This is a genomic window from Rhizobium sp. 01T437, from assembly GCF_056398505.1.
Map to the genome: position 1 here is coordinate 1 of NZ_JBFTPM010000017.1, position 57,005 is coordinate 57,005.

A 57,005-nucleotide genomic window follows, 5' to 3' on the forward strand; every position below is an offset into this window, starting at 1 on the left:
CCCCGGCAACGACATCTATGTGGTCGGAACTTCGAATATCGTCATCTCGGAAGCCGCCGGTGCCGGCGACGATGAGATCCGTACCACCGCCACCGCCTATTCCATGGCAAACTATACAAATGTCGAGCGCCTGACCTTCACCGGCACGGGCAATGTAACCCTCACCGGCAACGCCGGCGACAATATCATCACCGGCGGCACAGGGAATGACACGCTGATTGGCGGCGCAGGGGCCGACCGGCTGGTCGGCGGAGCAGGGACCGACATCGCAAGCTACACCAATGCAACCGCAGCAGTCACGATCAACGTGAAGACGGGTGTCCACACCGGCGAGGCGGCCGGTGACACGTTCGACAGCATCGAACAAATTGCGGGGAGCAGTTTCAACGATACCTTCTTTGCGAGCTCCTCCGCCGACAATTTCGACGGATATGAAGGCACGCTCGACACGATCGACTATTCGCTGTCCTCTGCTGCGGTCAACGTTGACTTGACGACAAGAATGGTCAGTGGCGGCGATGCACAAGGCGACGTGCTCATCAACTTCGAGCGGGTCGTGGGCTCATCCTTCGCGGATACCCTCGCATCGTCCACGTCGGGACATACTCTGGTCGGGGGCGTAGGCGACGACGTTTATGTGGTCGGCAATCAGGCCGTCACCATCACCGAAGCAACGGGCGAGGGGAACGACGAGATTCGCACCACCCTCGCGACCTATTCCATGGCCGCCTACGCAAACGTAGAGCGCTTGACCTTCACAGGAACCGGCAATGCCACTCTGACCGGCAATTCCGGCGACAACGTCATAACCGGCGGTGCTGGCAACGACACGCTCACCGGTGGCGCAGGCGCCGACCAGCTGATTGGCGGAGCCGGCACGGATACGGCGAGCTATGTTTCCTCGGCCGCAGCGATTACGTTCAACCTGAAGACCGGCGTCCATAGCGGCGACGCCGCAGGCGACACATTCGATAGCATCGAAACCATTCTGGGCACGAATTTCAACGACACGTTCTATGCATCCGCATCAGCTGACAATCTCAACGGCGGTGCAGGCACACTCGACACGATCGACTACTCCCTGTCGTCTGCGGCAGTGAACGTCAACCTGACCACCGGCGCAGGCAGCGGAGGTGACGCAGCCGGTGACGTGCTGACGAGCTTCGAACGTGTCGCTGGCACCAGTTTCGCAGATACGCTTGGTTCGTCGACCTCCGGCCACGCGCTCGCAGGTGGAGCGGGAGACGATATCTACATCGTCGGCAGCCAGGGTGTCACCATAACGGAGGTCGCCGGGGAAGGTCGTGACGAGATCCGCACGTCACTTTCGGCCTATTCCATGGCGAACTATGCCAATGTCGAGGATCTTACCTTCACCGGAACCGGCAACGCGGTCCTGACGGGCAATGCTGGCGATAACGTCATCACCGGGGGCACTGGAAATGATCAACTCAACGGCGGCGATGGCAGCGATCAACTCAATGGCGGCAGTGGCGACGATACACTCTCGGGTGGCGCGGGCTCGGACCATCTCTTTGGCGGCGCTGGATTCGATACCGCAAGCTACAGCGACAGCGGCATGGCAATGACCTTCAATCTCGCCACCGGAGTTTTCTCAGGCGTCGGAGCGGGCGACACTTTCGACAGCATCGAGAACATACTCGGCACCAACTTTGGGGATACATTCATCGCAAGTGCGCTGGTCGATCGGTTGAATGGCGGCGCGGGCGTAGACCTGATCAGCTATTCGGCTGCGACTTCGGCCATCGGAATAAATCTTACGACTGGCGCACATACTGGTTTTGCCGCCGGAGACATTTTCGACAATGTAGAGATTATCCAAGGATCAAATTTCGCCGATACGATTGTAGGCAATTCCTCGAATAACACCTTCCTCGGCAGTGCAGGAGCAGATAGTTTTGACGGCGCAGGCGGTTACGATGGCATCTGGTACCTTTCGAGCACAAGCGGGGTCACAATTGATCTCTCGACCGGCACGGCGTCCGGAGGCGATGCTGCTGGAGACGCGTTTACCAATATCGAGACGGTGATCGGATCGAACTACGCCGATACACTAACAGCGGCTTCCACGGGATCTATCCTAGAAGGTGCTGGTGGGTCGGATACCATCAATGGCGGCATTGGTGCCGACATTCTCTACGGTGGTCTGGTCACCGACACTGGCGCTGCTGGTCAGATGACGGTCGGCTACCAGGCCGATACTATCCGCGGTGGTGGAGGAAATGACCGCATCTACAGCGCCGGCAATAGTGATGCCCAGTTCAATCATGGGGACGGAATAGATGCCGGATCCTACGTTTACGGAGACGCCGGTGCCGACACGATTGTCGTCAGCAGCGCGATCGCCTATGGCGGAAGTGAGAACGACACCATCACGGTGTGGGGTACGGGCTTTGCCTATGGTGAAGCGGGAAATGATACACTGAATGGCGAGGATATGTACTTCTCTCTCTATGGAGGAGACGGATCCGATCGTTTGAACATGAAGCTCGGGAAGGGCTTTGCCGATGGCGGAAACGATGGTGATATCTATCACACGGATACGATCCTCCAGTCGACGATCCATGACACGGGAACCGGCGGTACCGACTATGTATACCTCGATCGGGTTGCCAATCTGGCTGACCTTGTAGCTGGAAGAGTCGGAAATGATCTTGTTCTGGGCTCACAAGAAGATAAGGATGGAGGCATAACCTATCAGAATAGCCTCGTGATTTTAGAAAATTGGTATAGTGGCGGCGACACGATCGAGATTTTCGTCCTCGCAGATGGAACGGCAATCTCTGGTGGAGCCATCGGATAGAAAGCCCCGCACAAGGTGTCTCCTTTATCCAAGGAGACACCTTCTATCCACCCGTTTCGAAGAGGATTTGATATGTCTAATCCGATTGGCCCAGCGGATCTTACGAAGTTTCAATCCGGCCTCAAATTTTCCGACTTGCATAACTGGAGGCATGTACCTGCCTCTGCTGTTGTCCAGCTGACACCTCAAATGAAAGCCGAGTTGGCGGCAAGTGAAGCGCGAGAGAAGCAACAGAAGATCGACTTTGACGCTGAAACGGCCTCAAATCCTGATTTCTATAGCCCCAAATCTGAAAGCAATCAGATGATCCGAACGAACGTTGCGGAACTTGACGCAGCCGGTGTGCAAATCGAAATCGACGTCGTCACTAAGCTTATTCAAAGCGGCGAGTCCGAAACGCGTGATTTCCATGGCGGTAATGGGGATGAAGGCACGACGTCGATCCACAAGTACCTTTACTGGCTTCAGCAGAGAGCACAGCAACTTGATGGTGATGGCACCTACACACCCAGCATGTTTGGTTGATAGCAAATACAGACGGCAAGTATCAATGTACCGGGCCGACGTCGACCTTGCAGCCGCCACTCCTATCGTGGCGTGCATCTAGAATTTTGGAGAAGCTCACCCAAGTGCAACATGCCGGCGTTTAGGGTAGGGGATCATGCCTCTTCCTGCAAATGCGCGATGAACACTTCAGCCGGAGTCTTGTATCCGAGGCATTTTGGCGGCTGATCGTTGAGATGGCGGGCAAGGTGGGTCAGGTCGCGCTGAGAGACAGCTGCAAGATCAGTATCACCTGGCATGAAGCGGCGAATGCGCTTGTTGGCATTTTCCACCGCACCTTTCTGCCAGGGCGCGCTGGGATCGCAGAACCAGCTGCGCGCGCCGATGCCATCTTCCAAAGCCCTGAAGCCGGCGAACTCCGTGCCGCGGTCAAATGTAAAGCTCTGGCGTGCGAAGGCAGGCAACGGAGAGAATGTTTCGATGATCTTGTCCATGATCGGGCGGGAGTGCCGGCTTTGGTTCTTGATCATCACCGTGTAGCGGCTCTTGCGTTCCACCAGTGAGGTGACATTGGCATGACCGAGTTCACGCTCGAAGATCAAGAGGTCGCCTTCCCAATGACCGAACTTGGAGCGATTACCAATAAAATCAGGCCGTTGCGATATCCGCTGGCTGCTTGGAAACACGCTGTTTCGTGGCTTTCTCGATCCACGCGGACGGCGTTTGCGGCGCGCCTCGGGCAGATAGCGATAGAGACCGTAATCTTCCTTGCCGTAAATGAAGCGGTAGATCGTCTCCTTGCAGATGCGAACCAGGCTGACGCTGTCGGCCAGAAGACGGCCGGCGATCTGTTCCGGTGACCAGTAAGCCTCCAGCTTCTCAACGACGATGCGACGCAGATGCGGATGGCGCAAAACCTCGATCCGCTGCAGATCGCGCACTCATCGCAATCAATCCTATCCGCAATCTCCCAGGTCATCAAAACCCGGGCAAATGTTACTGACTCGTTCGTCAGTCTACGGTGAGTTCTGAGCGCGGCGTTTGACTTTGTCTTCGCGGACATAAAGTCTCAGCCTTTCGACAAGGAGGAACTGCTTGTGAAGCCGGACGCCGGAACGGCCCGGTCGGGATGGAAGCACTGATCTTGTTGCGATGGCCCACGTTGAAAGCAAACACAGCGATTGCTCGCTTCGACGCTCATCGGGAAGGCCTACGCACCTAACGCGTAGTCCTTCGCATCCTGTGAATTCGCCATTTCGCGTCTGGCCGCGCGGGCCAGAAAACCGGAACGCGTCAGACCCTGAGATTCAGCATAAGCGTCGATCGCATTCAAAACGTCTTCCGAAAGTGTGACATTGATGCGAACGGATTTTCTACTTTCGCCTTTGAGTGAAACAAGGATTGCGACACCATTCCTGTTGTTCGGGTCCGCCATTACCGCATCCAGGGAGGAGGGCTCGGGAACAGCCTCGCCGTCCTCGACCAGTCCTTCGACATGAAAGGCCAACGCCTCCTCGGCAAGCCGACGGGTATCATCAAGATCCGTACCCGCGGTGACCACGCCGGGAAAATCAGGAAATGAAACGCCGAAGTCGCTGTCAGCGTCCTTATGGATCAGTCCGATATAGTTACGCATCATGCCACCTATTTCAGTTTCAGACCGGATTGTCTTTCAATGCTCTTGAGCGTTCCAACTGGAATGTCGCGCTTCGGATGCGGAACCGTGACACGACCCGGTTTGGTTGGATGCTTGAATTGGACGTGGCTACCTTTGGTAGCCACTTCATACCAGCCATCACTTTTCAATGCCGCTATGATGTCGCCGCTCTTCATAGCCAAAGAAATACACATCGAGTGTGTATAAATCAAGAGAGAAAAGCGAGGCGCGCGTTTTCACCGTAACCCGATCTGGCACCCGTTTATAGGTGACGACCGTGCGCCATCAGCTTGAATGAGGCGTATAAGCGCCTCTCGGCACGTCAGCATGAAGACATAAGTATATGAATATTTTCATTATTTTTCTAAATCTGGAGATAAAATCGCGTAACCTGAATTTTGGCGTCTCGACCGGTCGGCAGGTAGCCCCAACGGCAAGTTCTGACGGTCGAGGATATGGGCGCCTTTGCCCCTTACTCACAGCGGGTCAAGGGCATAGCGGGTGGCATTCAATTTCGGGGAACCTTACCCCTCGGGAGGAACAAAAGCGTCGGGCGAAGAAGGGAGCTCAAGACGGGCTTTAGGGTTTCAAATCATATGCTTGGTGAGATGCACGAAGCTCTGCCAAAGTCTTGCCGACGCAGCTGCCGCCACCTGCGCCTCCGGTTGCCTTCGCTTGACCGTCCAGGGTGATCGTACCTCCCATGCGTTCGGATGCCACATAGGTTGCAATACCGTCCTCAGTGATACGTGATATGTAGAAAGCGTGATAGGTCTCCTTGTACTTGCACTGGATAAGCACTGGAAATTGGTCAAACTGAGGGGTCTGCGCCTCAGCAGTCGCGAGTGGAAGGCCCGTTAGCGCGATCAGGCTTGCGAGGACCGCTTTGGCCGTTGCGTTCAATCTTCGATCGGATGCATGCGTCATCGTTCAATCCCCTTTTTCAAGATCGATCCTCGAAATCCGCTGCAGCTAGATCGTCAGTGCGACAAGCGCATCACGATCGAGAAGTCGGACAACGCGTTGCAATTTGCCATTGAGACAAAGAATTCGTTTTTCGCGTAGCTTCGTGAAGCAACGGGCAACGGTTTCGACCGTCAGCCCGAGATAGTCGGCGATGTCGCTGCGAGACATCATCATATCGAATTCGCAATCTCCGGGATAACGATCAGCCATTTCATAAACAAAGGCGGCGAGGCGCTTCAGTGCGCTTTGTTCGGTGATCACGAGTTGTTTGTGCTGTGCCTTTGCGAGGTTCGTCAGGGCAATGTGGAGAAGGTCTATGGGGACGACTACATCCTGATTGGCGCGAAAGGGCTTTATACAGGTTTCGCAGACGGCTTCTGCAAAATCGGTTCGTACATTGCCCGTCTCGAGCCCGAACCATTCGCCCTTGCCGCAAAAGGACAGAATATATCGCTGCCCGCTTGCCGTGAGGCGGTAAATCCGCACCGCGCCCGCTTCGACCTGGTAGATCGCAAGCGCGTTTTCACCTTCGCTATAGATCGTCTCGTCGGCCTTGAGCCGGATCGATTGATCCTTTGCCGTTCCGGCAACGTAGCCATAGCGATGGCCAGGAACTGTCGTGTGCTTTGCGATCGATTGGTTTTGAAGCATATGCGTCGCTCCCATCCGCATCGCAGCATAGGCAATCGCTGCCCGCCCCGGTATTCGAGATACCCCTTACGTATTGATACGGAAGCCCCGAACCACCAATAGGTGTATAAAGCCAATCCCCCTTGATGAGAGCGATACGAACGTATCGCGGGAGGTCTGGATGGTATCGGAAGAGGGAGGGGACAACCGCGGACTTCAAGGCTCTGCAAGCGTGCGTGCGCAGCTTGACCTCATACTCGCCAGTCCGGAATTCCTTGCCCCCGAACGCGGGCGCCGCTTCCTGCAATACATCGTCGAAGAGACCCTTGAAGGGCGCAGCGAACAGCTCAAGGCCTATTCGATCGCGCAAGCGGTTTTTGGGCGGGATGCCTCTTTCGATGCGCAGAATGATCCGGTTGTCCGCATCGAGGCGGGGCGGATCCGTCGCGCGCTCGAACGATACTACCTCGTCTGCGGAAGCAGTGACCCAATCCGGATTACCGTCCCCAAAGGAGGTTACGCGCCACAGTTTTCGAGCGCGGAATCCAGTTCGTATGCAGGAGAAATTTCCGCCCCTCAGAACCGCGAGGCCAAGCCGCGGCCCCCCGGGCAGGAGCGGCCCGTGCGCTATCGTGATCTCCTGTTGCCGATCGGCGTCCCCGCGCTGTTCGGGGCAATGGCCATACTCGCTCTTGTTCGCCCGCTTGAAGCCTATCTCTCCCCACCAAAGACGTCGCCGGCGCCTGCCGCATCAATGTTGGACAGCAAGGTCAGGATTGCGGTCGAACCCTTCATGGCTCTCGGCGGCAGTGTGCAGGGAGCTGAATTCGTGAAGGGATTGGCCGATCAGTTGATTGCAAAGCTCATGAAGGTGGAGGGCCTTACCGTGTTTGCTCCAGGCCGATCCGGGACGGAAATGACTGGTTCGTTTTTCAGCCTGCAGGGAAGCGCGCTCATCGAGGGTATGATCCTTCATCTGCATGTCCGCCTGATAAATGCCGCCGATGGCGCGGTCATCTGGGCAAATCAATACGATCGAGACCTGCGCGGCCAGGCCATTCTCGACGTCGAAGACGAGATCGCCGCGCAAATTGCTATGGCGATTTTGAGCAGCCACAGGCTGAGCGGGGTAGGTGTCGATCCGTAGCTGCTTTATCTTGCTGACAGGGGGCTTATAACCAATCCCGCGGCGCGCAACCCGTTCAGGAAACGCTCCTGGTCCTCCGGCCGCTGCAGGCGCAGCGACACTTCCAGGCGTATATCGGTCATCAAAGTGGGTGCGTGAGCATTGAGCCAATCCCGTTCCAGCATGGCTTCATCACGCTTTCCGGCAGCGCCGAGAATGGACAGCAGCACGAGGCGATGCATGGGATTATTATCGAGATCGGACCTTCGCGACCACTTCTCCGCCTCTTCGATATTTCCTTCCATGAATGCGCACAAAGCCATACCGACCTCGTAATAACCTCGGGTGCCGACACCCTTGTTGAGGGCGATCGACAGCAACTCACAGCCCGATTGCCATTTTCCAGACATCGCCAATCGGAGGCCGTACTCGCCTGCGACTTCCACATCATCAGGGTTTGCTGCATAGGCTGCGGTCCCTGCCTTTAAGGCCTCGTCGATATCTCCCCTGAAGAAGCTCACCAGCATCTGCGCCTGCAGTACGCGGGGATCGTCCGGCGCGAGCGATGCTGCCCGCTCCACCGCAGCGCTCGCCATTGCGAGAGGCTGGGTCGACGATGATGTATCGAGGGTATAGCGGAACCTGATTTCGTCGAGATAGACCATGGACAACAGCGCCCAGGACGCCGCATCGCCAGGAAACCGCTGGGTGGCCTGTTGCAGGCATTCGCGTGCCGCGCTGTGACTTTGCGCAGTCATGGTCTGACGATAGCTGGAATAGGCGAGTGTACATTCATAGGCACTCCGGTGTTCCGTCTGTGCCGCTCGCGCTAACTTATGCGTGTCGGTTTGAAAGATGGCGCCATAGGGCTGTGCGATCGCATTGGCGATTTTTCGCGCGAAATCGCCTTGGATCACAAGCTGGTTCTGGTCCTGAAGATCCCCATCGAAGTTATTGGCCCAGATGACGGCTCCATCCACTTGGTGCACCAGCCTTGCAGCAGCACGCAGCCTGCTTCCATCGATCTGGACATTACCCTGCAATATGTAGTCGGCAGCTCCAACGTGCTCATCACGGCGCGGATCTGCGACGACGACGATGTCATCAAACTGGGCGAGCTGCCCGATAATATCGTCCCTCAGGCCACGCGCGATATCCAAGCCAACATCAGCAGGGCTGCTTTCGGCAAAAAATTCGACGACCACCTTTGGCTCAGGATGTGTCGACGGCAATGCTGCGGTCGGATCATGACGCGAAGACGATACGAACGTAAAGGCTAGAAGAGCGAGGACGACGGCCAGCGCAGTTCCGAGACCGATGACGGTGACCAATCCCGGACGGAGTGTTTCCTCAAGCGAATGACTTTGATCTTCGTACTCAACATTTTGCGCATTGTCCGAGGTCTCGATGGGCTCAGTCGGAGCAAGCGCACCCCGCGCATATTCGAAATGCGGGACATATCCGCCTTTGGGCACAGTAATGACGACGTCGTCCCTGTCGCCTGCGACGAGATAATAACGCTCGAGCGCCTTTCGTATTCGGCCGGCCTCGATCCGGACAACCGGATCGTTCTGCGGGTCGAATGAAGCTTCCCGGCCAAAGACCACATTTGCAATCGTAAATGCTTTCAAGAAGTCCGATCGACCGGCAAGCGTCTCGTTGACGACAAATTCCAGGAAGTTTCGCCCGCGCTTCGGCGCATGAAATTCCTCGCTTGTAAGGATTCGTTTCACCTGTCGGCAGACTTCGTCCGCCGTCGGCCCAAGACTGCTGAAAGCATTGACCTTTGCGCTTCTCATGACCGTCCCTACGACAAAGACGACGCAACTATATAAGTCAATTCTAACGCATCATACCCCACAAGCTTTAGGTTGCAAGATTTGCTTTAGGATTACCGGATGTAAGTTGACCAGCTGGCGATCGGGAAAGCCCTTGCGGTTTCAGGCGATTGCGTTGCAGCGTCGATGGTAATGGCCATGCGCATGAGCTCTGCCAGATTGCGCGCGCCCATTTTAGCCATCACATTGGCGCGGTGGACCTCCACCGTGCGCGAGCTAATGCCAAGTTGATACGCAATCATCTTGTTCTGTAAGCCATCGAGCACGCCGACCAGAACCTGGTATTCGCGCTCCGTGAGTTGGCGGAGCCGTGTGGCGACGCTCCCGGAATCTGGTAAAACGCTGCCGGTCCGCCTCTGTCCCATCGCTCCGTTGATGGCCGCGATAAGCACGTCCTCCATCAGAGGTTTTTCCAGGATATCGAATGCCCCCGCCTTCATTGCCTGTACAGCCCCGGCAATATCTCCCTGGCCGGTAATGACGATTGCTGGCACGTCTATACTGAGACGCCGCAGGCGATAGAGCAATTCGATGCCGTTAATCTGCGGCATGCACAGATCAGTGACGAGACAACTTCGCCCCGATAGCGGCAGAAGTTCCAGGAAGGCTTTCGCACAGCTATGTGCACGAACAGCAAAGCCTGCCGACACCAGCAAAAACGTTAGAGAGCGCCGGAGCGACTCCTCGTCGTCGACGAGATGGATCGTAAGGTCATTCGCCATCGATTGTGGTCTCCGCCAGCGGAAGCGAAAATGAGAGGATCGAGCCTCCCTGTATCCCCTTGCGCGCGCTGATGTGGCCTCCATGCGCTTCGATGATGCGTTTGGACAATGCCAGGCCCATGCCAAGTCCGCGCGGCTTACTGGTCACGAAGGGGCGAAACAGCACCTCTTCGATCTCGGCGGCGATTCCGCAGCCATTGTCGAATACGTCGACAACCAGATGCGAGAAATCGTCGGTCCTGGTGTGGATCGCGATAATCGGCTGCTCGATGCCGTCGGTCGCCTCCACGGCATTATGAAGAAGATTCATCAGCACCTGGACGATCTGGACGCGATCTGCGACCACGATGTCCCGCTCTGCTTCGAGCTGCAAATCGATGTGAAGGCCTTTCCGGGTTGATCCGGTGAGCCCAAGCGTCGTCGCTTCGGGGATCAACGCATGCATCGCCTCCAGTCGCTTCTCGCCACCGCCGCGCTTTGCAAATTCCCGGATGTTCTTGACGATCGTTCCCGCCCACAAGGCGTGCTGCGTGATTTCCGACAAGGCCTCACGAAGCTCCACGCCGCGCCGGCGGCAGTCGTTCGCCATAAGGCGCCGGCAACCTTCAGAGTAAGCGGCGATCGAAGACAGCGGTTGGGACAGTTCGTGTGCCAGCGTCGCTGTCATTTCCCCAAGCGCGACTATTCTTGCGAGACGCGCCAGCTCACGTTGAAGCTCCTGAACCTGCTGCAATGTCTCGCGCTCTGTCCGGAAGTCCTCAAAGATCGCCGCAACGAAGGTTTGTCCTTCGCCTTGTTCTCGGATGATGGTCAGGGCAGTCGGAAACTGAATGCCGGTTTTGGTCGTTGCCAGACCGGCACGCACTGCGCCGTGGTCTGCCCAGCGTCCCCTGATCTGAACATCCGGCGTTGAAGACCAGACGAAGTCGATCTTGCGGTCGAGCAATTCATCTTCTTCATAACCGAACAGGGTCACCGCAGCCCTATTGCAGGCTGAAATTCTATTGTTGTCGGCCATGAAAAACACTGCGTCAGGCATGTGTTCGTAGAGTTGCCGAATCCAGTTCGGCTGTGGCCCGTTCTCTTTGCACAAACCTCGCGCGGACTTATGGCGTGCTGTTCGCGAGCCGATGAACGGGGTTCGTCCCGTCAGGCTTGAGACAAGGGAACTGAATTCGGTAACATGCGGCGCCTCCATCTTGGTGGACATGATGGTCTCCTCCGCCCTTTGAGAAGTGATCCAGTGCCTCGACGGCCTTTCCTCCTCAACAATGACGCGAGTCTACCATCTTTGGACGGGGGATCAGTGTAGTATCGCGTAGACTCTATTGGTCTTTTCTACGACTGGACCTGCTGAAAGCACGGCGAGCCGGCGCTTGGCGCCGGCCTCATCTCCATTGATCCGGCTCAATGCCTCTGGCTCGTTGTTCCGCTACTCTGGCACGCGATGGGTTTACAGCCATTTTGAGGGAGCTGGAAGATGAGGAAGTTTGCCCTTGCTATTGCCATTGCGACCGCTGCGTCGTTGGTAACCCCTGTCGGCGCCCAGCAGAACCGCAAGGAATTCCGGCGCATGAACTGGGCCGAAAACCTGCCGGAGCACATCAGAACCTATCACGACAAGCGGTTTTCCATTGTCAGTTTTCGAACCGCAGTGGAAGTCGGCGCGATGCCGAGGCCGGGCAGCGCCGAACATGTCAAGGAAATCCGCGCGGCCATCCGTTCCAACGCGTGGCTCGTTCAGCAACTGAAAGCCAAGAAATTGACGCCCAACCAGATCGAATGGGTGACGCGCGCCCGCAACGGCAATCTGACGTTCTACATCGAATGAGCGGGCACGCAGGGTTCCGACGAAGAAGCCCGCGCTGTCGCGAATCCATCGAAAGGCAGGTCATAGCGAAGGTCTTTGCGGCATCCGCGCTAATAGCAAAACCACGCCGGCCGAGCGACTGGCACGCCGAAACAGGGCCTCTTGTCGGTCGACGCTCGCGCATCGTCGGGGAGGGTTCGGTGATGTGGCGGTTGGTCGTCGAAGCTCCGTTCGAAGAGGATATAGAACTCGCCGTCATCGACGACGAAGGCGTCCATGCCTTGGTTTTTCCCTGCCAGCGTCTTCCTGGCGGATGGGCAAATGCCCTGACCGGCGAGATGCTCGACCTCCACCCGACCCATTGGCGCGCATGGCAGATGCAGCGATGCGACACGTCTGACCTTCATTGAACAGGTCGCATTCTCCTCATCCCGAATAGTCGGAAATTGCAAATGCTGCACCGCACCTTGTCTGCAATCAATGACATCGCTGTGTCTGTCCAAGTAGGTTGCCAAACAGGCTGGATGTGTTCAACGGCCGGTGGCGCCGCCGCCATCCTGAGGGCTGGAAGGAGGACCGCATGCGTGGTTTCGGTGTTCATTCTGAGGTCGGAAAGCTGAGAACCGTGATGGTCTGCCGACCGTCTTTGGCACACCAGCGGCTGACGCCGGCAAATTGCCATGACCTTCTTTTCGACGATGTCTTATGGGTGCATGAGGCCCAGAAGGATCACTATGATTTTGTCCTGAAGATGCAGGAAAGAGGGGTCGAAGTTCTTGAGACCCATGACCTGCTTGACCAGACGTTCTCCAATAAACAGGCGCGCGATTTCATGCTGGATCGACGCATCACCCCGAACGTGCTCGGCTCCCAGATCGCCGAGGCGGTGCGGCCATGGCTCGACGAGATGCCGGCCAAACAGCTTGCAGCCTTCATGATCGGCGGTATTGCGATCTCCGACCTGCCCGATGTCAAGGCGAAGTCGCTGATGCTGAGCGCCCTGCCGGAAACCGATTTCGTCGTCCCGCCGATCCCCAACACCCTATTCCAGCGCGACCCCTCGTGCTGGATCTATGGCGGGGTGACCTGCAACCCGATGTTCTGGCCGGCCAGACGCGCCGAGACGCTGATCCAGCGCGCGATCTACAAGTTTCACCCTATATTCCACGGCGGCGATTTCCGGATCTGGTGGGGCGATTCCGATAATCAGTTTGCCAATGCCTCGATGGAGGGTGGTGACGTCATGCCGATAGGCAATGGCACCGTTCTGATCGGCATGGGCGAACGAACTACCTATCAGGCTGTTGGCCAGGTGGCGCAGGCTCTGTTCAAAAACAAGGCCGCAAAGCGAGTGATCGCCTGCCTGATGCCGAAGAGCCGCGCGGCCATGCATCTCGATACGGTTTTCAGCTTTTGTGATCGCGATCTTGTCACGCTCTTTGCCGAGGTCGTCGATCAGATCCGCTGCTACAGCATGTATCCGGTAGACGACGACGGCACATTCGAGATCCACCCCGAAACCCAGCCAATGCTCGATGTCGTCGCCGAAGCGCTCGATCTGCCGCTATTACGCACGGTCGAAACAGGCGGCAATTCCTATCAGGCCGAACGCGAGCAATGGGACGACGGCAACAATGTCGTCGCACTCGAACCCGGTGTCGTCGTCGCCTACGACCGGAATACCTATACGAATACGCTGCTGCGCAAGGCGGGCGTCGAGGTCATCACCATCCGCGGTTCCGAACTCGGTCGCGGCCGTGGTGGCGGGCACTGCATGACGTGCCCTATCTGGCGCGACCCGGCTTACTGACGTTTTCACCCACGAAACAGACTGACGGAGCAAGACCATGAGCTTCAATCTGCGCAATCGCTCGCTTCTGACCGTGCAGGATTACACCCCGCGGGAGTTCCGCTATCTCCTTGATCTCGCGCGCGATCTGAAGCGGGCCAAATATTCCCGCACCGAGCAGGAGCACCTGAAAGGCAAGGAAATCTGCCTCATCTTCGAGAAAACCTCGACGAGAACGAGATGCGCCTTCGAAGTCGCCTGCTCGGATCAGGGCGCCAACGTGACCTATCTCGATCCGTCCGGCTCGCAGATCGGGCATAAGGAATCCTTCAAGGATACGGCGCGGGTGCTCGGCCGCATGTATGATGCGATCGAATATCGCGGCTCCGCGCAGAAAGGCGTGGAGACGCTGGCACGTTACGCCGGCGTGCCCGTCTATAACGGCCTGACGGATGAATATCATCCGACGCAGATGATTGCCGACGTCATGACCATGCGTGAACACAGCGACAAGCCGATCGCCGCCATCAAATATGCCTATGTGGGCGACACGCGCTCGAATATGGGGCATTCGCTGCTGATCGTCGGCTGCCTGCTCGGCATGGATGTACGCATCTGCGGCCCGAGATCGCTGTGGCCGTCTGAGGAATATATGAAGATCGCCAAGGATCTGCAGCAGGCCTCGGGTGCACGCCTGCTGGTCACCGAAGATCCCAGAGAGGCCGTCAAGGATGTCGATTTCATCCACACGGATGTCTGGGTTTCGATGGGTGAGCCAAAAGATGTCTGGCGTGAACGCATCAAGCTGCTCACCCCCTACCAGGTCAATCTGGACCTGATGAAAGCAACCGGCAATCCGCAGACCAAGTTCATGCATTGCCTGCCGGCGTTCCACGATACCGAAACCACGCTTGGCAAGCAGATCGCCGAAGACTACGGCATGGCGAACGGCCTCGAAGTCACGAACGACGTCTTCGAGTCCGAGGCAAATGTCGCCTTCGAGCAGGCGGAAAACCGCCTGCATACGATCAAGGCCCTGCTTGTGGCTACCTTGGGAGATTAACATGCGTGTGGTCATTGCGCTGGGCGGCAATGCGCTTCTTCGGCGCGGGGAGCCTATGACTGCCGATACCCAGAGGCGAAATGCGCGCACCGCAGCCGAGGCGATCGCGCCCCTGGCGGCTGAACACGAGCTTGTCATAACACACGGCAACGGGCCACAGGTCGGGCTGCTTGCGCTTCAGGGGGCGGCCTATAAGCCCGAGGAAGCCTATCCGCTCGATGTTCTCGGCGCCGAGACCGAAGGTATGATCGGCTACATGCTGGAGCAGGAGCTCGGCAATCTCCTGCCGTTCGAGCAGCCCTTGGCAACGCTCCTCACCATGGTCGAAGTCGATGCCGACGATCCCGGCTTTCAGAACCCGACCAAATTCGTCGGCCCGGTCTACGACAAATCCGAGGCGGACCGGATACGCACGGAAAAAGGCTGGGTCTTCAAGCAAGATGGCGAAAAATGGCGTCGCGTCGTCGCCTCGCCGGCGCCGAAACGCATCTTCGAGATCCGCCCAGTCCGCTGGCTCCTGGAACAGCGCACGATCGTTGTCTGTGCAGGCGGTGGCGGCATACCGACCATGTATGAAAAGGGTGCCGATCGGAAGCTGATCGGCGTCGAAGCCGTGATCGACAAGGATCTCTGCTCGGAGCTTCTGGCCCGGGAGCTTTATGCCGATCTCCTGATCATGGCGACCGATGCCGAAGCCGTCTATACCGATTGGGGCAAGCCGTCCCAGAAGGCGCTCCATCGCGCTCGTCCCGATGATCTGAAGCAGTTTTCCTTCCCGGCCGGCTCGATGGGGCCGAAGGTGGAGGCAGCCTGTCATTTCGCCCGTACCAACGGCAAGGCGGCGGCGATCGGCTCCCTTGCCGACATTGCCGGCATGGTGCGCGGTGAGCGCGGGACGATCATCGATGACCGCTTCGATGGCCTGAGCTGGCACTGATCCTTCAAGACACGCTATCCTGAGACGGCCGGGCGCGTTGGTGCACCCGACGCCGCCTCTTTGTCTGTCGCTTCAGCAGCGTTTCGCCTTTGCCAGACGTAGACGGGGATTCCAAGCATCAAGAGTACCAGACCATAGAGCACCGGTTCGGCGCCGGAGCCGTAAAGGGTGAAGATCGAGAAGATAAAGGCGATGACTTCGATCACGCTGACCCTTGGCATCCGCCCAAGCCTCGCGCCTGCAACAAGGGTTCGGGCAAGCGAACAGAAGGCATAGGGAACGACGGCAGCCATCGTGCTCAACCCGACCATCAGACGATAGACCGCGGCGAAACCTTCTGAGCCAAACGCCTGGACGAGCACCAGGATCGTTGCAAACGAGGCTGAGATGACCATGCCCCATGCCGGCACGCCGCGCTGGGACAGTCGGGCAAACAGGGGCGGAAACAGTCCATCGCGGGCAGCCGCCATTGGAACCTGTCCCATCAGCAGGGTCCAGCCGTTCAGCGCGCCGATCGAGGAGACCAGCACGGCGATCGAGATCACCAGTTCACCGGGCCGTCCCCACATGACCCCGGCGGCCTGGGAAAAGGGTGCGACCGAGTGAATGAGCTCTTCGCGGGGAACGAGGCCCATCACCACGACGGTGCCGAGCACATATAGAGTGGCGGCGATCGAGATGCCAAGTACAGTTGAACGGGGAATGGTCCGTTCCGCATTCTCCACATCGCCGGCAGGAACGGTCGCCGATTCCAATCCAAGATAGGCAAACATTGTCAGCGGCGCCAGCGTTGCAAATGACTGCAGCAGCGGCTGGCCGCTCGGATTGAATTCGGAGAAATGCGATGTATCGATGTAGAGAAGGCCGATGATGGCAACGGCGCCGAACGGGAGAAGCTTGGCATATGTCGTCACCTCTGCAAACAGTCCCGCCGCGTGAACACCGCGAAGATTGACGAGCACGATCGCCCAGATCACGCCGAGCGTCAGCACAGTCGCAGTGAAGCGGTTGCCGAGGGCAGGGAAGAGATCGACCATCACGCCGGTAAAGGCGATCGCGATGACCGGCAGTGACGTCCAGATGGAAATCCAGTAACCCCAGGCGATCAGAAAGCCAGCAAAATCGCCATAGGCGAGCCTGGTATAGGCGTAGGGACCGCCGACAGCAGGCACCAGTCTCGCCAGCCGGGCGAAGGTGAGGCCGAGGCAGATCGCGCCGGCACCCATGAGGATCCAGACGATAATCGCCAGATTGCCGTAGGGTGCCACCGCGGCCGGCGAAAGATAAAAGCCCGATCCCACCATGTTTCCGACCACGATAGCGGTGCAGGCGGCAAGTCCGAGGCTTTTGCCATTCGACGAGGTTGTCATGACGTCCTCCCGTGAGTCGGCTTCCGGGAGCCGATGGCTCTTCAGGCAGCGATTGTCGTTGCAAAAATGGGCTGCCGCAATCCGGATCAATGCGTAGTCTGCCGGACTGGTCTAGCCTTCACCATCGAGATAAAGCAGCTAGAATGACGGGGCTGGAGGTGAAGTGATGATGCTGGGCGAGCAGGGGTTTCTCAGGATCTCCATTGCAGCGACCGTCGTCGTCGCGACGCTCGGCGTTGTCTTCGGCATACTCTCAGGCTCGTTCTCGATCGCCTTTGACGGCGTTTATTCGCTGGCGGATGCGGTGATGACGGGATTTGCACTCTGGGTCTCGAGCCTCATCATCAAATCGACGCAGAGCGACGCCGAGTCCGGCAGGATTCGAAACCGTTTTACCATGGGCTTCTGGCATCTGGAGCCGATCGTCCTCATGCTCAATGGCTGCCTGCTGATGACGGTCGGCGTCTATGCGTTGATCGGCGCGATCATCAGCATCCTGAACGGCGGCCATGAACTGCAGTTCGGCATGGCGGTRGCCTATTCCGCGGCGACCATGCTCGTATGCGCTGTCATGGCTTTCATTGGCATCAGGCTGAACCGCAGCATCAAATCCGATTTCATCTCGCTCGACATCAAAGCCTGGATCATGTCGGGCGGGATCGCGTTTGCGCTGCTCATCGCGTTTTTGATCGGCATTGCGGTACAGGCGACATCACTTGCCTGGCTTGCGAGCTACATGGATCCGGCAGTCCTCGCTCTCGTCTGTCTTGTCATGATCCCGCTCCCGATCCGTACCGTCTGGAAGGCGTTGAGCGAAATCCTGCTCATTGCCCCTGTCGATCTGCAGGAACATGTCGATCGCGTTGCCTCGGACACGGTTCGCCGCCTCGGCTTCCTGTCGCACCGTGCCTACGTCGCCCAGGTCGGCCGCGCAAAGCAGATCGAACTCTATTTCATCGTTCCCGAAGGGCTTCCCGCAAAGACCGTGGAGGAGTGGGACGCACTCCGCGACGAGATCGGGCAAGCGATCGGCGACGAGAGTGCCAATCGCTGGCTGACGATCGCCTTTACCGCCGATCAGGAATGGGCGGAGTAGCGCGCATCCACACTCCGCCAGCGGCCTCGAAATGCTTCGCGTCACGTTGATTGCAATCAACGACGCTGCACCACCCGTCATGTACGATCCTCCGACCTGAGACGCATGCGACTGCTTGGCGGCCGCAGCCTTCGACATCAGGGTTCTGGAGGAACGCATGGATTTCCAGACGGCATTTCCGATCGCTGTTATCGACGAGGATTTTGACGGCAAGAGCGCTGCCGGCCGTGGCATGCGCGATCTCGCCGCAGCCATTGAGAGGGAAGGATTCCGGATCGTCTCCGGCGTTTCCTACGAGGACGCTCGTCGTCTGGTCCATGTCTTCAACACCGAATCCTGCTGGCTGGTCTCTGTGGATGGAGCCGAGGACAAGGCCACGCGCTGGCAGGTGCTGACAGAGGTCCTGGCCGCAAAACGGCAAAGAAATGACCGACTGCCGATCTTCCTCTTCGGCGACGATACAACCGCCGAAGACGTTCCAGCCGCAGTGCTGCGCCACACCAATGCCTTTTTCCGGCTATTCGAGGATTCGGCGGAATTCATGGCGCGCGCCATCGCGCAGGCCGCCCGCAATTATCTCGACCGGCTGCCGCCGCCAATGTTCAAGGCGCTGATGGATTATACGCTGGAGGGCGCCTATTCCTGGCACACACCCGGCCACGGCGGCGGTGTCGCTTTCCGCAAAAGCCCGGTCGGCCAGCTCTTCTATACGTTCTTCGGCGAAAACACGCTGCGTTCCGATATTTCCGTATCGGTAGGCAGCGTTGGCTCGCTTCTCGATCATGTCGGTCCTATCGCCGAGGGTGAGCGAAATGCCGCGCGCATATTCGGCACGGATGAGACCCTGTTCGTCGTTGGCGGCACTTCGACCGCAAACAAGATCGTCTGGCATGGCATGGTCGGGCGCGGCGATCTCGTGCTCTGTGACCGTAACTGCCACAAGTCGATCCTGCACTCGCTCATCATGACGGGTGCAACCCCCATCTACCTGACGCCGTCTCGCAACGGGCTCGGCATTATCGGTCCGATCTCGAAGGACCAGTTCACGCCTGAGGCAATCGCCAGCAAGGTCGCAGCAAGTCCTTTTGCCGGGCAGACGAGCGGCAAGGTCCGCCTGATGGTCATCACCAACTCGACCTATGACGGGCTCTGCTACAATGTCGATGCGATCAAGGCGTCGCTGGGTGACGCGGTCGAGGTGCTGCACTTCGACGAGGCCTGGTATGCTTATGCCAATTTCCACGAATTCTACGATGGCTTCCACGGAATTTCGTCGAACCAGCCCGCGCGCTCGCAAAACGCCATCACCTTTGCAACGCAGTCGACCCACAAGCTGCTGGCCGCCCTTTCTCAAGCATCGATGATCCATATCCAGCATGCCGAGAACAAGCGTCTCGACATCACGCGCTTCAACGAAGCCTTCATGATGCACACCTCGACCTCGCCGCAATATGGCATCATTGCCTCCTGCGATGTCGCGGCCGCCATGATGGAGCAGCCGGCCGGACGTGCCCTTGTGCAGGAGACGATCGACGAGGCGATCAGCTTCCGCCGGGCCATGAACGCGGTAAGAAAACAAACAGAGGGCAGCTGGTGGTTCGACGTCTGGGAGCCGACGGTTGCCGAGCAGACCCCGAGCGATACCCATGCCGACTGGGTTCTGAAGCCGGATGATGCCTGGCATGGCTTTACCGGGCTTGCCGAAAATCATGTCATGGTTGACCCGATCAAGGTTACCATCCTGTCGCCGGGCCTCTCGGCAAGCGGCGTCATGGACGAGCATGGCATCCCGGCCGCCGTCATTACCAAGTTCCTGTCGTCGCGACGTATCGAGATCGAAAAGACCGGCCTCTATTCCTTTCTCGTGCTCTTCTCCATGGGCATTACCCGAGGCAAGTGGAGCACGCTCGTCACCGAACTCCTCAATTTCAAGGATCTCTATGACGCCAATGCGCCATTGACCCGGGCGCTGCCGGCGCTAGCAGCCGCCCATCCGGAAGCCTATGCCGGCATGGGGCTGAAAGATCTCTGCGAGCAGATTCATGCGATCTATCGCAAGGACGATGTGCCGAAGGCGCAGCGCGAGATGTACACAGTCCTGCCCGAAATGGCACTGCGGCCCGCCGACGCTTACGATCGGCTGGTCAAGGGCGGGATCGAGAGTGTCGAGATCGACAATCTCATGGATCGCATCCTCGCTGTCATGATCGTTCCCTATCCGCCCGGAATTCCGCTGATCATGCCAGGCGAGCGGATCACCCAGTCGACGAAGTCCATTCAGGACTACCTGCTCTACGCCCGTGACTTCGACAGCAAGTTCCCCGGTTTCGAAACCGATATTCACGGCCTTCGCTTCGCTCCCAGTGATCGCGGACGCCGCTATCTTGTCGATTGCATTGCAGGGGAGGGGCAGCAATGATCCCGCGCGATGTTAAGTCTCCGACGGTTGCCATACCGTTTCACAAGATGCTGAAGATCGTCGCCGTCATAGACCGCGATAATTCTCAGGCTCAGGAACTGGTGGCACAGATCACCGCCCAAGGCTTCGAAGTGGAGTTGCGCGACGACTATTGCGCCGACGTATCTGAGGACGCTGACGTCGGTGCCTATATCGGCTCGGTCGAGGGCGGCAAGCTGCCAGCAGCTCGCAGCTTTCTTCGTTCCGTCAGGGACATAGGCTTTCGCACGCCGATCTGGGCGATGGCGGATACCCTGACGATTGCGGAAATGGATGTCGTCGAGATGGCCGGCGAAGTGGATGGTTTCGTCTATCTCGGCCAGCAGACGCCGACCTTCTATGCCAAGCAGATCGTTTCCAGCGCGGTCAACTACGGCAAGTCGCTGCTGCCGCCCTTCTTCGGCGGCATGATGGCCTATGACGGCGAGGCGAACATCGCCTTCGATTGTCCGGGGCATCAGGGAGGTCAGTTCTATCGAAAGTCGCCGGCCGGACAGCTCTTCTTCAAGTATTTCGGGGAGAGCATTTTCCGCAACGACCTCTGCAACGCGGATGTCGATCTCGGTGATCTCCTAATACATGAAGGCCCTGCCGTCGAAGCACAGAAACAGGCGGCCCGGATCTTCGGGGCGGATCGTACCTATTTTATCCTCAACGGAACGAGCACCTCCAACAAGGTGGTTGCCAACGCGGTGCTGCGCAGCGGCGATCTCGTGCTCTTCGACCGCAACAATCACAAATCCCTGCATCAGGGCGCTCTGGTGCAGGCTGGCGCTATCCCGATCTATCTGCCGACCGCCCGCAATTCCTTCGGCATGATCGGGGCGGTCGACTGGGCGGCCTGGGACGAGGCCTGGCTACGGCAGAAAATAGAGGAACATCCGCTCGTCGGCGACAAAAGCCGTGCGCATGCGCAACGACCTTTCCGCCTGGCCTGCATCCAGCTCGCGACCTATGACGGCACGATCTACAATGTCAGCCAAGTGATGGAGAAGATCGGCCATCTCTGCGACTACGTGCTCTGGGACGAGGCCTGGATCGGCTACAATGCCTTCCACCCGCTCTTCGAGGGCCATAGCCCGATGCGGCTAAAGGACTTGTCGGCCGATATGCCGGGGCTGTTTTCCACCCAGTCGGTCCACAAGCAGGGCGCAGGTTTCTCCCAGGCATCGCAGATCCACAAGCGGGACGAACATATCAGCGGCCAGCGAAGGTTCGTCGAACACAAGCGTTTTAATGAATCGCTGCTGATGCATGTCTCGACCTCTCCCTTCTATCCGCTTTTTGCCTCCCTCGATGTCAACGCCAAGGTGCATGAGGGCAAGGCCGGGGAGATGCTCTGGGACCGCTGCATCGAGCTCGGGATCGAGGTGCGCAAGAAGCTGCGCGGCTTCGTGGATCACTACGAGACCAAAGCCGCAAGCCCAGAAGAACAGTGGTTCTTCGATCCCTTCGTGCCAGACAGGGTCCAGGTCTCAGGCTCGAAACATACCGGCGATCTCGCCGACACCAGGTGGGAAGATGTCCCAACGCAGGTGCTGAAACACGAGCAGCAATGCTGGCGGTTCGATCCGGAGGCAAAATGGCACGGTTATGCAGGCTATGCGCCCGGTTATACCATGGTCGACCCCAACAAGCTCACAATACTGACACCCGGCATTGACCGGAAGACCGGCGGCTATCGCGAATTCGGCATCCCGGCGACTGTCGTCGCCAACTATCTGCGCGAGCAGCGGGTCGTGCCGGAAAAATGCGACTTGAACAGTCTCCTCTTCCTGCTGACCCCGGCCGAGGACGAGAGCAAGCTGAACACGCTCGTTGCCAAGCTCGTCAAGTTCAAGAACTTGTGGGACCGCGACGCGCCGGTACAGGAAGTGCTGCCGACCGTGTATGCGGCCAATCGAGAGCGCTATGCCGGTTATACGGTCCGTCAGGTCTGCCTGGAGATGCATTCCTTCTACCGAGAGGCCGGCGTCAAGGAACTGCAGCGCCTTTGCTTTCGCTCCGAGAGCTTCCCGGAACCGGCAATCGCTCCCAAGCAGGCCTATGAGGCGCTGGTCGCCAACAATGTCGACTATGTGCCGCTGACGGAGGCCGCCGGCCGCATTTCCGCGACGTTGGCACTGATCTATCCGCCGGGCATCGGCGTGATCGTGCCAGGTGAGCGCTGGGACGACAGGGCGCGACCGATGCGGGACTATTTCCTCGCCTTCGAAGAATCCTTCAACCGGTTTCCGGGCTTCAACTACGAGGTCCAGGGCGTGTTCCAGGAGCGGATCGATGGGCGGATCAAATTCCATACATATGTCGTGCGCGAGTAGGGGGTAGGGAGGATTTCATCATGACCGACAACACGATGCATCTTGCAACTGACGCTACGGCCAAGAAGAAGATGAACCTCGTGCAGCTCACCTTCATCGTTGCTGTCAACATGATGGGGTCGGGCATCATCATGCTGCCCGCCAACATGGCGCAGGTCGGTGCAATCTCGCTCCTTTCCTGGCTCGTGACCGCCGTCGGCTCGATGGCAATCGCCTATGGCTTCGCTCAGGCCGGGCTGTTCAATCAGCGCCCCGGGGGCATGTCCGCCTATGCGGAAGATGCCTATGGGAAAGACGGCTACTTCATGGTGTTCTTCCTCTATTTCCTCTCACTTGCCATCGGCAACGTGGCGATCGGCATTTCAGCCGTCGGTTATCTGGCGGGATTCTTTCCGGTGCTGACCTCGACACCGATCATGACCTGCCTTGCGCTGATCGTGCTTCTGTGGCTGACCACTGCCGCCAATTTCGGCGGTCCGCGCATCACCGGCCGCATCGGCTCCATCACGGTCTGGGGTGTCATCCTTCCCGTTGGTCTACTGTCGATCATCGGCTGGTTTTGGTTCAGTTCCAGCACCTTTGCTACAGCCTGGAATCCGAAAGGACTGACGTTGGTGCAAGGGATGGGATCGAGCATCTCACTAACGCTCTGGGCCTTCCTCGGCATGGAGTCTGCCGCGCAGAATTCCGATGCCGTCGAAAACCCGAAGCGCGACGTGCCGCTTGCCTGCATGTTCGGCACGCTGGGTGCTGCTGTCATCTACATCCTGTCGACGACGGTCATTCAAGGCATCGTGCCGAATGCGGATCTCGCCACCTCCACAGGGCCGTTTGCGCTCGCCTACGCCACCATGTTCAATCCGACGATCGGTTCGATCATCATGGCGCTGGCGGTATTGGCCTGCCTCGGCTCGCTGCTCGGCTGGCAGTTTACGATCGCCCAGACGGCGAAAACCGCTGCCGACGAGCGGATGTTCCCATCCCTATTCTCAAGGGTAAATGAGATGGGTGCGCCTGTGCGCGGCATGATCATTCTTGGCATCGTGCAGACATGCCTTGCCCTGATGACCATATCGCCGACGCTGAGCGAGCAGTTCTCCGCACTCGTCAATCTCGCTGTCGTCACCAATGTGCTGCCCTACATCATCTCGCTTTCCGCTCTGTTCGTCATGATGAAGGCTGCCCGCGTGCCGCAGTCGAAATACCGGCTGAATGCCACGATCGCCATTGTCGGCATGGCCTACAGCGTCTTTGCCATCTACGCCTCCGGCAAGGATGCGGTACTCGGCGGCATGATCGTGACCGCCATCGGTTTCATCATCTATGGCCTGATCGCCCCGCGTTTCGCCAGCGGCGTGAACCGGTCTCCGGCCGTCTAGTCGAGGGAGGACCAGATATGTTGCAAAGAAATGGTCACCGGGCGGCGATCGCCGCCTCCGTCCTCGCCGCAATGGCGGCATCTGCGCTCATCGCGCCCGCGCAAGCCCAGACGCTCGACCGCGTCAAGACGAGCAGCGCTCTCAAGCTTGGCTACGATCCGGATGCAAGGCCATTTTCCTTCAATGCGGAGCAGGGCAGGCCGGATGGGTATGCCGTCGCCCTCTGCAACAAGATTGCCGATAGTCTGAGGGCGCAGCTGAACCTGTCGAAACTCGATGTGGAGTGGGTTTCCCTTTCAGGCGACGCCAAGGCGAAGGCGATCGAGAGCGGCGCAGCCGATCTTGTCTGCGGGGCAGAACCGGTGACGTTGACGCGTCGCCAGCAGGTCTCGTTCTCGATCCCGATCTTCCCGAGCGGCACCGGCGCGCTGCTCAGCACCAGCTCTCCCCAGGCGCTGCGTGAGATCCTGCAATATGGCGAGCCGACGAGCCGTCCCGTCTGGCGCGGTTCACCGGCCCGTACGATCCTGGAACACAAGACATTCTCTTCGATCGCCGGTACGACGAGCGAAAGCTGGCTGACCGACAGGATCAAGACTTTCCAGCTCGCGGCGACCGCAACGCCGGTCAGCAACTATCAGCAGGGGATCGAGCGTATCCTGGATGGCAGTTCGGCCGTACTTTTCGGCGATATGCCGATCCTTATGGATGCTGCCGCCCGCAGCGACAATTCCGGCAATCTCATCGTCCTTCAGCGCCATTTCACCTATGAGCCGCTTGGTCTCGAGCTGGCACGTGGCGACGAGGACTTTCGTCTCGCCGTCGACCGCGCGCTGAGCCAAACCTATGCCGCCCAGGATTTCCGGACCGTCTTCACCACCTGGTTCGGGCCGCCGGATGAAGCGACCGTGACATTCTTCCGGCAGACGGCGCTGCCGGAATAGCACTGCGCATTGCGACCGATCATCGACGGTCAACCCGTCTGTATGCCGAAGCGACAAACATGGATTCAGGTTACCGGATGGGAGTGGTGGGGTGAGCCTCCTTTGGAAAGAAATTCGCAACAATCCGATGCTGTGGCTGCTCGTCGCGGTACCGGTGGTCTTTCTCGCTGCCAGCGTCGCGCCCGAGGCTCATACTCTGCTTTTCATCCTGTCGGTGCTTGCCGTGATACCGCTCGCCGGTCTTCTCAGCCATGCGACCGAATCCGTTGCGGCAAAAACAGGCGACGCCGCTGGCGGGCTGCTCAACGCCACGCTTGGAAACCTGACGGAGCTTGTCATAGCGCTGACTGCCCTTCGCGCCGGACAGTATACGCTCGTAAAATCATCGGTCGCCGGTGCGATTGTCACGAACACGCTGTTCATGCTGGGGGCGTCGTTTTTGCTCGGCGGCCTCAGACATCACAGCCAGGAGTTCAACCGGGCCAATGCGCGCCTTCAGGCGGGCCTGCTCTTCCTCGCCACGATCGGCCTGCTGATGCCGTCAGCAGTTGCTTCGATGGATTCGGCGTCGGCGACTGCAGTCATCCATAAGCTCAGCTTCGGCCTGGCGATCCTTCTCATCGTCGGATATGGGCTGGGGCTGCTGTTCACTCTCAAAACACATCGCGAGTTCTTTGCTGCAGCCGAGCACGCCCAGGCGGAAGAACCGCCGTGGCCGATTGGCATGGCTCTCGCCACACTTGCAGGTGTCACCGTACTGGTCGCGCTGGTCAGCGAGATCTTCGTCGAATCCGTGCAGGAGGCAGCCAAGGTTTTCGGGATGACGCCTGCCTTTGTCGGCTTCATTGTCGTCGCACTGGTCGGTGGTGCAGCCGAAATGGCTTCGGCATTTTCCGGTGCGCGCAAGAACCGACTCGACCTGAGCGTGGGCATTGCGCTCGGCAGCGCGTCGCAGATCGCGCTGTTTGTCGCGCCCGTGCTGGTATTGTTGAGCTATCTCATCGGTCCGACACCGATGGATCTGCAGTTTTCGCCAGGCGTCGTGGTCATGGTTTTCCTGGCGACCGTTACGGCGATGTTCGTCACCAATAGCGGGCGCTCGGCATGGTTCGTCGGCGTGTTGGTGCTGATGGTTTATATGATCTTCGCCATGACGCTGTATGTTTTGCCCGATCAGACGTTATGAGGCGGATCCGCGGGGCAAAACATGCCAATAAAACCCGGCCATGAATTGACCCATAGGCAAATGCGGCGTCTGTTCTTCGTCGCGCTGGTAAGGCAGCTTCGAGTGATCTGGCCAATCGTGTCCGGAGTGGTCTTGGTAATGATCGGATGCGGGCTTGCAATCTGGCGCATAGAAGACTGGCGCATCGATGAAGCTCTTTATTTCACGTTCGTCACGGGCCTGACCATCGGCTACGGCGATTTTACCCCCAAACATGTTTCGTCACGAATATTGTCGTTGGTGATCGGCTTTGCGGGAATTGTGCTGACCGGCATTGTCGCTGCCGTCACGGTAAAAGCGTTGAACGCCGACGATTGGGAACCTTGATTCCGCGTTCGACTACGCTCCTACCCACTGGATCGCGCAATTCTATCTGTTGCCAAGTGATCCAATCGAACCGTCCTTGCGAATGATTTCGGGCAATTCATCGAGAATGAGCGACGTTCCACTGAGTTCGTACGATTTGCGGGGGGCAGATATACGGAGCCACTTTATGAGCCGAGAGCGTGGACGGAGAAAATTGATGCTCCGACTTCCAGATATCCGTCATCGTCTTGTTGGCATGACCAGCGAGACGCTCGGCGAGATGTTTGAGGCCTACGATCTTGCCGTCGATGCGCTGGATCGTTTCCGAACCCAGCACCCGAAGGAAGACAAGCTGATTACCGAATATGAGCAGCTTTGCCTTGAAATAGAGCGGGAGGTTCGCGTCTATTGCGCCGACCGCTGAGCCTGTCCGTCGAAACCGGCGGCAGGATCATGCTCGGGTCCGCTTGCTATGGTCGCAGGCCACGCCCAGGCTCGCAACAATTCATAGAAGACACTGAGGACTACCGGCCCCAGGAACAGACCGAGAAGCCCGTGCGAGAGCGTGCCGCCGATGACCCCGATCAGGATGACGGGCATCGGGGTCGAGAGACCGCGCGCCATCAATATGGGCTTCAGGACATTGTCGACAACAGTGATCGGTATCGCGATACAGGTGAAGACCAGAGCGACGGCCGACGGCCAGGAAAACCATGCCCAGATGATCATGGGCAGAAGCACCAGCCCGGGACCCAGCTGCATCACGCAGAGCATGAAGACCGCGAAGGTTAGCGCACCGCGTGCCGGAATGTCGAAGAAGGCAAAACACAAACCGCAAAGCAGCGTCTGCAGGAAGGCGACGCCGATGACGCCCCGCGAGACATTCCGCACCGTGGTCCCTGCAAGCCGGGCGAAGCCGACACCCTTTTCGCCGCCGATCCGGTTTGCGAGCAGCTGTGTTGCAGCCGCCAGTCGCGCGGCCCGCGTGAGAAACAGGCCACAGAGCATGATCGAGGCGACGAAGCTTAAGACGCCGCCGCCGATCGAGGCGAGCTTTGCGACGACAACGCCCATCACCTCGCGGATGGGCGCCTGAAACTTGATGATGGTGGACGCCATGTCGCCGGCAATCTGGTTCCAGGCAGCGTGAAGCCGCTCCCCAATGACGGGCCATTCCTTGATGGCTGCCGGTGCGGCAGGCAAGGTGAACTCTCCCGTCCACACCTTGCTGATCAACGCCTGCACAGTGTCTGCGAAATTGACCGCGACGAGGGCGAGCGGCGCGATGATCAGGACGAGGCACCCGACGACGATGACGAGCGCCGCAATCGCCGGCCTGTTGCCGATCAGCCGCGAGAGTGCGTCGAATATCGGAAACAGCGCCACCGCAAGAATGGCTGACCAGATGACGATCAGCGCGAAGGGAGCGATAAGCTCCAGTGTCCAGTAGGCGAAAAGCCCAATGATGCCCAATCGGACGAGATCGCTGACGCGCGCCTCTACCGAAATCTGCCCCGCGCTGCTCCTTTGCGGGGTCTCACCGTTGACCTGCTCCATAGCTGCATCCATCCCAGCACGCCTCGAGCCGGACCCATCGTCATGACGTCGTGTCGGGAACCACATGCCGGATCGTGTGATCCTCGACATAGGCCGATGGGCGTTTCTGGCGTTTTCCAAGGTCTGGCGCTTCGAACTTCACGCGTTCATAGGGGATCGATTGCAGGATATGCGAGATGCAGTTGATCCGCGCCCGCTTCTTGTCGTCGGAAGGTACGATCCACCACGGCGCGTGATTGCTGTCGGTCATCCTCAGCATCTCGTCATAGACACGCGTATAGTCCCACCAGCGCTGGTAGGATTCGACATCCATGGGGCTGAGCTTCCATTGCCGTAGCGGATCGTCGATCCGGCGTCTGAAACGCCGTTCCTGCTCTTCCTCGCTGACCGTCAGAAAATACTTGAGCAGAATGACGCCGCTCTCGACGATTGAGGCCTCGAAACGAGGTGCCAGCTCAAGGAAGCGCTGCGCTTTCTTATCGCTGCAGAAGCCCATGACCCGATCGACGCCGGCGCGATTATACCAGCTGCGATCGAAGATCACGATTTCGCCGGCGGCCGGCAGATAGGCGATATAGCGCTGCATGTAGATCTGCGATTTCTCGCGATCGGTCGGCGCGGGCAGGGCGATCACGCGAAAGACACGCGGACTGACCCTTTCCGTTATGCGCTTGATCATCCCACCCTTGCCGGCGGCATCGCGCCCCTCGAAGACGATGACGATCCGTGCGCCGGATTTCTTGACCCAGGCCTGAAGATAGGCCAATTCCACCTGCAGACGGGTGATTTCCTTCTCGTAATCCCACGACTTCTTTTTCTTTTTGCCCTTGCCGGTGCTGGATGCTTCACCATCGGCTAGTTTGGCCTCATAATTCTCGTCCATGTCTCTCCCTCCTCCTATCATTAAGGGGCAGTGCTCGCCGGTGCGGCATTGCCGATCTGGTCGATATCGCCAATCAGCGTCCGCAGGGCTTCTTCTCTGCCATTGAAAATATTCTCGGCTCCAACAGTCTTGAGGACCCCGGCCCTTTCGAGAATGGCGCGGCTCTCATCACTGAGATCGGCGAATGCGAAGATGATGTTCCGTGTCACGAGGATTTCGGCGACGGCTTCGAGCGCAGTCGCGCCGGTGCTGTCGATCTGCGTGATGGCGCTGGCGTCGAGCACCAGGCATTTGGTGTCAGAGGGAAGCGCCTTTGCTACTGACATCAGCCGGATACGGACATAATCTGCGTTATAGAACAGGATACTACCTTGGACCGCGAAGACGGCGGCGCCCGGGACGGGGCGGGCTTCCGGGTAGCGCTGAAGATCGAAGAAGCCATGCCGACCTTCGATGCGGCCAAGCAGGCCGTCGCGCGGAAACATGGTCTGACGCAGCAGATAGGCGAAGGTTGCGGCGACGGCGACGATCACGCCGTTGAGAACGCCGAAGCTGATCGCTCCCCACATGGCTATGAGTGCGAAGACGAATTCCATGCGGCTGATGCGCCAGATCTTCCTGAGTTCGTGAATATCGATGAGGCTGATGGCCGCCGCCACAAGAATTGCCGCAAGAGCAGGAATCGGAAGAACCCGCAATGCGCCATTCAGGAAAACCAGCGCCGCAATCAGTGTAGCTGCCGAAACGAGCCCGGCGAGCTGCGAAACGCCGCCCGTCGATAGGTTTATGGCAGTGCGGGAATCCGACGCGCTGATCGGAAACGAACCGAAAAGGCCGGGCGCGATATTGGCAGCACCGAGCCCGATCAGTTCCTGATTGGCATCAACCTCCTCGCCGGTCCGCGACCCGAAGCTGCGAGCCGTTACGATGCCGGCACCGAAGCTGACCAGAAAGATCGTGGCCGAGCCGAGCACGATCTTGTCGATCGGCATCTTATAGAATGCCGGCAGGGAAAAGCTCGGCATCCCGCTCGGCAAGTCGCCGACGACAGCGATGCCACGGCCCTGAAAGTCGAAGATCGCCGACAGTATGACCGAGACGACGACGACCAGAACAGGGCCTGGAACTTTCAAATTAAAGCCACGGACGATCCAGAGCAAAGCGAACATCGCAAGCCCGAGAGTGAGCGAAGGCCAGTGGATCAGGTTGCTCTTGGCAAACAATTCGACCAGCGGCGAGATCAATCCCTCGGATTCGATCTTTACGCCGGTGAACCGGCCGATCTGTCCGACAAGGATTGAAAGCGACACGCCGGCGAAAAAGCCGACCAGGATCGGACGGGAGAGGAAGCTTGCGAGGACACCGAGCCTCAGCAGCTTCGCGGCGATGCAGCAGATGCCAACCCCCAGCGCAAGCGCCGAAGCGATGGCCACCCGGTCGATATCCGTCCCTGCGGGTTCGGCTATGATGATGGTGCCCATCGCCGCCGCAAGCACAGTCATCGTTGCAGCATCGGGCCCGACAATCAGCAGCCTGGAAGGCCCGAAAATCGCATAGGCGATCGGCGCGACAATGCTCGCGTAAATGCCGGTCTCGGGAGGCAGACCGGCAATGGCAGGATAGGCGATCGCACTCGGCAGACCGACGGCGGCGATCGACAGCCCGGCCGGGATATCGCTCCGGAACCAGGCCTTGTTGAAACCGGCCAAGCCTCGCAACACTGGAAGACTGCTTATCACCGCGGACTCCTATTGCTTCGTCTTGCTTCCTCAAGCTTCTCCGGCATCAAATCGCTCGCGGAGAAACGATCGGCGCCTCCCAGCTGCGATCCTCCCGGCGGAAGGCGGGCCAGATGAACAGGAACGGCCAAATTGCCTGCAGGGTGAACAGGCTCACCGATCCGGCGACACGGATGGCGTCCTCATGGGGATGATTTCTTGTCCTAGCCATGAGATGAGGAATGTCGTGGATTTCGATCACCGCGTAGGAAAGAGTGACGACGACAAAGATCAGCACGCCTAAGGCAAAACAGTCGAGAAACACAGTCGCTCCCTTCGGGCTGGCCTTGCCGAGCCGTTTGATCCCTATCGACCGCGGTATATTAAGCTCGTTTTGGTGCTGAGGCCCGTAGCATCGCGTAAGCTCTATTGAAGCACTGGAAGTACTGCCGTTTGCGGAGATCATCTCTGCATGAAGGTAAAAGGGCGGGATCAAAGAGGCAGCGGTCATGGCAGCGTTCGCGCCTGGGATTCCAGCAACCTTTCGAAAGCCGGCTAATGTAAGATCGTGTATTTTACGTCTGCTGCCGATCGTTCTGATATATACTTTTTCTCGTCTGCTTAGCGCAATTTGACGGCGGGGGCGGGGATGGTGCCGGGAGAACAAGGTTCGACATTTTTGTCCGCCCTGGAGACGGCTGAGACTTATTTTCCCGACCAGAAGCGGCTGGTGCAGCGGCTTTTTTATGTAAGCGAGCAATTTCACAGCATGTGTGAGGATCTCACTGCTGCGGCACAGGCTTTGGCGCACGTCGAGCGATTACCGGAGGAGCTTCGGGAGGCGCGGCGGCTGGAATTTGAGAGTCTCGTCGATGCCCTGTTGAAAGAGATGGGGGAGGCGATTGCCCAGTCGAAAATTGTGGTGCTCAGGCCGTTCTCGCAGACTGGCCCGAAATCTCCGTAAACGTATCAATCATTCAATGGTCCAAGGGAGTTACGTGCGTGATGAAAGCAATATCTCGCAAACTGCTTGGTGGATTATCGGCGCTGGCACTTATTGCGTTGCAGCCGGCGCTCCCAGCGCGAGCTCAAGTCCAAGCCCCGGCCCCTGCGGCAGCGGCTCCCGCGCAGGCGAGTGCCGAGCAGCCCGCAGCCGCGCTTCTTTCCGATGACGAGCTTGAAGTGCTCGTAGCGCGGATCGCGCTCTATCCGGATGAGCTGGTTGCGGCAATTTCGGCAGCCTCGCTCTTTCCTCTGCAGATCGTCGAGGCCCAGCGCTTCCTGGAGGCAAAGAAGAAAAATTCCGACCTCAAACCCAAGAGCGATTGGGACGGCAGCGTCGTCTCGCTGCTCAATTATCCCGATGTCGTCAAGATGATGAGCGAGGATCTCGACTGGACCCAGTCCCTTGCAGATGCGCTCACCAACCAGCAGAAGGATGTCCTGATCGCCATCCAGCAGCTTCGCGACGAAGCGGTGGAAAAGAACATTATCAAAACGGATGACAAGGTCACCGTCGTCACCGAAAACGACAACATCATCATCCGGCCGACCGATCCGGAGAAGATCTATATCCCGCAATATCCGCCTGAAATGCTCTACGAGCCGGGCTATGCGTCGGCGCCGATCTCCTATTATCCCGATTATTACGATAACTATTATTACCCCGGGGCGGCGTTCTTTGCTGGCGCTGTGACCGGCCTTGCCTGGGCGGCCGTCGTTAACTGGGACGACTGGGGAGTATGGGGCGGGCGCTGGGATGGCGATATCGACATTGACTGCAACAATTGCCTGAACGACCGCAACTTCAACGGAAAGATGAAGTGGAACGACGTCGACTGGAGCAATGTCGACCGTAGTAAATTGAACATCAGCAAGGACCAACTTGCGAAGATCGACCGGTCGGCGATCAAGTCCGGCCTGCAGGGCGATAATCGCAACCAGCTGCGCAACCGGGCCAAGGACATCCAGGCGAGCCAGTTGCCCGGCAATCGGGCCAACTCGGCGCGTGCGCAGGATATTCGCAAAAACACGGCGCAGGGCCTGAAGGACAGACCGCAGGCAAATCGGCCAACGGCAGGAAATCGACCGGCGGCGGCCAATCGGCCGGCCGCGTCCAGGCCTGAGGCGCGTCCTCAGAAGGCAGCCAATCGCCCGTCCAAGCCCGCGCAGAACTCGGTCAAGAGGTCCAGCAAACCGCAGATGGCAGCAAGACCCGACAATCGCGGCCGTCAGTCGAGTGCGCTCGGCAATCCCCAGTCCGGTCGCCGCGAGGCCGTGGCCTCGAAACGAGGGTCGCAGAGCATGGGCGCCCATCGTCAGTCAGCCCGTCCCCAGCAGCGGTCGCGTCCAATTCCGCATGGTGGTGGCGGCGGCCGAGGCGGCGGTGGCCGAGGTGGCGGCGGTGGACGCCGGTGAGACCTCTTTCCAGCTCAAGGAGTTACATCATGAAATGTCAATCGACCGTAATTCCGCTTATGCTCGCGGCAGTCATTTGCGCGATGCCGGCAACGCCGGCGCTTTCGCAGGCCCAGACAGATCTCGCCGAATACAGGGCAGCAACGCCATCACCGAAATTCGACAGTCCGGAGCTCGCGCTCGACAAGCTGAAATCTGTGCTGGGTTCCAGCAATATCGACGATCTCGCCGCTCTGCTCGGCCTCAAGGTGGACAAGCTGCGCTCCAGCAACGAGGCGATGATCGCTTACGGATTGATCCGCGAGGGCGCCGAGCGGCAGGCGGTTTTGCGGGATTTCGACGGAATGAGGATCGTTGCGATCGGCGATCGGCTCTGGCCGCTGCCGTTTCCGCTGACCGAGGGCAAGGACGGTAAATGGTCCTTCGACACTGAGCGCGGCCTAGAAGAGATCGTCAATCGCCGCATCGGCGAAAACGAACTGGCCACTATCGACACCATGCATCAATATGTGGCAGCCCAGTATCAATATGCATCGGAGGATCGCGACGGCGACGGCATTTATGAATTCGCAAAGAAATTGATCAGCAGCCCTGGCAAGCTTGATGGGTTGTACTGGGATCCGAACGTCTATCCCGAGGAAAGTCCGGCAAGCGCGCTCGTCGAGACGGCAGCCTTCGGTGCCGCCAAACGGGGGGAGGGCTATTTCGGCTATCGCTACCGTATCCTCACGTCCCAGGGAGACAACGTGCTTGGCGGCAAGCAAAGCTACGTCATCAATGGTTATATGACCGGCGGCTTTGCGCTGATTGCCTGGCCGGTCAAATACAGGGTCACGGGCGTCCAGACGTTCATGGTCAATGGCGCAGGCGTCATCTACCAGCGTGATCTTGGGCCCAAAACGGAGGAGCGCGCGGCGGCGATCAAGGATTTCAACCCGGACGCTAACTGGACCGTGGTAAGCGAATAGAATTCAGCCGCCAGGGTCCTGCGCCGCCGGCGAAAGACGCAAGGCAGCCGTCATGGCGCGGTTGGAGTATCGCTTCTTGCCGTGACCTCGCGCGCCCCAGTCATTGAGGCAGGTTCGGTTGCTCATTCTCGCTCGCCATTTCGATCCCGGCAAGCGTCAGTCCCTCATTGGCGCCGGCAAAGACATCCACATCCCAACTCTTGCCACCATGAAGAACGCGGTAGCGGGTTTTTTCGATGACACGGCCGCCCGTGCGGAGCAAGAGATCGCGGGCCTCCTCGACCGGGATCTCATACTCATATTCCTCCCGGGCGAGGCCTGCGTACGAAACTTGATCGTTGGGCGCGCAGAGCACCCATCGATCAGGCGGACACGGATAGGGTTTTGATCGCGCCGGCAAAGATAGGCCTGTTGCAGCACATGCGGGTCGCCGGCGCAATCGCGTCAGCTGTCGTTGCGGACCAGGAACTTTCGCTCGATCTCGGTTGCTTTCAATTCGATATTCCTTCGCTCAGGCCTGCTGTTGCCGGTCAGTTGACAGGCGGTTCCCAGGTGAGGAAGAAGCCCACATCTCCGGGCATGCCATCCGGAAAATTGATGATCATCGCCTTGAGCCCGTAGCCCTGCGGTTTGGCGACCTCCTCGAACAGTTCGAGAAGCTCCTTTGCTTTGCCCTGCAGCGTCTTCTGCCAGCCGGGCAGGTTGTTATTAATGGCGCGGCCACTATCCGTGCAGAATGTCGATGGAAAACTGTAGATCAGCGCCTCGTATTTGCCGTCGGCGGCCGCTTTCGTAACCAGCCGTTTAATGACGGCGCGTTCCGTTTCTCCGATCTGTTTGCGGAAAAAATCCTCGACAAATTCGGCATGTTTCTTTGCTTCACGTGCCCTGATCTTTTCGTTGCGCTCCATTTCCAGAAGCTGGAGTTCCAGAGCCTGTTTGCGCAGGTCCTCTGCGCTCGTCATAGATTGGGATGTGGACGTCTCACGTAATGTCATCGCCGCCTCCTCCAGAATGAGGATGATGATAGAGCGCCCAGGAAGACGAAGGCAGTAAAATACACGTCCATTGCGGTAGGATACGGTATTTTACGCGGGCTTATGTCCAGCTCTCGTCGCCCTAACGATCATGCGATCGATTTTCGAAATCCTTCCCTTAAATTAGCCTTTTCTACTAAATCTCGTTGCCGTCATGCCGACATGGGACTATCGTCGACGACTGCATACTGCAGGTTGTTTTCAATCGGATTCGGGGGAGCCGATGACAAATGCAGGCGTTTACAGGGCTTGCGGCAGCGCATCCTCGCAGGAGGAGGTGCTGCAGCAACTTGAGCGCATTCTATCCAGCCCGGAGTTTCGACTTCCCGAGCGGGCGGGGCGATTCCTTGAATTCGTTGTAAACGAAACACTTGCGGGCCGTCGCGAGTATCTGAAGGCCTTTACCATAGCACAGGCCGTTTTCGGCAGGGATGCAAACTTCGATGCCCAGCAGGATCCCTGTGTCCGCATCGAGGCCGGGCGGCTGAGGCGGGAACTGGAACACTATTACCTGACCGCCGGCAGCACTGACCGGATCATCATCACGGTTCCCCGCGGCGGCTATGTACCGGTCTTCGAGGTGAGACAGGATATCGAGCACGCGGACATTTCAAGTTTCGGAGGAGCCCCTCGGCCTATATCAGGACGAGACGACGCTGAGCAGATCAATGTCATCAGGAGCACGACCAGCCGAGATGGGGCGGACAGGCATGTTTCGCGCCTGCGATATTGGCTTCTTGCGGGGGGCGTGGGGATCGTCCTTGTTTCGATGGCAGCGATGCTTCAGCATACCAACTTGTTCGACACGGAAACCAACGCGGCGAGGGGAGTAACCAGTCGCCCAACTATCGTTGTCGAACATTTTGAAAGTGCCTCTGATGGCGGACATGCATCCGATATTTCTCGAGGTATCACCGACGCTATCATCGAAAAGCTCGTCCCTTTCAACGATATTGTCGTGGTCGCTCCCCTGCCGCGCAATCGAGAGGGCCAGGCGTCGCAGCCACTCTATGCTCTCCAGGGAAGCGTGCGGTTGGAAGGCAGCACCCTGCGCTCAACGGCAAGGCTCGTGCGACGGGTGGATGGGGTTGTCATCTGGGCAAACAACTACGATGCCGACATGAAAGTGCAGGGCATCTTGAAAACGCAGGCGAGCGTTGCAGAACACATCGCGACGGCGGTGGCGCGGCCGTTCGGCGTCATGTTCAAGGCGGACACCGCAAGCATTGCCGGAAGCCCGGACGCTTTTTCCTGCATTCTGTCCTACTATAGCTATCGCAGCGAGATGACCGTGAAGGCCCATGAGGTTGCGAAGTCTTGTCTGCAGCGGGCCGTCGAGAAGACGCCCGATGACTCCAATATTGCTGCCTTCCTTTCGCTGGTTCATCTTGATGAGTTCCGCTTTCCGTATCAATTGAACACTAAGCCGACTGCGGCGACGCTCAATCTTGCGAAGGAGCTTGCCGAACGCGCCGTACAGCTCGACCAGAAGAATGCGCGCGCCCTTCAGGCGCTAATGCTCGCCGACTTCTTCAGCAATGACATGGTCGCAGCCCTGCGCGCCGGCGAGGCCGCCTATGCCAGCAATCCGAATGACACGGAAGTGGCGGGTGAATACGGCTTGCGTCTGTCGATGTCGGGAAAATGGAGCAGAGGCTGTGAACTGATTTCCGAGGCAATCAACAGGGATGCAGGGCCGCGCGGCTATTACGAGGTCGGGATGGCGCTCTGTGCCTTCATGCGAGGTGACACGCAAGCCGCCGAACTTTGGTCGCGCATGTCGGACTTGAACTATAACCCGATGCATCGCCTCGTCTTGCTCTCCATCCTCGGCACCCTTGGAAAAACGGCCGAAGCAAAGGAGCAACTCGATTGGATCCAGCTTCGGTCGCCTGCCCTGATCCCGAACGTCAGGCGAGAGGTCGCCAAACGGCTGGCCCGGACGGAGGACCAGGAGCGTTTCCTTGCCGGATTGAAGGCCGCCGGACTGCCTGTTTCAGATGACAAAGCGTCCCTTAATTGAAGTGGGTATCATATTGCTATGACGGCAGCATTGTGGGTGAAAGAGGCGCACAGCGCCGTCCTCTTGGTCCCGAGCGTGATTACCCGGATCGAGCAGAACGCGCTCATTAATCCAGCTCATCCCGAATTTCGCAAGATCAGTGCGAGCCTCCACCAGCCTGTCTTCTGGGATCGGCGGTTGTTTGGTGCGTAATCTGCCTCGGGCGGGCATCAGATGAAGGCGGGTCGGTTCGCCTCAACGATCCGCCAGCCCCTAACTCTTCGTTTATTCCTCCATCGCGGCTCGCCGGCTTCGATCTCATCCGGTGGTGGGCCGCTCTATTCATTTCTAGGGTCGCCAGTCATCGGACTCATGAGGCGAGGTGGCCGGCCAAAACAAGCTGAAACCGTCGTCAATAAGTTCGAAATAATCTTGAGCGCATATTGACAACGACTCTGTACGGTCGCGAACGTTTTTACTTACCGCAAGGATTTAACCGATGGCTGATGATACGAACCCAACCCCTGCAGTCGAGACCGCGTCCACAGATGCGACTTCGAAGGCAAAAGAAAAGAAGACACGCGCACCGCGCAAGCCCAAAGCCGCCGCCGAAGCGGTTGTTGATACTTCGGTGAGCGCTCCGGTGAAAAAGACCCGCGGTCCGGGGAAGAAAACCGCAGCGTCGATTGCGCCCGTTGCCCCAGTGGCGGTGGCGCCGGCTGCTAAGGCAAAGGCATCTGCCACCGCCAAGAAGCCGACGGCTTCGAAGGCTCAGCCTGCCAAGCCCGCGCCGCAGAAAGTCGAGAGCGTCCCGGCAGAACCGGACGGTTTTGCCGACCTTCTGAAGCTTGAAGAAGAGAACCAGAAGCTGCGCAAGGCACTCTCCGACAAGCTCCGCGCCGAAAACGCGGACCTCCGCAAAAAGCTCGGTTTGGTTTGATTATCAAAAACCACCATCGGCCGCTTTAAAGCCACTTCACGACGACTAACGACCGGGCTCGCATTGCAAGCCCGGTCTCCCGCTCGATACTATGGGAATAAGAAAACGAGTCGGGAGATGGGGATGAGATCACCCTGGAAGCTAATCAAGGACCTCGCATGGCGCCGCAAGACGCAGGAAGCGAGCGAACCGGCCGATGAGATCGTCGCGATACCTGATCCACGGGCAGAGGAGATCCGGCCGGAGCTTACTCTGCAGGCCGAATTAGAAGCACCCCCCGCTATAAAGTCCAAGTCGACCGTGGACGAGAACCAAGCGAACGGACAGCCGGATTCCGCTGGTGCAGCGGCCGCGCTGCCCGTGCAGGTGGAGCGGTCGGATCCTTTGCTTGCCGAGCCGGTAGAAGGCGGTGCCCTCGAAGGTCATGACCAACCTTCGCCAGCGACACCCGCCATTCAGGCTCCCGAAGGTGAAACGGGTGCGGGCGTCCTGGCAGGAGGTCCCAAAAAGCAAAGGGCAAACGCTGCTCGGGCGCGGAAAAACCTCGGCGAACCACCCGTCGCCAAGAGAGCGGTGGAAGAGCCAGCGGCGGTGAAGAAAACATTCCTCGATGAGGCCACTGAACTGGACCTCGAAATCAAGGACCTCAGATCGCAGCTCTCTGCGAAACTGCTTGAGCAGAACGCGCAGTTGCGTCGCATGCTCGAGCGCTACGACGACAAGTGAGCGAATTATCGATCGCGAAGATCAATTGCATGCATCAGCTTGGCTAACCGGGTCATCCCGTTTTCGCTTCAGGACGCAAAAGCCCCCGCGAGGGGTTGCGAGGGCTTTTACGTCTTTTCTATAACCTATCACTCTAAGCGATATTGGGGGCGTGCAGTCGAGTGACTGAAATTAACCGGTGTCGCTGAGAAAAGTTCCCGCTTGCTTTTCAAATTACCGCCTGCGCCACTGGCAGTGTCCGAACCCGGCTCGAAGCGGTCGCGGCATCCAAGAAAGCGCGTATTAGCAAACGCAACCTTTCCAGCTAAACTCCGTGCGCATGACTCCGCGCGGGAGCAATACCGTGGGTCAGATTGCTTCGGCTCGCGAGTCATGGCGAGCCATGGTCTCCGATTTAAATTGGACGGATTTTCACTTTAAATTGGTCGGACTTTGAATTAAAGATAGCCGCATCATGGCTAAAGATTCGTCGACCAAATATTACGAACGTAAAGTTGCCCCCCGGGTGTCGGAAGCGCTAGAAGATACGCGTGTCGTTTTGATCTCCGGTCCGCGACAATCAGGAAAGACGACCCTCGTCAGGCAATATGCGTCAGACGATCGGCCTTATGTGACGCTCGACGATATCGGAACGCTTTCGTCTGCGCGCAATGACCCCATCGGATTTGTCCGGGCACTGGACAGGGCAATCATCGACGAGATCCAGAGGGCGCCGGAACTCATGCTGGCGCTTAAAGAAAGCGTCGACCGGGATCCACGGCCGGGCCGCTTCCTGGTCACCGGATCTGCCAATCTTGCGACCGTGCCGGCGATTGCCGATTCCTTGGCGGGGCGCATGGCCGTCATATCGCTTCTGCCTTTGGCTCGAGCGGAAATTGTCGGCGCACCCGGTCAATTCCTGGAAAAGGCCTTTTCGGACACGCCCCTTGTGATGGGCCAAAGCCTTCAGACTGCCGCAGATCTTGTCGAGATCATTCTTCAAGGCGGCTATCCCGAAGTTTTGCGCAGAAAGGACGCTCGCCGCCGCCGCGCCTGGCTGGACGACTACGTCTCTCTCATCCTTGATCGTGACGTCCGCGACATCGCAAATATCGATCAGCTCGACCGGTTGCCGAGGTTACTTGCGGTGTTGGCCGAGCATGCTGGCCAACTCACCAACAATTCGAGCTTTGGGTCGGCGCTTTCGATCTCCAGCGTCACCGCTCAGAAGTACATCGGGATCCTGGAGCGTCTCTATCTCATAAAGCTGCTTGCGCCGTGGTCGACAAACAGTCTCAGCCGCTTGATCAAGACGCCCAAGATGCACTTCGTTGATAGCGGGCTCCTGGCATCCGTCCGAGACGACGATGAAGAGAGGCTGAGTCGGGACCGGGGCCGGTTCGGGGCCTTGCTTGAATGCTTCGTGGTCTCCGAAATCATGAAGATTGCGGCGTGGACCGATCTGCGCCTGTCGTTTTCCCACTATCGCACGAAGGATCAGGAAGAGGTTGATCTCGTCATCGAGGACCGGAGAGGCCGGATCGTCGGAATTGAAGTCAAGGCCTCGGCGACGGTGCGGCCTGAGGACGTCAAGGGTCTGCGCCAGCTCAAGGCTGCGACAGGGGATCGTTTCCTGCGGGGAATCGTCCTGCACGACCACGATCGGATCACACCGTTCGGCGACAATATTGTTGCCGCCCCCCTGTCGCTATTGTGGATGTTATAACGTCACATAATGGATATTATGGAACTTATTAGGCGCGAGAGCGATCCGACCTGAGACAATACCCGGTTTGGGCCACGATCAAGTCGGCGGCCGAACCCAAGTTGCGGAAGCACTCGCAGGCTTCGGCAACCCGACGAGCGTGGCACTAGTTGCCTCGATATGGATTGTAACAGCGAAGGTCTGATCCACTTGATGGCAGCACGCGCGCCTATCTGAAGCTCGAAAACCGGAAGGAAGGCGGCAAATGTCGAAAGTATTCGAGGTTCTAAAACGGCTCGATGATGCGAAAGTCCATTATTTCATCGGGAGATATCGTCCTGACACCATAGATATTACGGCTACAGTGATTGGAGAGCGTGTCGAGATTTCGGTCTTTGACGATGATCATGTCGAGGTATCGCGCTTTTTTGGCAACGAAGACGTTCTGAGCGAAGACGTTTTGGACGAAATCCTGAATGGGGACGGATGACGGCCGTGTCAAAGTAGCCACGGGCCTGCGTCCGCCTTGTGCCAACAGCGGTCGTGCGTTACCGACTTCCATCTCCAAAGAAATGAGCCTTGGTGACTTTGAAGCCGAGCGGACTATCGCGGTATGGCCGCTGTTTGCCGGGAGGATCGCGTTCGAACACCTGCTGTCCCGTGGACGCGTCCAGCCAAGGCAATCTGTCGCGCAGCACTTCTGAGATCGGAGCGTTAGTAATTTGGATATCGAGACCAATAAAGCGCACTCCGGGAAAGATTATACCGATCTCTTCCGGTTTAATCTCAAATATCGTCTTTGGCTTGCTCTCGTCCAAGAAGGAAATAAAAGCGGGGTACTCGCTGCCCCGGAAGGTTTTGACCTTCATCTGGCCGGAGGCCCTTCTCAGCAGTTCGAAGTCTTCGGCCTTAAGCATTCCAATGCTACTCTTGGTGCCGAGCGTTAGAAGAATTGCTGTTTCCCAGAACTGCGCTAGTGTGCCGCCTTTCTCATGCTTTACGGGCAGAAGGTAGACTGTGCCTTTCCCCGGTATATCCGCGATGAGTGCTTCGCCGTAAAGGCGCGTGGCACCGCCAGCGCCGGTCAGGCTATTGGTCACACGCGCATAGTGAATTTCCATTACGGTAGATGCCTGGAGCGGTTTACCATCGACTTCAACCATGCAATCACACGGTATCGCACTTTGGCTCTTTCACCTGATTGGCATCCAGCCAAGGGTAATGCCGCCAACGATGCAATTAGACTTCTCCTGGATATAGCGTCCAAAGGGCGTCCTCACGCGAATGGTGAGGCCTTGATAAACGTTGCGCGTTTGAGATGTGCTAATGCGAACGGAGAATTTGAAAAATGTAATGCCCGCTGCGGGCCGAAGGCAGTTATCGGAGCGGGTCCGCGTTGCATTGAGAGCTGTCATTGAACCGACGGCCCCGAAGAGCCATTGTGCAAGTCTTCGCAAAATATCGAGAGATCATTGCATGCTCCGAAAAGCGGCTCTCACTGACCTCCTGGCGCTCAAAGCTGTCCGGGCGTCGGTCGTCGAAAACGTCTTGGGCGACCCGTCCGAGGTCACCGATGCGGACTACGAATGGTTTGTCAGAAACCCGGGCGTGTCCGTTTGGGAAGAGCGCGGCCAAATAGTTGGCTTCTCCGCAGCCAACCCACGCGACGGAAACATCTGGGCGCTTTTTGTGGCTCCCGGTTTTGAAGGAAAAGGGATCGGCTCAACTTTACTGGCCGAGGCCTGCTCCTGCCTTAAGGCAGTAGGCATCGAACGCGCTTGGCTTACCACCGACCCAAACACCCGAGCCGAGAAATTCTATCGAGCAGCTGGTTGGGAACGCGTCGGCGAAAAGGATAATGAGCTACTTTTCGAACGATCACTCTGAGGCCTGCGCGATTTTCCGGTCCGCTAAGGTCTCAAACAGAGGATGACCTCGACTCCGGTAATTCGTCTTTTACGTGTAACGGAATATAGTCGCTGATCGAAAATTGCGGCGGCCAGCATGCCAAAGGAAATCAGTTCGCGGAGCGCTGCTTCATTCAGACAGGTTAAATTTCCCAATCTGATCTATATCGCCTCGCTTTCAACAGCGACGCGAGTTCAAGTTTGACCTCCAGAGCCTTCCGAAATCTTGCGGAAAGGACATCTGACATGATCCCGTTGCCCCAGTCCCGTTCCGTGGCATAGACGGCGTAAGGGTTGATTATGCATTTAAAGTCCAGCATCAGCGACATCGCTGTCGCTCCATACGCCATATAGCTATGGGGCAGCCCTCCGGCGCAAAAGAAGGTCACGATCTGGTCAAACCATGCCGACTTCCGGCTCCCTGCTCCAGTTGCGCCCGTCAATTCGATGAGGTTTTTGGCAGCGCTTCCGATTGACCAATTGTAGATCGGCACGGCGAGCACGATTCCATCAGCATCTCGAACGGCCTCATGCAGTGGTATATACACGGGGTCAAGATAGCATGCCGAGTTGTCAAAGTCGGGCAGCCGAAAATCGCGCAAATCAATGAACTGTGGAATGCATTCTTGCGTCTGCAAGAAACGTTCTGCCTCACGCCCGAGGTCGCGACTGCGGCTTTGTGGGTCGAGACTGCAGGATAAAATAGTGATTTTCAAAGGTGGCGAGATGCTGTTGTTCATCGCAGTCCTCGTAAGTTCGCACTCCGAGAGTTAGCAATGCGACCTCAAGGCCAGTTGGGGTCAAGGGCCTGAAGTTCCATTTGCCAATTTCTGCTCGATGCGTCCCTAGACGAAATTCGTTCCGGAGCAATTTCGGGAAGCTCCTACGACGTGCGCTCAGATTGTCGCCAGAAAGACGGCATGGCAATAGCGTTTGCCACGTCGCCTGGGCGTATTCCGTGGACGATCAAAACCGAATTTGTTTTAAGTGGCTTAGTGTGAGTTGCTTTGTGAACAGTCAATGGAAGCTACCCGTGCGCCCTCTCAATTCAGTTGCGATGATGCTTTCCCTCGTAATGCTTTCACCATTCCCGTTGCTGGTATTCATCAACATCAAGAGAGCGGTGGCGGGTCATGGGTTCGAGCCGTTCATTGACAACATGGTGTCCTATCTTCTGCTGTTTCTCATATTCGCAGCGGGCGCGATATCAACAGGGTTGTATCACGCCTGGGGGCCGCGCCGCCGCAACGTCGTCACGTATGCGCTTGCGGGGGCTGGTGGCTCAACGGCCCTTACGACTGCGGCCGACCTGATCGACAGCTATTTTAGCGGGCCTGGGGTTGGATGGATTTGGCCGCTCGTAGGCTTTGCTCTCGGCTTTGCGTTCGGCGGAATTTACCGAACCGCGCATGGCGGCTTCGAATATCGATAGAGCAAAACAGCCGCAGCGCTTGCTTCAAGGTGAATGAGCGCAATGGGCCAAAAGCAGACGGAAAGCCGAACGACATTCGAGGTTTCTACAGCTTTACTGCAGTTGTGTTTGTGCGCAGCGTGCCAGGTTGGCCCTGACCACGAGGTGATGAAAAGGCCTGATCGCGTTGAGATAGGTGAAGCCCAAGGCATTGTGGGTATGCACAACGGTTGTCGCGATGATCAACGTGCCTATTGGAGAATGGCGTCGGAGCAGAGATAGCCGGAAGTCTAGGTGTCGGTCATCCGTACCGAGCACAATTTCGTCCTTGCCCTCCCAGTACACTGGGAAGAAGTCTACCCGTTCATGGCTGTTCCGGGACGTCCTGACCGTATCGGAGGTTTTGATGCCAAATGGCGTAACCATGGCGTCGCGCAGCGCGATCAACGCTTTTTGCCACGCGGGTGGATTGACGAGTGTCCGCGTCGCCAGCTCGCGCATGCTCGACTGTTCCGATGCACTCAAGTCAATGCTGTAGCTATCGAGTAAACTGGCGTTTTCGTACCAGCTCGCAACGACACTTTCCGACGGCGGCGTCGTCCGGCGTACCTGCGGTTTGCGGTCTAAACCCATGCTCATGGTAATTTCACCAATTCAACATGCTCATGATGATGTCACCTATTCAAGGTGCCATCAACTACGGGGATGAAGACGAAGCTTATTCACACTCAAACCACGAGGGACTGATTGCGGCTAGCTGCATTGAGAAGGAAGTCCGGTTTGGGTTATTTCCGCCGCCTTCGGCGAGGATTGTTGGCCGGTTGATGCCCGCTCCTGTCCGCAAGCGCCGTACCAGGGCCGGGCCAGGAACGGTGCGGTCGGCTAGGCCCCCGATCCGATCTGCTTCAGACCCTATCTCTACCGCGCTCGCAATCAGGTCGAGCTGTTCTTCAACAGAATCGGCCAAAAGCGGCCATCGACAGTGGACGGCTTTGCGCCAAATGCTGCAATTGCGATGGGCCAAGCTTCGCCTAAAGTGGAGCTATGGACGAGTTTTTGATGTTGGAGGTTTGATGACGATTCTGCAGGGTACAAAGGTCCTATTAAGGCTCGCGTCCCTTGATGACGCAGAGGCTCGCTTCGCACTGGGGACTGATGTCCACATCGTTGAGATGTTTGGGGTAAGTCGGTCTGACGCGAAGCCGATGACGAGAGAAGCAGCCAGTAGTTGGGCTCAAGGGCAAGCGGAAAATCCTTACGCTTGGATTATTGAAGTTGAAGGGCGTCTTGTCGGGGAAATCAAGCTTCACAGCTTCAACGTTCGGGATCATCGAGCGTCCATGGCGGTTGGCATATATGATCCTGCGCTTCTCGGAAAAGGCATAGGAAGTGACGCCATCCGTTTGCTGGCGCAACATGCGTTTACAGAATTGAAACTCCATCGCATCGGAATAAGGGTTCTTGCTTACAACGAACGCGCAATCCGCGCGTATGAGAAATGCGGCTTCGTGCTCGAAGGCCGAGAGCGAGAAACTGCCTTCGTGAATGGAAGGTGGCATGACGACCTTATAATGGGTCTGCTGTCGACGGAATTTCGGACATAGACTGCCGGACGCGGAGCCGGACGATGTCAAGCCAGTCATCGCGGGCGACGGCAAACGAGCCGTTATTTCTGGATCGGCCCGAAGTCCTCGTCGGGGTAATGGATCGTTTCTTCGCCGGGTCGGCGCGAGCCAACAACAAGGAAGACGCCTGGCTTGTCGGAGCGGTTCTGAATGTGATGGCCATTGCGCTCGCCAGCGGGAAATGCCGCAAACATACCAGGGTTTAGCTCATGGGGACCATTATCATCAAGCAACGTCAGGGTGCCTTCGAGTACGTACATGAATTCGTCCTCAGCCGTATGCCAGTGTCGGAGTGACGACCACGCTCCCGGTTCAAGGCGAACGTGGTTGACGCCAAACTGCGTCAGCGTGAGCGGTTTGGCCAACCTCAACTCTACCATACCAGCGAAACGCTCGGGCTTGATTTGGCCGTTATAGCTGGCGCTTGGCGTGCGAGGTGCGGTCGCAAGGCTGCCGATGTGGCTCACTAACATGGCTGTGGTCTCGGGCGGTGTGATCGTCGGTGCTAGTTGGAAATATATTCGTGAGGCATTCTGTATATTGCCGTAGAATTGTCACCTTAAATTGCAATTTCGTAACGGAAAACTATTCATTGGAGTTGGTTTTGCTGATGACACCCGGCGAATTGAAGATCGTACGCCGAGCTTATGCGAAGCAGATCACCGCAGCTGTGAGAGTTGCCGACGAACGTGTTGAAGCAGCCTTTGCCGAAGTACCGCGAGAAGATTTCCTTGGTCCCGGTCCGTGGCCGATCTTCCGAATGCGAAAAGCCTATGTTCCGACCCCGACCGCCGACCCGGTCTACCTTTATACGGACGATATCGTCGGCATCGTCCCGGAGCGCCACATCAACAACGGGCAGCCGTCACTTCATGCCGCCCTGCTTTCGCAAGCTGCGCCGCGACGAGGCGAGCATATCGTACACGTCGGCGCTGGTACCGGCTATTATTCTGGGATTATGGCGAACCTCGTTGCGGCATCAGGCAAGGTGACGGCAATCGAGTTCGAACCGGAGCTTGCTGCACGGGCGAAGTCAAATCTCACTTCCTATCGGAACGTTTCGGTGGTCCAGGGAGATGGCAGCTCTGTCGCTTTCGATTCAGCCGATGTGATTTATGTGAACGCAGGCGCAACCCGACCAGCGGGTATCTGGCTGGACCGGCTCAATGATGGTGGGAGGCTGGTTCTCCCGCTTACGACTGATCTTGGATTTACCAGCAGCAATTGGAGCAACATGCACCTTCGCGGGGCGGTTTTCCTCGTGACGCGTAGGGGTGAGGAATTTCACGCGCAATGGATTTCGCCCGTGGCCATCTTCCCCTGTGAGGGAATGCGCGATGAGGAATCGGAAAAAGCGCTCGCGGCGGCATTCGAGAGCGGGGAACACAAGAGGGTGACGCGGCTGCATCGTACTGATGAGGTCCCGGCCGAGCTATGTTGGGTCCGCGCTCCAGGCTGGTGCTTAGCCTATGCTTAAACAATGGAGGACATCATACCGTCGCGCGACTCCTGCCAATTGTGAGGTTTCTGCCCTTCGGGATACAGGAATAGAATTCGTCGCGCGGTGATGGCCGGTAGGCGCATTCTTGCCAAGACTACACTCGGCCCTGACTTGCTTCGAGGGTAGCCTTCGGTTGCAATCTATTACGAATCCAATCATCTCGGTATTGCTGCGTCATCCATCAACGCAACAAAGGCTGACGCCGCTCAGGGCGCTCCGGCATAAGGTCGTAGAGCGCCCTTTCATAAACATCGCCAGCCTCGCGGTTAGGAAGTACCCAAGCTGATTTTTCAATTCCAAATTTTAAAATTCGCGCGTATCTTGAGGAAGGGATTGCGGGATCGGTACGTTGGGGTTGAGGAAATGTGCTGGAATACATCATCGGCATTCACGCCGGTCGGGATTATTCTGCGCGGCACAGCAACACGCAGAGTCGTACGGACGCTGGGTGACGCAGCACATCTCCTGATGAAGGAATGGCCATCCGATGACGGCGAGGAATATGTCGCTGCCGTGAAGGCCTGCGTCGACGCAATTACCGGAAAAATCTCACCGGATCAATTTCGGGAAATCCTCTTACGCGCGGCCAATGAAGCAGGTATTGCTGCTCTAACTGTCGTCTATCACGGATTGGAACAGGGGCAATCGAACCAGCCCTCCCAGGTGCGCAATTAGCCTATTCCTCAGTATCACGGTCGCTTCCGAACTCCACCCGAAGTTTTTCCTGTATTGCCTCCGAGGAGTAGCCCTGTGAATGCAGCTCGATGATCCTCGCAAAAAGGTCCTGGCGATCTGAAGAACGCTTTAGCTCGTTGTATGCGTCCGCGATGATGGGCTGAAGTTCTTCGAGGTCAGCAAAATCTATCAAGAAATCACAAAGCAGACTCCTTAATTGACAGGTTGCCAATGACCACCCGAGCGAATCGCAGAGACATCCTCAAGTACATGGGAGCAACAATAATGGTCAGCACGACACCCGCCATCGCGAACGGAAAGCGTACCGATTGGCAGATTGCTGCGACAGGTGAGACAGGATTCAAGTCCGACCCCGTAACGCGTTTCGACGATCTGGCGAAAAGCGGAAAGCTGTCGGGTGTGCACGGGGTTGTCGCCTTGCGCGGCGGTCGTATCGTCTTTGAACGCTACATGGACGGCGACGACATGAAATGGGGGGAGTCGCTGGAAAATGTTAAGTTCGGGCCAGAAACCCTTCACGACATCCGGTCCGTTACTAAAAGCATCGTCGGTTTGCTTTACGGCATAGCTCTTGCCAAAGGACATGTACCGGCGCTCGACACGCCAATCGTCGCGCAGTTTCCCGAATATGCTGATCTTGGCCGTGATCCTGAACGCGAGCGCATTACCATTCGCCATGCACTGACCATGACGCTGGCCATGGAATGGAACGAAAACGCCCCCTACACCGATCCTGCCAATAGCGAGATTGCCATGGAGCAAGCGCCCGACCGCTATCGCTTCATCTTGGATCGCCCGATCCTTGCCAAACCGGGACGGGGCTGGATTTACAGCGGCGGGGCGGTTGCGCTGGTTGGGAAGATCATTGAGCGAGGCACCGGCCAGAGTTTGCCGGACTTCGCGAAAGAAGTGCTGTTTGATCCCCTCGGCATTGACGCCATAGAATGGATTCGGGGCCAAGACGGCGAGCCGTCGGCAGCATCGGGGCTGCGCCTGTCGCCTCGCTCACTGGCACGCATCGGGCAGATGATATTGCAGGACGGCCATTGGGAAGGCGAAACCGTCGTTCCCAAATCCTGGCTCGACGAGAGTTTCCAGCCCGCCGCCATCGTCGATATCGGTTGGCCGGGAATGCACTACGGCTATCTCTGGTATCTGGGCGAGGAGGCTGTAACAGACAAGACAGGAACCTATGGCGAGCGTTTCATCGCTGCCTTCGGCAATGGTGGGCAGCGGCTGTTTGTCTTCCCCGGCTTTGACTTTGTCCTCGCTATCACCACCGGCAATTACAATTCCCCAGATCAGTGGAGGGCACCCGCCGCGCTGTTGTACAATGTGTTCCTGCCTAGTCTGACAGACATCTGAAAATCACCGTCTTTGCACTCGCTCTGATAATTGAGATTTTGTTGAGTGCTACAATAAGCGGTTGATCCAGGCGAGCGCATGACATGGCCGCGCATGGCGAGATCGGATCACCCGGGATACGTCGAACTGCTCAAGTTTCTGGAAAACACCGCGCGTTGGAGACATTCGACGCTGGTTTCTGAACTGCCCTACTGAACCAACCTACAATTTCCTTGAGCCGGGTCGATGACCCGGCTTTTTTTGTGCCTCGAATCTTGGGCCACGTTACGTTCCATTCACGGCCACGCACGTTCCGTTTTGATTGGAAAATCAGCGGTTTTAGGAGCTAATTGGGCCATACTTGGTTCCGTTTTTACAGGGCGCTAGCCCAATGCTACCTCGAGCTCGGCGCCACTTTCGTCACCGTCGGAAACGATATCGGCCTGCTGGCAAACGGCGCTTCGCGCCTGGTTTCCGAACACAGCCGCCGCAAGCTTTGGCGTCTTGCCGTGACAACGGGTCGTGACTGGCCCTCCATCTCCAAGTCGGCATTGAACGCCGTAACAGTGGCTCTCTCGAAGGAGCTAGTTGGTCCAGGCATCAAGGTGAACGCGGCCGATCCGGGCTACACCGCCACCGACTTCAACGGGCATCCCGGCTACCGAACCGTTGAGCAGGCCGCCAGCGGGATCTTGCTACTATTGACGAACAGGGTCCAACGGGCGGCTTCTATTTCGAAGCGCTGTCGTGCCTTGGTAGACATTGAGGAAGCGTTTCAGCATCATAGCCGCAATCGCGAAGCGCCCTTTAGCATAGTTGAAGGTGTTCTCCAGATCCGGTGGATTCCCACGCTAAACTGTTGCTGATCGGAGGTCATTCTGATCAGAAACTGACAGAGGTGGAGCCCTGACCTTAAGCCAGGGTTCCGTCGTTCAAATTAGAACGCGCGCTGCAGACGGAAGTAACCCGATGTGGAGTCGTCGCCTTCATCCGGATCCAGATACTGGATCGAAGCCTTGGCGTACAAATTGTCTACGATCTGATAGTCAACCGTCAGACCGACCTTCCAAGCGTCGTTGTCGTCGTCGAAATCGCCGGCGCCGTCGATGCCGTAGTGGCCGTAGTACTGTACGCCCGGGGTCAGCTTCAGCTTGTCGGTAGCCTTGATGACGTACTCGGCAGTAACTGCCCACTGAGCGGCGTCGTAGTAGGAGTTCGGGTTGGTGGAATAAACAGCAGCAAGGCCGAGCGTACCAGGACCGATGTCAACCGTACCCATAGCGCGGATTGCGCCTTCTTCGTTGTCGGTGTCGTAACCGCCTGTGATCTGGTAGCTGAATGCACTAGACGAGCCGCCGATGCCGAAGGCTACGCCGAAGTTGTTCGGACGTTCGCCAGCCTTGAAGTAGCCGTCTTCCAGTTCGTCAACGCTGATACCAGCGTAGAAGGAGCCGATTTCGTACTGATAACGGATGGAGTTGTGCAGGGTAACCGGGGAGCCGATGTCGGCCGTTTCGCCGTCGAGACCATCGTCCCACCAGGAGTAAAACAGACCAGCGCGGAAGCCCGCGACGTCGAGGTAGGCGGAGTCGAGGTGCGTTTCCTGGCTCGATGCGTTGTCGGCATTGGCCTGGAGAACGATCACGCCGGTGAGCGGGCCGTACTCGGTGTCGCTCTTGGCAGTGAACTGAACCTGACCGCGGGTTACTGCATCCCAGTCAGAGTCGCCGCCCTCGTTTTCGCCAACGTTAACCTGGAAACGGATGTAACCTTCGATCTTCAGGCAGGTTTCCGTGCCCGGGATGTAGAAGTAGCCGGTGCCGTAAGCGTCGCAGACGCGAACGTATTCAACCGGCTCCGGCTCGGCAGCAACGATTTCGTCTGCTGCAAGGACCGGGGTCGATGCAGCAAAAGCTGCTGCCGACGCAAGCAATACCATCTTGATGTTCATTGTAGAATTCCTCTCCTTTGTAGATCGGGGCAATTCTTTGTTTCCGAAGATCCAAAGCCGACCCGTTTGAACAGCCTCACGGCGTGCGGATCGATCCGCCGGACGTTTTGCAACTAAACGTTGCGCACGCCCTAGCGCACTCGGCATTGCTCTCCAATACTGTCCGTTGACAGCCCAACCCTCGTTGATGTGCTGGCGTGCCGCATATTTTAATTGGTCAGCGTACGGAGCTTTTCCGGAAGGCGATCAGCGGTCGCGGTCACCATCGAGCGGAGAAGCGACGAAGCTTTCTCCGGCGTTAGGTAGCGAACCAGAGGGTCGGCAAGGAACAGCCCTTCCAGAGCTTCGACATCCCCTTCCAGAACCGCCCTGACGAGAGCCGTTTGCCGTTCGGCATGAGGCTTCACAAGTGCTTCTACTGCGGCCGGCAGCCGTCCGGCTAAGATCGGCTGGATCCCCAGACCAGAAAACATGACGTTTGTCTCGACGATTGTTCCTGGCGCGAACCCTTCCATCTGGCCGCGGTTCGGCATGTTTGCGTTAACCACGAGGACATCGCCTCTCGTGAGCGCCTTTATTTGGCCGACAAGAGCCTCCTCGGACGCTGGCAGCAGGATCGGGGTTTCCCCTGACATGTCTACTTTCTTGGCGGCAGCTTGCTTTTCCAGCCGTTCCCGGTTGCGGAACTCAACAGGGGTCAGCCCAAATCCCCAATCCTCGACGTTGGCCAGGTACCAATTCATGGGGAGAAACTCGGCCAGGTGCCGGTCGCCAGCCGCGGCGGCGATGCCAAAACGAGCGGAGAGATCAAACTTCACTCGATTCATATCTTCAAAATAACGGTGGTACTCATTCGCGGGATCAAGCGGCACCTCGCGCCAACCTTTCTCCATGTGGGAAGCCGCGAAAGCGAGATATTCTGGGAGAAAGTCTTCTCCATCTACGGTCGCACGATCGACGAACGTAAAATGGTTGATACCCAAAACGTTCATCTGAACATCACGAAACGCGACGGCCTTGCCTTTACCCTTTTGGTTTGCCAGCCAAGCGATAATGTGCCGAAGCTTTGTGACCTCATGGCATTCTCCCCATGCCCTAATCTCTGGGAACACCGCGTAGAGAGTGCCTGTCAAAACGGACATCGGATTTGTCAGATTGCAGACAAAGGCTTTTGGCGAATATTTCTGGATCGCGTGAGCGATTTCGGCCATTGCTGGGATCGCGCGCATAGCCCGAACAAACCCGCCTGGTCCGACAGTGTCACCGACCGATTGGCGTATGCCGGCTATTCGCGGGAGTTCGATGTCATGTGCCATGTCGTCAAAGGACCCCGGCAGGATCGAGATGACAACGAAGTCGGTCGCCGTCAGTGCGTCTTGAAGTGTGCTCGATACGACATACCGAATATCAACTCCATGCGCCTCAGACAGTCGATTTCCGATAACCGCATTGCGTTCAGCGGCTGCGATGTCGAGATCGTAGAGCCGAATCTCACCAGAAATAGTACCGTCGTGAATGAGATCGGCCATAAGGACATGAGCCCAGTTCAGGGAGCCTCCGCCAACATAGGCGAGCTTTACTTCAGTTGAGATTTCTTTCGTCATAACTAACTCCATTGACGGACGGATATCGGTCCGATGCGTGGCTATCGTGAGAACGTGAGCTACCTGGGCACGGCAAGTTCAATGCCGACCATAAATTCGCAGCCGTTGATGATTGCTCAGAGAGCAAGTTTAAAAGGTTTGCTGGCCCCGTTATTGGGGCCGGCGAATGGCGTTGCCATCCTCCCCAAAAAGGTGGCCGTGGGCAGCGTTGAATCTCAGCTGCACCAAATCGCCCGTGGCCACGGTAACCTGACCAGGAATCATAACTGTGATTGTCTCGGCAGCCGACGTCTCGCCGTAGACCACAGTTGCTCCACCAAGTTGTTCAACAAGTGCGATCTTGAGTTGGCCCAGCAAATGACCCGCGTCTCCTCCTATAACAAGATGTTCAGGGCGGACGCCGAGGGTCGCTGGACCGTTCGCGCCTGCGGCATCCCCGAGATCATGGAACGGAACAAAGCTTTCCTGGAGCACCACACCACGATCACCGGCGCTCCAATGGCATTTGATGAAATTCATCTTTGGAGAACCGATGAAGCCCGCGACGAAAATGTTCGTAGGATTGTTGTACAGCTCAAGCGGCGAACCCACCTGCATGATCTGTCCGTCACGGAGCACGACAATCTTGGTGGCCATGGTCATGGCCTCGACCTGATCATGTGTTACATAGATCATCGTATTCCCAAGCTCTTGATGAAGCTTGGATATCTCGACTCGCATTTGAACTCGCAGCTCGGCGTCAAGATTCGAAAGCGGCTCGTCAAAGAGGAAGATTCTGGGGTCGCGAACGATAGCTCGTCCGATAGCAACTCGTTGTCTTTGGCCGCCAGACAGCGCCTTAGGGCGGCGCGAAAGCAACGCATCAATTTTGAGAGTTTCGGCGGCTCGCCTAACGCGCTGCTCAATTTCGGGGCGCTTATATCCGGCAGTTTCAAGTCCGAAAGCGAGGTTCTTATAAACGGTCATATGCGGATAAAGTGCGTATGATTGAAACACCATAGCGATACCGCGCTTGGAGGGAGGCACCTCATTCATTGTGGTGCCGTCGATCATCAACTCTCCGCCGCTAATATCCTCAAGGCCGGCAATCATCCGCAACAGAGTGGATTTTCCACAACCAGAGGGACCGACGAAAACGGCGAAATCCCCCGGTTCGATAGCCAGATCGATGCCATGTATCACTTCATGGTTGGCGAAGCGTTTGACAATATTTTTCAGTTCGATGCGCGTCGACATCTAAAATCTCCTGTTTGCGTATAGCGACTTCTGGCTCAACGTTTCATGCCGGTCGTCGCAATACCCTCGATCAGCAGCCGCTGAAAAATCAGGAAAATGAGAAAGACCGGCGTGAGCGACAACACGGACATCGCAAAGAGCTGGTTCCAGTTGGAAACACCGCTGGAGTCCACAAAGGAGCTTAAGCCGAGCGGCACGGTGTATGAGTGCATATCGCTGATGTAGATCAGCGGTCCGAAAAAGTCGTCCCACGTCCAGATGAACGAGAATATCGCTGCGGTTGCCATGACTGGGACCGAAAGCGGAAGGATAATCTTCCAGTAGATTCGCCAGGATCCACAGCCGTCCATCTGCGCAGCCTCGTCAAGCTCTCGAGGGAGCTGTTTGAAGAACTGAACCATGAGGAAAATGAAAAAGGCATCGACCGCGAAAAACTTCGGAACGATCAAGGGAAACCACGTGTTGACCCAATCTAGCCGTAGGAACAGAACGTATTGCGGGATAAGCGTAACCTGATATGGCAACATCAATGTGCCCAGCATCAGCGCAAAGCAGACGTCCCGCCCAGGAAACTTCAATCGGGCGAACGCGTAAGCAGTAACGGACGACGACATGACCGTTCCGACCGTCGACAAAATTGCGACGATGAAGGAATTAAGAAAGAAGCGCCCAAAGCTCACCTTCATTGCGAACCAGCCGGAGCTGTACGCCTCGATCGTTACTTGAGAGGGAACAATCGAGGAGCCACCAGAGAAAATCTCGTTTGGCGGACGCACGGAACCTGCCACCATCCAGAATATCGGATAAAGCAGAGCCAGCGAGATAATGATCAGCGCGGAGTGACTGAGTACAGTCTTTGGTTTTAGCTTGAGGTTATTCATCATAGTGGACCCAGTAACGCGTCGACACGAATGAGAGCGCGGTGAACACAGCAATGATCAGCATTAGGATCCACGCCAAAGCCGACGCATATCCCATCCGAAAGTTCCCAAACGCCTCTTGGTAAAGATAAAGCGCGTAAAACAACGTCGAATTGATCGGGCCACCGGTACCTCCGGAGACAACGAATGCTGGAGTAAACGTTCTGAAAGCATCGATCGTTTGCACGACGAGGTTGAAGAAAATAACCGGCGATAGCAACGGGAGGCTGATCTTAAAGAACTGCCTCACACGCGACGCGCCGTCGATACTCGCCGCTTCAAACACATCTCGCGGAAGCTGGCGAAGGCCTGCGAGAAAGATGATCATTGGTGATCCAAACTGCCACACAGACAGAATGACCAGAGTGTAGAGGGAATAGCGCGGGTTTGAGATCCAGCTTGGCCCGACCACACCAAAGAGTGACAGGAAACTGTTGACCAGACCGTCCGCCGCGAAGATTTCCCGCCACAGCACCGCAATCGCAACCGATGCCCCAAGCAACGATGGAAGATAGAAGACGGCCCGATAAACAGTGAGCCCGGAAATTCCGCGATTGAGCACAATCGCGACCGCCATGGCGAACACAAGCTTCAGCGGAACCGAGAGCAAGACATAGACAAACGTAACCCGCATGGACGACGCAAATTTCGGATCGGCCGTGACTATGCGCACATAGTTAGCCAGGCCCACAAATTGCGGATCTCGGACCAGATCGTAATCGGTGAATGAAAGATAAAGTGAGGCGATGGCGGGACCGGCCGTGAATACTATGAACCCGATCAGCCACGGCATCATGAAGCCGATCCCCGGCATGCGGCGCTTCGCGCCACTGCCGGTTCGGCCCATCAAGTTCACAGCGGACTGGCTGATAGATGACGATTGCTTGAATTTCATTGCAGCTACCTACGCGTCAGGACCGCATTGGCTTCTTCGAAATACGATGCTGCACCCTGCTCGGGCGTCGAGCCGCCGAAACCAATTTCCTGACTTATACGCAGCAGCAAGGTGCTCACTTCACCGCCACCGGAGGGTGGCGCCGGGGGTATATCTCCGAGATAGGGCTCGAGGTTCGATATGAATTCGACGGTTGCGCGCTCGTTGTCATTCAATGAAGGCATGAGCAGGTGGCGCATTATAGGCGACGCCGGAACACCCCGCTCGACGCCAAGGAACTTAACGCCCTCAGGATTTGCCACCAGGAAATTGATGAGCTTAACCGCAGCATCGGGGTTTTTCGATCCACCCGAGACCGAGAACATCTGCGACGGCTTGAGATAATTGCTTCTCTCCGCGGCGGCCGAGATCGGAATACCGGTGAGCGAGAGCGGGGCTTTCCGGAGTTCGCAGAACGACAGGAACTCATTCGAGTGACAAAAGTCAGCAGCCGCATGCCCTAATGTCAGGGGTTGTGAAGCAACCTCGTTCTTCGAGAGCGCCTGAATATCAGGAGTGACGCAGCCACCAGCAGCACGCATGGTTGCCCAATATTGGAACCAGGCCGTCAACAGGCCCTGATCAAAACCAAGCTTGCCGTCGTCAGTATAGAGCTGTGCTCCCTGAGAGCGCAGCCAAATTTCAAAGATGTTCTCGGTACCGCTGCCGTCAGCGATAGCATAAAATCCCGATTTCTTGTTCGCCGCGGCAAACGCTTTGGTTTTTTCCATAAGCTCGGTCCACGTGGTACCAAAGGACGGCGGCAAAACTCCAACCTCCTGCCAAGCGCCGGCGTCGACAACCAGACCGAAGGCATTGACGCCGCTATTTACTCCGTACAACGAACCGTCGACGCTGCACGATTCGAGGTTCGCCTTGCCAAAGGTCTCAATGTCGAGAAGATCTCCGACATATTTATCGAGCTGAGCTATGGACCCACGGCGCGCATACTCGCGCATGTAGAGCGGGTCCATCTGG

The 57,005-nt window shown here is 57.5% G+C and carries 54 protein-coding genes and 3 pseudogenes (1 of these 57 running past the window's edge); 32 read left to right on the forward strand and 25 right to left on the reverse strand.

Annotation, left to right across the window (positions count from 1 at the left end; all coding sequences use genetic code 11):
* The coding region (locus AC1DM5_RS27205; protein ID WP_477976180.1) for a beta strand repeat-containing protein at positions 1-2,824 on the forward strand (2,824 nt) is incomplete at its 5' end.
* Positions 2,825-2,896: 72 nt separating this feature from the next.
* Positions 2,897-3,349, forward strand: coding sequence for a hypothetical protein (locus AC1DM5_RS27210; RefSeq protein WP_477976182.1), 453 nt, complete (start codon positions 2,897-2,899; stop codon positions 3,347-3,349).
* A gap of 134 nt (positions 3,350-3,483) precedes the next feature.
* Here the strand turns inward: AC1DM5_RS27210 and AC1DM5_RS27215 are convergent.
* The 5 genes and pseudogenes from AC1DM5_RS27215 to AC1DM5_RS27235 all read right to left on the reverse strand — a co-directional run.
* Positions 3,484-4,239, reverse strand: a pseudogene (locus tag AC1DM5_RS27215) (IS30 family transposase); the annotation flags it as partial.
* A 299-nt stretch (positions 4,240-4,538) separates the two neighbouring features.
* Complete coding sequence (locus AC1DM5_RS27220; RefSeq protein ID WP_477976184.1) at positions 4,539-4,964, reverse strand: type II toxin-antitoxin system HicB family antitoxin; 426 nt, start codon at positions 4,962-4,964, stop codon at positions 4,539-4,541.
* A gap of 8 nt (positions 4,965-4,972) precedes the next feature.
* A complete protein-coding gene (locus AC1DM5_RS27225) occupies positions 4,973-5,161 on the reverse strand; it encodes a type II toxin-antitoxin system HicA family toxin (protein ID WP_477822401.1) in 189 nt (62 codons plus the stop codon).
* A 403-nt stretch (positions 5,162-5,564) separates the two neighbouring features.
* Positions 5,565-5,912 carry a hypothetical protein gene (locus tag AC1DM5_RS27230; RefSeq protein ID WP_477822345.1) on the reverse strand — a complete coding sequence of 116 codons (348 nt, stop codon included), beginning with the start codon at positions 5,910-5,912 and terminating at the stop codon, positions 5,565-5,567.
* A 45-nt stretch (positions 5,913-5,957) separates the two neighbouring features.
* Positions 5,958-6,602 (reverse strand): helix-turn-helix domain-containing protein, encoded by a 645-nt coding sequence (locus AC1DM5_RS27235; RefSeq protein ID WP_477822346.1) that lies wholly within the window; start codon positions 6,600-6,602, stop codon positions 5,958-5,960.
* Positions 6,603-6,762: 160 nt separating this feature from the next.
* Here AC1DM5_RS27235 and AC1DM5_RS27240 point away from each other — a divergent pair, with 160 nt between their 5' ends.
* Positions 6,763-7,728, forward strand: a complete 966-nt coding sequence (locus tag AC1DM5_RS27240) for a hypothetical protein (protein WP_477976186.1) — start codon at positions 6,763-6,765, stop codon at positions 7,726-7,728.
* A gap of 5 nt (positions 7,729-7,733) precedes the next feature.
* On the opposite strand, the gene AC1DM5_RS27245 is transcribed toward AC1DM5_RS27240, so the two are convergent.
* From AC1DM5_RS27245 to AC1DM5_RS27255, 3 genes are all read right to left on the reverse strand, one after another.
* Positions 7,734-9,506: a hypothetical protein gene (locus AC1DM5_RS27245; RefSeq protein ID WP_477976188.1), complete on the reverse strand. Its 1,773-nt coding sequence runs from the start codon at positions 9,504-9,506 to the stop codon at positions 7,734-7,736.
* A 92-nt stretch (positions 9,507-9,598) separates the two neighbouring features.
* Complete coding sequence (locus AC1DM5_RS27250) at positions 9,599-10,267, reverse strand: response regulator transcription factor (protein WP_477976190.1); 669 nt, start codon at positions 10,265-10,267, stop codon at positions 9,599-9,601.
* Entirely contained in the window at positions 10,257-11,477 is a 1,221-nt protein-coding gene (locus AC1DM5_RS27255; RefSeq protein ID WP_477976192.1) for a sensor histidine kinase, read from the reverse strand. The genes AC1DM5_RS27250 and AC1DM5_RS27255 overlap by 11 nt, the downstream gene beginning before the upstream one ends.
* Before the next feature lie 270 nt (positions 11,478-11,747).
* Here AC1DM5_RS27255 and AC1DM5_RS27260 point away from each other — a divergent pair, with 270 nt between their 5' ends.
* The 5 genes from AC1DM5_RS27260 to arcC all read left to right on the forward strand — a co-directional run bounded on the left by AC1DM5_RS27260 (position 11,748) and on the right by arcC (position 15,866).
* The gene (locus AC1DM5_RS27260; RefSeq protein WP_477822351.1) at positions 11,748-12,098 is read left to right on the forward strand and encodes a hypothetical protein; all 351 of its coding nucleotides are present in this window, start codon (positions 11,748-11,750) and stop codon (positions 12,096-12,098) included.
* Positions 12,099-12,280: 182 nt separating this feature from the next.
* The gene (locus AC1DM5_RS27265) at positions 12,281-12,487 is read left to right on the forward strand and encodes a hypothetical protein (protein WP_113319962.1); all 207 of its coding nucleotides are present in this window, start codon (positions 12,281-12,283) and stop codon (positions 12,485-12,487) included.
* Positions 12,488-12,657: 170 nt separating this feature from the next.
* Positions 12,658-13,887, forward strand: a complete 1,230-nt coding sequence (arcA, locus tag AC1DM5_RS27270; RefSeq protein WP_477976194.1) for an arginine deiminase — start codon at positions 12,658-12,660, stop codon at positions 13,885-13,887.
* A gap of 37 nt (positions 13,888-13,924) precedes the next feature.
* The gene (locus AC1DM5_RS27275) at positions 13,925-14,929 is read left to right on the forward strand and encodes an ornithine carbamoyltransferase (RefSeq protein ID WP_477976196.1); all 1,005 of its coding nucleotides are present in this window, start codon (positions 13,925-13,927) and stop codon (positions 14,927-14,929) included.
* 1 nt (position 14,930) lies between these two features.
* Positions 14,931-15,866, forward strand: coding sequence for a carbamate kinase (arcC, locus tag AC1DM5_RS27280; RefSeq protein ID WP_477822353.1), 936 nt, complete (start codon positions 14,931-14,933; stop codon positions 15,864-15,866).
* Between the two features lie 14 nt (positions 15,867-15,880).
* Here the strand turns inward: arcC and AC1DM5_RS27285 are convergent, their stop codons facing one another.
* Positions 15,881-17,236: an amino acid permease gene (locus AC1DM5_RS27285; protein ID WP_477822354.1), complete on the reverse strand. Its 1,356-nt coding sequence runs from the start codon at positions 17,234-17,236 to the stop codon at positions 15,881-15,883.
* A 169-nt stretch (positions 17,237-17,405) separates the two neighbouring features.
* Between AC1DM5_RS27285 and AC1DM5_RS27290 the strand changes: the two genes are divergently transcribed.
* The 8 genes from AC1DM5_RS27290 to AC1DM5_RS27325 all read left to right on the forward strand — a co-directional run bounded on the left by AC1DM5_RS27290 (position 17,406) and on the right by AC1DM5_RS27325 (position 27,389).
* Positions 17,406-18,332 carry a cation diffusion facilitator family transporter gene (locus AC1DM5_RS27290; RefSeq protein ID WP_477976232.1) on the forward strand — a complete coding sequence of 309 codons (927 nt, stop codon included), beginning with the start codon at positions 17,406-17,408 and terminating at the stop codon, positions 18,330-18,332.
* A 157-nt stretch (positions 18,333-18,489) separates the two neighbouring features.
* Positions 18,490-20,751, forward strand: a complete 2,262-nt coding sequence (locus tag AC1DM5_RS27295; protein ID WP_477976198.1) for an Orn/Lys/Arg family decarboxylase — start codon at positions 18,490-18,492, stop codon at positions 20,749-20,751.
* Entirely contained in the window at positions 20,748-23,111 is a 2,364-nt protein-coding gene (gene speC / locus AC1DM5_RS27300; protein ID WP_477976200.1) for an ornithine decarboxylase, read from the forward strand. Before AC1DM5_RS27295 ends, speC begins: the two co-directional genes overlap by 4 nt.
* Positions 23,112-23,131: 20 nt before the next feature.
* A complete protein-coding gene (gene potE, locus AC1DM5_RS27305; protein ID WP_477822357.1) occupies positions 23,132-24,490 on the forward strand; it encodes a putrescine-ornithine antiporter in 1,359 nt (452 codons plus the stop codon).
* A gap of 17 nt (positions 24,491-24,507) precedes the next feature.
* Positions 24,508-25,434 (forward strand): amino acid ABC transporter substrate-binding protein, encoded by a 927-nt coding sequence (locus tag AC1DM5_RS27310; RefSeq protein WP_477976202.1) that lies wholly within the window; start codon positions 24,508-24,510, stop codon positions 25,432-25,434.
* 91 nt (positions 25,435-25,525) lie between these two features.
* Positions 25,526-26,620 carry a calcium/proton exchanger gene (gene cax, locus AC1DM5_RS27315; protein ID WP_477976204.1) on the forward strand — a complete coding sequence of 365 codons (1,095 nt, stop codon included), beginning with the start codon at positions 25,526-25,528 and terminating at the stop codon, positions 26,618-26,620.
* 21 nt (positions 26,621-26,641) lie between these two features.
* Positions 26,642-26,986 carry a potassium channel family protein gene (locus AC1DM5_RS27320; protein ID WP_477976206.1) on the forward strand — a complete coding sequence of 115 codons (345 nt, stop codon included), beginning with the start codon at positions 26,642-26,644 and terminating at the stop codon, positions 26,984-26,986.
* Between the two features lie 166 nt (positions 26,987-27,152).
* Positions 27,153-27,389: a hypothetical protein gene (locus tag AC1DM5_RS27325; protein ID WP_477822361.1), complete on the forward strand. Its 237-nt coding sequence runs from the start codon at positions 27,153-27,155 to the stop codon at positions 27,387-27,389.
* On the opposite strand, the gene AC1DM5_RS27330 is transcribed toward AC1DM5_RS27325, so the two are convergent.
* The 4 genes and pseudogenes from AC1DM5_RS27330 to AC1DM5_RS27345 form a co-directional block, all read right to left on the reverse strand.
* The gene (locus AC1DM5_RS27330; RefSeq protein WP_477976208.1) at positions 27,371-28,534 is read right to left on the reverse strand and encodes an AI-2E family transporter; all 1,164 of its coding nucleotides are present in this window, start codon (positions 28,532-28,534) and stop codon (positions 27,371-27,373) included. The two genes, AC1DM5_RS27325 and AC1DM5_RS27330, sit on opposite strands and share 19 nt — an antisense overlap.
* Before the next feature lie 28 nt (positions 28,535-28,562).
* The gene (ppk2, locus tag AC1DM5_RS27335) at positions 28,563-29,405 is read right to left on the reverse strand and encodes a polyphosphate kinase 2 (protein WP_477822363.1); all 843 of its coding nucleotides are present in this window, start codon (positions 29,403-29,405) and stop codon (positions 28,563-28,565) included.
* Positions 29,406-29,425: 20 nt separating this feature from the next.
* On the reverse strand, positions 29,426-31,144 hold the full coding sequence (locus AC1DM5_RS27340) for a SulP family inorganic anion transporter (protein ID WP_477822364.1): 1,719 nt from the start codon (positions 31,142-31,144) through the stop codon (positions 29,426-29,428).
* 79 nt (positions 31,145-31,223) lie between these two features.
* A pseudogene (locus AC1DM5_RS27345) lies at positions 31,224-31,448 on the reverse strand (DUF3302 domain-containing protein); the annotation flags it as partial.
* Between the two features lie 324 nt (positions 31,449-31,772).
* Between AC1DM5_RS27345 and AC1DM5_RS27350 the strand changes: the two are divergent.
* Genes AC1DM5_RS27350 through AC1DM5_RS27360 form a run of 3 tightly spaced genes read left to right on the forward strand, consistent with a single transcriptional unit; the run spans position 31,773 to position 34,509 of the window.
* Positions 31,773-32,087, forward strand: coding sequence for a hypothetical protein (locus AC1DM5_RS27350; RefSeq protein WP_477822365.1), 315 nt, complete (start codon positions 31,773-31,775; stop codon positions 32,085-32,087).
* Between the two features lie 41 nt (positions 32,088-32,128).
* Positions 32,129-33,541, forward strand: coding sequence for a DUF3300 domain-containing protein (locus tag AC1DM5_RS27355; protein ID WP_477822366.1), 1,413 nt, complete (start codon positions 32,129-32,131; stop codon positions 33,539-33,541).
* A gap of 29 nt (positions 33,542-33,570) precedes the next feature.
* Positions 33,571-34,509 carry a DUF2950 domain-containing protein gene (locus tag AC1DM5_RS27360; protein ID WP_477976210.1) on the forward strand — a complete coding sequence of 313 codons (939 nt, stop codon included), beginning with the start codon at positions 33,571-33,573 and terminating at the stop codon, positions 34,507-34,509.
* Positions 34,510-34,609: 100 nt separating this feature from the next.
* Here the strand turns inward: AC1DM5_RS27360 and AC1DM5_RS27365 are convergent, their stop codons facing one another.
* Both AC1DM5_RS27365 and AC1DM5_RS27370 read right to left on the reverse strand, forming a co-directional pair.
* Positions 34,610-34,771: a hypothetical protein gene (locus AC1DM5_RS27365; protein ID WP_477822368.1), complete on the reverse strand. Its 162-nt coding sequence runs from the start codon at positions 34,769-34,771 to the stop codon at positions 34,610-34,612.
* Between the two features lie 268 nt (positions 34,772-35,039).
* Positions 35,040-35,507: a hypothetical protein gene (locus AC1DM5_RS27370; protein ID WP_477822369.1), complete on the reverse strand. Its 468-nt coding sequence runs from the start codon at positions 35,505-35,507 to the stop codon at positions 35,040-35,042.
* Between the two features lie 262 nt (positions 35,508-35,769).
* On the opposite strand from AC1DM5_RS27370, the gene AC1DM5_RS27375 reads away from it, so the two are divergent.
* The 6 genes and pseudogenes from AC1DM5_RS27375 to AC1DM5_RS27400 all read left to right on the forward strand — a co-directional run bounded on the left by AC1DM5_RS27375 (position 35,770) and on the right by AC1DM5_RS27400 (position 41,388).
* On the forward strand, positions 35,770-37,569 hold the full coding sequence (locus AC1DM5_RS27375) for a hypothetical protein (protein WP_477976212.1): 1,800 nt from the start codon (positions 35,770-35,772) through the stop codon (positions 37,567-37,569).
* A 33-nt stretch (positions 37,570-37,602) separates the two neighbouring features.
* Positions 37,603-37,761: pseudogene (locus tag AC1DM5_RS27380) on the forward strand (RES family NAD+ phosphorylase); the annotation flags it as partial.
* 286 nt (positions 37,762-38,047) lie between these two features.
* Positions 38,048-38,488 (forward strand): hypothetical protein, encoded by a 441-nt coding sequence (locus tag AC1DM5_RS27385; RefSeq protein WP_477822370.1) that lies wholly within the window; start codon positions 38,048-38,050, stop codon positions 38,486-38,488.
* 123 nt (positions 38,489-38,611) lie between these two features.
* On the forward strand, positions 38,612-39,214 hold the full coding sequence (locus tag AC1DM5_RS27390) for a hypothetical protein (protein ID WP_477822371.1): 603 nt from the start codon (positions 38,612-38,614) through the stop codon (positions 39,212-39,214).
* A gap of 454 nt (positions 39,215-39,668) precedes the next feature.
* On the forward strand, positions 39,669-40,919 hold the full coding sequence (locus tag AC1DM5_RS27395) for an ATP-binding protein (RefSeq protein WP_477822372.1): 1,251 nt from the start codon (positions 39,669-39,671) through the stop codon (positions 40,917-40,919).
* 244 nt (positions 40,920-41,163) lie between these two features.
* Entirely contained in the window at positions 41,164-41,388 is a 225-nt protein-coding gene (locus tag AC1DM5_RS27400; protein WP_477822373.1) for a hypothetical protein, read from the forward strand.
* A gap of 58 nt (positions 41,389-41,446) precedes the next feature.
* On the opposite strand, the gene AC1DM5_RS27405 is transcribed toward AC1DM5_RS27400, so the two are convergent.
* Positions 41,447-42,061 (reverse strand): hypothetical protein, encoded by a 615-nt coding sequence (locus AC1DM5_RS27405; RefSeq protein WP_477822374.1) that lies wholly within the window; start codon positions 42,059-42,061, stop codon positions 41,447-41,449.
* Positions 42,062-42,374: 313 nt separating this feature from the next.
* On the opposite strand from AC1DM5_RS27405, the gene AC1DM5_RS27410 reads away from it, so the two are divergent.
* Entirely contained in the window at positions 42,375-42,785 is a 411-nt protein-coding gene (locus AC1DM5_RS27410; protein WP_477822375.1) for an N-acetyltransferase family protein, read from the forward strand.
* Between the two features lie 163 nt (positions 42,786-42,948).
* Here the strand turns inward: AC1DM5_RS27410 and AC1DM5_RS27415 are convergent, their stop codons facing one another.
* Positions 42,949-43,545, reverse strand: a complete 597-nt coding sequence (locus tag AC1DM5_RS27415; RefSeq protein ID WP_477976214.1) for an NADPH-dependent FMN reductase — start codon at positions 43,543-43,545, stop codon at positions 42,949-42,951.
* Positions 43,546-43,838: 293 nt separating this feature from the next.
* On the opposite strand from AC1DM5_RS27415, the gene AC1DM5_RS27420 reads away from it, so the two are divergent.
* The gene (locus AC1DM5_RS27420) at positions 43,839-44,237 is read left to right on the forward strand and encodes a hypothetical protein (protein WP_477822377.1); all 399 of its coding nucleotides are present in this window, start codon (positions 43,839-43,841) and stop codon (positions 44,235-44,237) included.
* 93 nt (positions 44,238-44,330) lie between these two features.
* Here AC1DM5_RS27420 and AC1DM5_RS27425 read toward each other — a convergent pair whose 3' ends face one another.
* Complete coding sequence (locus AC1DM5_RS27425) at positions 44,331-44,855, reverse strand: DUF2867 domain-containing protein (RefSeq protein ID WP_477822378.1); 525 nt, start codon at positions 44,853-44,855, stop codon at positions 44,331-44,333.
* 434 nt (positions 44,856-45,289) lie between these two features.
* Between AC1DM5_RS27425 and AC1DM5_RS27430 the strand changes: the two genes are divergently transcribed.
* A complete protein-coding gene (locus AC1DM5_RS27430) occupies positions 45,290-45,820 on the forward strand; it encodes a GNAT family N-acetyltransferase (protein WP_477822379.1) in 531 nt (176 codons plus the stop codon).
* 62 nt (positions 45,821-45,882) lie between these two features.
* Here the strand turns inward: AC1DM5_RS27430 and AC1DM5_RS27435 are convergent, their stop codons facing one another.
* Positions 45,883-46,314, reverse strand: a complete 432-nt coding sequence (locus tag AC1DM5_RS27435; RefSeq protein ID WP_477822380.1) for a cupin domain-containing protein — start codon at positions 46,312-46,314, stop codon at positions 45,883-45,885.
* Between the two features lie 50 nt (positions 46,315-46,364).
* On the opposite strand from AC1DM5_RS27435, the gene AC1DM5_RS27440 reads away from it, so the two are divergent.
* The 4 genes from AC1DM5_RS27440 (at position 46,365) to AC1DM5_RS27455 (ending at position 50,248) form a co-directional block, all read left to right on the forward strand.
* The gene (locus tag AC1DM5_RS27440) at positions 46,365-47,318 is read left to right on the forward strand and encodes a protein-L-isoaspartate O-methyltransferase family protein (protein ID WP_477822381.1); all 954 of its coding nucleotides are present in this window, start codon (positions 46,365-46,367) and stop codon (positions 47,316-47,318) included.
* 387 nt (positions 47,319-47,705) lie between these two features.
* Positions 47,706-48,017, forward strand: coding sequence for a DUF982 domain-containing protein (locus AC1DM5_RS27445; protein ID WP_477822382.1), 312 nt, complete (start codon positions 47,706-47,708; stop codon positions 48,015-48,017).
* A gap of 285 nt (positions 48,018-48,302) precedes the next feature.
* Positions 48,303-49,403, forward strand: a complete 1,101-nt coding sequence (locus AC1DM5_RS27450; RefSeq protein ID WP_477822383.1) for a serine hydrolase domain-containing protein — start codon at positions 48,303-48,305, stop codon at positions 49,401-49,403.
* A gap of 329 nt (positions 49,404-49,732) precedes the next feature.
* Complete coding sequence (locus tag AC1DM5_RS27455; protein WP_477822384.1) at positions 49,733-50,248, forward strand: hypothetical protein; 516 nt, start codon at positions 49,733-49,735, stop codon at positions 50,246-50,248.
* A gap of 71 nt (positions 50,249-50,319) precedes the next feature.
* Here AC1DM5_RS27455 and AC1DM5_RS27460 read toward each other — a convergent pair whose 3' ends face one another.
* From AC1DM5_RS27460 to AC1DM5_RS27485, 6 genes are all read right to left on the reverse strand, one after another.
* Positions 50,320-51,333, reverse strand: a complete 1,014-nt coding sequence (locus AC1DM5_RS27460; RefSeq protein WP_477822385.1) for a porin — start codon at positions 51,331-51,333, stop codon at positions 50,320-50,322.
* 209 nt (positions 51,334-51,542) lie between these two features.
* Positions 51,543-52,937: a family 4 glycosyl hydrolase gene (locus tag AC1DM5_RS27465; protein ID WP_477822386.1), complete on the reverse strand. Its 1,395-nt coding sequence runs from the start codon at positions 52,935-52,937 to the stop codon at positions 51,543-51,545.
* A 150-nt stretch (positions 52,938-53,087) separates the two neighbouring features.
* On the reverse strand, positions 53,088-54,173 hold the full coding sequence (locus AC1DM5_RS27470) for an ABC transporter ATP-binding protein (RefSeq protein WP_477822387.1): 1,086 nt from the start codon (positions 54,171-54,173) through the stop codon (positions 53,088-53,090).
* Positions 54,174-54,208: 35 nt separating this feature from the next.
* Positions 54,209-55,057 carry a carbohydrate ABC transporter permease gene (locus tag AC1DM5_RS27475; RefSeq protein ID WP_477976216.1) on the reverse strand — a complete coding sequence of 283 codons (849 nt, stop codon included), beginning with the start codon at positions 55,055-55,057 and terminating at the stop codon, positions 54,209-54,211.
* On the reverse strand, positions 55,047-55,940 hold the full coding sequence (locus AC1DM5_RS27480) for a carbohydrate ABC transporter permease (protein WP_477822404.1): 894 nt from the start codon (positions 55,938-55,940) through the stop codon (positions 55,047-55,049). Before AC1DM5_RS27480 ends, AC1DM5_RS27475 begins: the two co-directional genes overlap by 11 nt.
* Before the next feature lie 53 nt (positions 55,941-55,993).
* A protein-coding gene (locus AC1DM5_RS27485) for an ABC transporter substrate-binding protein (RefSeq protein ID WP_477822389.1) crosses the window boundary here: on the reverse strand, positions 55,994-57,005 show its 3' portion. It continues 263 nt past the right edge of the window; 1,012 of the gene's 1,275 nt are visible here — the last part of the coding sequence; the start codon falls outside the window, past its right edge; its stop codon occupies positions 55,994-55,996.

Coding starts and splice junctions, on each gene's coding strand:
- AC1DM5_RS27430 (WP_477822379.1), top strand. CDS start 45,290: ATGACGATTCTGCAGGGTACAAAGGTCCTATTAAGGCTCGCGTCCCTT.
- AC1DM5_RS27235 (WP_477822346.1), bottom strand. CDS start 6,602: ATGCTTCAAAACCAATCGATCGCAAAGCACACGACAGTTCCTGGCCAT.
- AC1DM5_RS27425 (WP_477822378.1), bottom strand. CDS start 44,855: ATGAGCATGGGTTTAGACCGCAAACCGCAGGTACGCCGGACGACGCCG.
- AC1DM5_RS27355 (WP_477822366.1), top strand. CDS start 32,129: ATGAAAGCAATATCTCGCAAACTGCTTGGTGGATTATCGGCGCTGGCA.
- speC (WP_477976200.1), top strand. CDS start 20,748: ATGATCCCGCGCGATGTTAAGTCTCCGACGGTTGCCATACCGTTTCAC.
- AC1DM5_RS27245 (WP_477976188.1), bottom strand. CDS start 9,506: ATGAGAAGCGCAAAGGTCAATGCTTTCAGCAGTCTTGGGCCGACGGCG.
- AC1DM5_RS27250 (WP_477976190.1), bottom strand. CDS start 10,267: ATGGCGAATGACCTTACGATCCATCTCGTCGACGACGAGGAGTCGCTC.
- AC1DM5_RS27325 (WP_477822361.1), top strand. CDS start 27,153: ATGAGCCGAGAGCGTGGACGGAGAAAATTGATGCTCCGACTTCCAGAT.
- AC1DM5_RS27255 (WP_477976192.1), bottom strand. CDS start 11,477: ATGTCCACCAAGATGGAGGCGCCGCATGTTACCGAATTCAGTTCCCTT.
- arcA (WP_477976194.1), top strand. CDS start 12,658: ATGCGTGGTTTCGGTGTTCATTCTGAGGTCGGAAAGCTGAGAACCGTG.
- AC1DM5_RS27405 (WP_477822374.1), bottom strand. CDS start 42,061: ATGGTTGAAGTCGATGGTAAACCGCTCCAGGCATCTACCGTAATGGAA.
- ppk2 (WP_477822363.1), bottom strand. CDS start 29,405: ATGGACGAGAATTATGAGGCCAAACTAGCCGATGGTGAAGCATCCAGC.
- AC1DM5_RS27460 (WP_477822385.1), bottom strand. CDS start 51,333: ATGAACATCAAGATGGTATTGCTTGCGTCGGCAGCAGCTTTTGCTGCA.
- AC1DM5_RS27310 (WP_477976202.1), top strand. CDS start 24,508: ATGTTGCAAAGAAATGGTCACCGGGCGGCGATCGCCGCCTCCGTCCTC.
- AC1DM5_RS27285 (WP_477822354.1), bottom strand. CDS start 17,236: ATGACAACCTCGTCGAATGGCAAAAGCCTCGGACTTGCCGCCTGCACC.
- AC1DM5_RS27480 (WP_477822404.1), bottom strand. CDS start 55,940: ATGGGCCGAACCGGCAGTGGCGCGAAGCGCCGCATGCCGGGGATCGGC.
- AC1DM5_RS27360 (WP_477976210.1), top strand. CDS start 33,571: ATGAAATGTCAATCGACCGTAATTCCGCTTATGCTCGCGGCAGTCATT.
- AC1DM5_RS27260 (WP_477822351.1), top strand. CDS start 11,748: ATGAGGAAGTTTGCCCTTGCTATTGCCATTGCGACCGCTGCGTCGTTG.
- AC1DM5_RS27330 (WP_477976208.1), bottom strand. CDS start 28,534: ATGGATGCAGCTATGGAGCAGGTCAACGGTGAGACCCCGCAAAGGAGC.
- AC1DM5_RS27230 (WP_477822345.1), bottom strand. CDS start 5,912: ATGACGCATGCATCCGATCGAAGATTGAACGCAACGGCCAAAGCGGTC.
- AC1DM5_RS27395 (WP_477822372.1), top strand. CDS start 39,669: ATGGCTAAAGATTCGTCGACCAAATATTACGAACGTAAAGTTGCCCCC.
- AC1DM5_RS27210 (WP_477976182.1), top strand. CDS start 2,897: ATGTCTAATCCGATTGGCCCAGCGGATCTTACGAAGTTTCAATCCGGC.
- AC1DM5_RS27410 (WP_477822375.1), top strand. CDS start 42,375: ATGCTCCGAAAAGCGGCTCTCACTGACCTCCTGGCGCTCAAAGCTGTC.
- AC1DM5_RS27415 (WP_477976214.1), bottom strand. CDS start 43,545: ATGAACAACAGCATCTCGCCACCTTTGAAAATCACTATTTTATCCTGC.
- AC1DM5_RS27445 (WP_477822382.1), top strand. CDS start 47,706: ATGTGCTGGAATACATCATCGGCATTCACGCCGGTCGGGATTATTCTG.
- AC1DM5_RS27320 (WP_477976206.1), top strand. CDS start 26,642: ATGCCAATAAAACCCGGCCATGAATTGACCCATAGGCAAATGCGGCGT.
- AC1DM5_RS27435 (WP_477822380.1), bottom strand. CDS start 46,314: ATGTTAGTGAGCCACATCGGCAGCCTTGCGACCGCACCTCGCACGCCA.
- AC1DM5_RS27265 (WP_113319962.1), top strand. CDS start 12,281: ATGTGGCGGTTGGTCGTCGAAGCTCCGTTCGAAGAGGATATAGAACTC.
- AC1DM5_RS27385 (WP_477822370.1), top strand. CDS start 38,048: ATGGCTGATGATACGAACCCAACCCCTGCAGTCGAGACCGCGTCCACA.
- AC1DM5_RS27225 (WP_477822401.1), bottom strand. CDS start 5,161: ATGAAGAGCGGCGACATCATAGCGGCATTGAAAAGTGATGGCTGGTAT.
- AC1DM5_RS27390 (WP_477822371.1), top strand. CDS start 38,612: ATGAGATCACCCTGGAAGCTAATCAAGGACCTCGCATGGCGCCGCAAG.
- AC1DM5_RS27275 (WP_477976196.1), top strand. CDS start 13,925: ATGAGCTTCAATCTGCGCAATCGCTCGCTTCTGACCGTGCAGGATTAC.
- AC1DM5_RS27375 (WP_477976212.1), top strand. CDS start 35,770: ATGACAAATGCAGGCGTTTACAGGGCTTGCGGCAGCGCATCCTCGCAG.
- AC1DM5_RS27370 (WP_477822369.1), bottom strand. CDS start 35,507: ATGACATTACGTGAGACGTCCACATCCCAATCTATGACGAGCGCAGAG.
- AC1DM5_RS27240 (WP_477976186.1), top strand. CDS start 6,763: ATGGTATCGGAAGAGGGAGGGGACAACCGCGGACTTCAAGGCTCTGCA.
- AC1DM5_RS27475 (WP_477976216.1), bottom strand. CDS start 55,057: ATGATGAATAACCTCAAGCTAAAACCAAAGACTGTACTCAGTCACTCC.
- AC1DM5_RS27350 (WP_477822365.1), top strand. CDS start 31,773: ATGGTGCCGGGAGAACAAGGTTCGACATTTTTGTCCGCCCTGGAGACG.
- AC1DM5_RS27400 (WP_477822373.1), top strand. CDS start 41,164: ATGTCGAAAGTATTCGAGGTTCTAAAACGGCTCGATGATGCGAAAGTC.
- AC1DM5_RS27470 (WP_477822387.1), bottom strand. CDS start 54,173: ATGTCGACGCGCATCGAACTGAAAAATATTGTCAAACGCTTCGCCAAC.
- AC1DM5_RS27295 (WP_477976198.1), top strand. CDS start 18,490: ATGGATTTCCAGACGGCATTTCCGATCGCTGTTATCGACGAGGATTTT.
- AC1DM5_RS27465 (WP_477822386.1), bottom strand. CDS start 52,937: ATGACGAAAGAAATCTCAACTGAAGTAAAGCTCGCCTATGTTGGCGGA.
- AC1DM5_RS27450 (WP_477822383.1), top strand. CDS start 48,303: ATGGTCAGCACGACACCCGCCATCGCGAACGGAAAGCGTACCGATTGG.
- potE (WP_477822357.1), top strand. CDS start 23,132: ATGACCGACAACACGATGCATCTTGCAACTGACGCTACGGCCAAGAAG.
- arcC (WP_477822353.1), top strand. CDS start 14,931: ATGCGTGTGGTCATTGCGCTGGGCGGCAATGCGCTTCTTCGGCGCGGG.
- AC1DM5_RS27220 (WP_477976184.1), bottom strand. CDS start 4,964: ATGCGTAACTATATCGGACTGATCCATAAGGACGCTGACAGCGACTTC.